This window comes from Thermodesulfatator autotrophicus (genome assembly GCF_001642325.1).
In the GTDB taxonomy this organism is placed as follows: domain Bacteria; phylum Desulfobacterota; class Thermodesulfobacteria; order Thermodesulfobacteriales; family Thermodesulfatatoraceae; genus Thermodesulfatator; species Thermodesulfatator autotrophicus.
The window spans coordinates 1-55,981 of sequence record NZ_LSFI01000009.1; the positions used below are offsets into that span (position 1 = coordinate 1).

49 protein-coding genes, 1 CRISPR repeat array and 1 riboswitch are annotated in these 55,981 nt (G+C 44.7%); of the genes, 25 read left to right on the forward strand and 24 right to left on the reverse strand.

What is annotated here, in order from left to right; all coding sequences use genetic code 11:
- The first annotated feature begins 173 nt into the window (after positions 1–173).
- The gene (gene alaS / locus TH606_RS02750; RefSeq protein ID WP_068541174.1) at positions 174–2,819 is read left to right on the forward strand and encodes an alanine--tRNA ligase; all 2,646 of its coding nucleotides are present in this window, start codon (positions 174–176) and stop codon (positions 2,817–2,819) included.
- 47 nt (positions 2,820–2,866) lie between these two features.
- On the opposite strand, the gene TH606_RS02755 is transcribed toward alaS, so the two are convergent.
- Positions 2,867–3,100 (reverse strand): DUF4911 domain-containing protein, encoded by a 234-nt coding sequence (locus TH606_RS02755; protein ID WP_068541175.1) that lies wholly within the window; start codon positions 3,098–3,100, stop codon positions 2,867–2,869.
- 4 nt (positions 3,101–3,104) lie between these two features.
- Between TH606_RS02755 and recJ the strand changes: the two genes are divergently transcribed.
- The gene (gene recJ, locus TH606_RS02760; protein WP_068541218.1) at positions 3,105–4,805 is read left to right on the forward strand and encodes a single-stranded-DNA-specific exonuclease RecJ; all 1,701 of its coding nucleotides are present in this window, start codon (positions 3,105–3,107) and stop codon (positions 4,803–4,805) included.
- A 315-nt stretch (positions 4,806–5,120) separates the two neighbouring features.
- On the opposite strand, the gene TH606_RS02765 is transcribed toward recJ, so the two are convergent.
- The 3 genes from TH606_RS02765 to TH606_RS02775 all read right to left on the reverse strand — a co-directional run bounded on the left by TH606_RS02765 (position 5,121) and on the right by TH606_RS02775 (position 7,663).
- A complete protein-coding gene (locus tag TH606_RS02765; RefSeq protein WP_068541176.1) occupies positions 5,121–5,420 on the reverse strand; it encodes an HU family DNA-binding protein in 300 nt (99 codons plus the stop codon).
- Entirely contained in the window at positions 5,421–6,686 is a 1,266-nt protein-coding gene (gene eno, locus TH606_RS02770) for a phosphopyruvate hydratase (RefSeq protein ID WP_068541177.1), read from the reverse strand.
- Between the two features lie 419 nt (positions 6,687–7,105).
- The gene (locus TH606_RS02775; RefSeq protein ID WP_068541178.1) at positions 7,106–7,663 is read right to left on the reverse strand and encodes an isochorismatase family protein; all 558 of its coding nucleotides are present in this window, start codon (positions 7,661–7,663) and stop codon (positions 7,106–7,108) included.
- A gap of 639 nt (positions 7,664–8,302) precedes the next feature.
- On the opposite strand from TH606_RS02775, the gene TH606_RS02780 reads away from it, so the two are divergent.
- From TH606_RS02780 to TH606_RS02815, 8 genes are read left to right on the forward strand one after another with little or no spacing between them, the layout of a single operon-like run.
- On the forward strand, positions 8,303–8,938 hold the full coding sequence (locus TH606_RS02780; RefSeq protein WP_068541179.1) for a MarC family protein: 636 nt from the start codon (positions 8,303–8,305) through the stop codon (positions 8,936–8,938).
- A 13-nt stretch (positions 8,939–8,951) separates the two neighbouring features.
- Positions 8,952–9,995, forward strand: a complete 1,044-nt coding sequence (locus TH606_RS02785; RefSeq protein WP_068541180.1) for a histone deacetylase family protein — start codon at positions 8,952–8,954, stop codon at positions 9,993–9,995.
- Positions 9,992–10,639, forward strand: a complete 648-nt coding sequence (locus TH606_RS02790; RefSeq protein WP_197460495.1) for a precorrin-8X methylmutase — start codon at positions 9,992–9,994, stop codon at positions 10,637–10,639. The genes TH606_RS02785 and TH606_RS02790 overlap by 4 nt, the downstream gene beginning before the upstream one ends.
- On the forward strand, positions 10,617–11,744 hold the full coding sequence (locus tag TH606_RS02795; protein ID WP_068541182.1) for a cobalt-precorrin-5B (C(1))-methyltransferase: 1,128 nt from the start codon (positions 10,617–10,619) through the stop codon (positions 11,742–11,744). The genes TH606_RS02790 and TH606_RS02795 overlap by 23 nt, the downstream gene beginning before the upstream one ends.
- Complete coding sequence (cbiE, locus tag TH606_RS02800; RefSeq protein WP_157627847.1) at positions 11,729–12,997, forward strand: precorrin-6y C5,15-methyltransferase (decarboxylating) subunit CbiE; 1,269 nt, start codon at positions 11,729–11,731, stop codon at positions 12,995–12,997. The genes TH606_RS02795 and cbiE overlap by 16 nt, the downstream gene beginning before the upstream one ends.
- Entirely contained in the window at positions 12,987–13,730 is a 744-nt protein-coding gene (gene cobM, locus TH606_RS02805) for a precorrin-4 C(11)-methyltransferase (protein WP_068541184.1), read from the forward strand. The genes cbiE and cobM overlap by 11 nt, the downstream gene beginning before the upstream one ends.
- On the forward strand, positions 13,723–15,438 hold the full coding sequence (gene cobJ / locus TH606_RS02810; protein WP_068541185.1) for a precorrin-3B C(17)-methyltransferase: 1,716 nt from the start codon (positions 13,723–13,725) through the stop codon (positions 15,436–15,438). Before cobM ends, cobJ begins: the two co-directional genes overlap by 8 nt.
- The gene (locus tag TH606_RS02815) at positions 15,438–16,745 is read left to right on the forward strand and encodes a cobyrinate a,c-diamide synthase (protein ID WP_068541186.1); all 1,308 of its coding nucleotides are present in this window, start codon (positions 15,438–15,440) and stop codon (positions 16,743–16,745) included. Before cobJ ends, TH606_RS02815 begins: the two co-directional genes overlap by 1 nt.
- A gap of 76 nt (positions 16,746–16,821) precedes the next feature.
- Here the strand turns inward: TH606_RS02815 and TH606_RS02820 are convergent, their stop codons facing one another.
- Positions 16,822–17,268, reverse strand: coding sequence for a hypothetical protein (locus TH606_RS02820; protein ID WP_197460496.1), 447 nt, complete (start codon positions 17,266–17,268; stop codon positions 16,822–16,824).
- Positions 17,269–17,493: 225 nt separating this feature from the next.
- Between TH606_RS02820 and TH606_RS02825 the strand changes: the two genes are divergently transcribed.
- Positions 17,494–18,558: a metallophosphoesterase family protein gene (locus TH606_RS02825; RefSeq protein WP_068541187.1), complete on the forward strand. Its 1,065-nt coding sequence runs from the start codon at positions 17,494–17,496 to the stop codon at positions 18,556–18,558.
- 1 nt (position 18,559) lies between these two features.
- On the forward strand, positions 18,560–20,830 hold the full coding sequence (locus TH606_RS02830; protein ID WP_068541188.1) for an AAA family ATPase: 2,271 nt from the start codon (positions 18,560–18,562) through the stop codon (positions 20,828–20,830).
- A 23-nt stretch (positions 20,831–20,853) separates the two neighbouring features.
- On the opposite strand, the gene TH606_RS02835 is transcribed toward TH606_RS02830, so the two are convergent.
- The 7 genes from TH606_RS02835 to TH606_RS02865 are packed head-to-tail and all read right to left on the reverse strand — an operon-like array spanning position 20,854 to position 27,114.
- A complete protein-coding gene (locus TH606_RS02835; protein WP_068541189.1) occupies positions 20,854–21,690 on the reverse strand; it encodes a damage-control phosphatase ARMT1 family protein in 837 nt (278 codons plus the stop codon).
- Position 21,691: 1 nt separating this feature from the next.
- Positions 21,692–23,182 carry a GspE/PulE family protein gene (locus TH606_RS02840; protein ID WP_068541190.1) on the reverse strand — a complete coding sequence of 497 codons (1,491 nt, stop codon included), beginning with the start codon at positions 23,180–23,182 and terminating at the stop codon, positions 21,692–21,694.
- Positions 23,182–23,604, reverse strand: coding sequence for a type II secretion system major pseudopilin GspG (gene gspG, locus TH606_RS11470; RefSeq protein WP_068541191.1), 423 nt, complete (start codon positions 23,602–23,604; stop codon positions 23,182–23,184). Before gspG ends, TH606_RS02840 begins: the two co-directional genes overlap by 1 nt.
- A gap of 12 nt (positions 23,605–23,616) precedes the next feature.
- The gene (locus TH606_RS02850) at positions 23,617–24,816 is read right to left on the reverse strand and encodes a type II secretion system F family protein (protein ID WP_068541192.1); all 1,200 of its coding nucleotides are present in this window, start codon (positions 24,814–24,816) and stop codon (positions 23,617–23,619) included.
- Complete coding sequence (locus tag TH606_RS02855; protein ID WP_068541193.1) at positions 24,813–25,988, reverse strand: hypothetical protein; 1,176 nt, start codon at positions 25,986–25,988, stop codon at positions 24,813–24,815. The genes TH606_RS02850 and TH606_RS02855 overlap by 4 nt, the downstream gene beginning before the upstream one ends.
- Positions 25,985–26,599: a hypothetical protein gene (locus TH606_RS02860; protein WP_068541194.1), complete on the reverse strand. Its 615-nt coding sequence runs from the start codon at positions 26,597–26,599 to the stop codon at positions 25,985–25,987. The genes TH606_RS02855 and TH606_RS02860 overlap by 4 nt, the downstream gene beginning before the upstream one ends.
- Positions 26,600–26,607: 8 nt before the next feature.
- Complete coding sequence (locus TH606_RS02865; protein ID WP_068541195.1) at positions 26,608–27,114, reverse strand: hypothetical protein; 507 nt, start codon at positions 27,112–27,114, stop codon at positions 26,608–26,610.
- A gap of 27 nt (positions 27,115–27,141) precedes the next feature.
- Here TH606_RS02865 and TH606_RS02870 point away from each other — a divergent pair, with 27 nt between their 5' ends.
- The 7 genes from TH606_RS02870 to leuS all read left to right on the forward strand — a co-directional run bounded on the left by TH606_RS02870 (position 27,142) and on the right by leuS (position 35,492).
- Positions 27,142–27,564 carry a type IV pilus modification PilV family protein gene (locus TH606_RS02870; protein WP_068541196.1) on the forward strand — a complete coding sequence of 141 codons (423 nt, stop codon included), beginning with the start codon at positions 27,142–27,144 and terminating at the stop codon, positions 27,562–27,564.
- Positions 27,561–28,016, forward strand: a complete 456-nt coding sequence (locus TH606_RS02875) for a prepilin-type N-terminal cleavage/methylation domain-containing protein (protein WP_068541197.1) — start codon at positions 27,561–27,563, stop codon at positions 28,014–28,016. The genes TH606_RS02870 and TH606_RS02875 overlap by 4 nt, the downstream gene beginning before the upstream one ends.
- A gap of 37 nt (positions 28,017–28,053) precedes the next feature.
- Entirely contained in the window at positions 28,054–28,761 is a 708-nt protein-coding gene (locus tag TH606_RS02880) for a type II secretion system protein GspK (RefSeq protein WP_068541198.1), read from the forward strand.
- Entirely contained in the window at positions 28,736–30,841 is a 2,106-nt protein-coding gene (gene gspD, locus TH606_RS02885) for a type II secretion system secretin GspD (protein WP_068541199.1), read from the forward strand. Before TH606_RS02880 ends, gspD begins: the two co-directional genes overlap by 26 nt.
- 170 nt (positions 30,842–31,011) lie before the next feature.
- Positions 31,012–31,575: a prepilin-type N-terminal cleavage/methylation domain-containing protein gene (locus TH606_RS02890; protein WP_082863483.1), complete on the forward strand. Its 564-nt coding sequence runs from the start codon at positions 31,012–31,014 to the stop codon at positions 31,573–31,575.
- A 76-nt stretch (positions 31,576–31,651) separates the two neighbouring features.
- The gene (gene icd, locus TH606_RS02895) at positions 31,652–32,878 is read left to right on the forward strand and encodes an isocitrate dehydrogenase (NADP(+)) (RefSeq protein WP_068541201.1); all 1,227 of its coding nucleotides are present in this window, start codon (positions 31,652–31,654) and stop codon (positions 32,876–32,878) included.
- 16 nt (positions 32,879–32,894) lie between these two features.
- Positions 32,895–35,492, forward strand: a complete 2,598-nt coding sequence (leuS, locus tag TH606_RS02900) for a leucine--tRNA ligase (RefSeq protein WP_068541202.1) — start codon at positions 32,895–32,897, stop codon at positions 35,490–35,492.
- A 408-nt stretch (positions 35,493–35,900) separates the two neighbouring features.
- Here the strand turns inward: leuS and TH606_RS02905 are convergent, their stop codons facing one another.
- The 3 genes from TH606_RS02905 to TH606_RS02920 form a co-directional block, all read right to left on the reverse strand.
- On the reverse strand, positions 35,901–36,416 hold the full coding sequence (locus TH606_RS02905) for a flagellar basal body-associated FliL family protein (RefSeq protein ID WP_068541203.1): 516 nt from the start codon (positions 36,414–36,416) through the stop codon (positions 35,901–35,903).
- 226 nt (positions 36,417–36,642) lie between these two features.
- Positions 36,643–37,740, reverse strand: coding sequence for a chorismate synthase (gene aroC / locus TH606_RS02910; protein WP_068541204.1), 1,098 nt, complete (start codon positions 37,738–37,740; stop codon positions 36,643–36,645).
- A 529-nt stretch (positions 37,741–38,269) separates the two neighbouring features.
- Positions 38,270–38,959 carry a DUF2202 domain-containing protein gene (locus TH606_RS02920; protein WP_068541206.1) on the reverse strand — a complete coding sequence of 230 codons (690 nt, stop codon included), beginning with the start codon at positions 38,957–38,959 and terminating at the stop codon, positions 38,270–38,272.
- 668 nt (positions 38,960–39,627) lie between these two features.
- Between TH606_RS02920 and argB the strand changes: the two genes are divergently transcribed.
- Both argB and pyrE read left to right on the forward strand, forming a co-directional pair.
- Entirely contained in the window at positions 39,628–40,563 is a 936-nt protein-coding gene (gene argB, locus TH606_RS02925) for an acetylglutamate kinase (RefSeq protein WP_068541207.1), read from the forward strand.
- Between the two features lie 10 nt (positions 40,564–40,573).
- Positions 40,574–41,134 carry an orotate phosphoribosyltransferase gene (gene pyrE / locus TH606_RS02930; protein ID WP_068541208.1) on the forward strand — a complete coding sequence of 187 codons (561 nt, stop codon included), beginning with the start codon at positions 40,574–40,576 and terminating at the stop codon, positions 41,132–41,134.
- Here pyrE and purE read toward each other — a convergent pair.
- From purE to TH606_RS02960, 6 genes are all read right to left on the reverse strand, one after another.
- Positions 41,131–41,658, reverse strand: coding sequence for a 5-(carboxyamino)imidazole ribonucleotide mutase (purE, locus tag TH606_RS02935; protein ID WP_068541209.1), 528 nt, complete (start codon positions 41,656–41,658; stop codon positions 41,131–41,133). The two genes, pyrE and purE, sit on opposite strands and share 4 nt — an antisense overlap.
- Positions 41,655–42,803: a 5-(carboxyamino)imidazole ribonucleotide synthase gene (locus TH606_RS02940; protein ID WP_157627848.1), complete on the reverse strand. Its 1,149-nt coding sequence runs from the start codon at positions 42,801–42,803 to the stop codon at positions 41,655–41,657. The genes purE and TH606_RS02940 overlap by 4 nt, the downstream gene beginning before the upstream one ends.
- 352 nt (positions 42,804–43,155) lie before the next feature.
- Positions 43,156–43,617, reverse strand: a complete 462-nt coding sequence (gene nrdR / locus TH606_RS02945) for a transcriptional regulator NrdR (protein WP_068541221.1) — start codon at positions 43,615–43,617, stop codon at positions 43,156–43,158.
- 88 nt (positions 43,618–43,705) lie between these two features.
- Entirely contained in the window at positions 43,706–44,881 is a 1,176-nt protein-coding gene (locus TH606_RS02950; RefSeq protein ID WP_068541210.1) for an LbtU family siderophore porin, read from the reverse strand.
- A 59-nt stretch (positions 44,882–44,940) separates the two neighbouring features.
- On the reverse strand, positions 44,941–45,645 hold the full coding sequence (cobI, locus tag TH606_RS02955; protein WP_068541211.1) for a precorrin-2 C(20)-methyltransferase: 705 nt from the start codon (positions 45,643–45,645) through the stop codon (positions 44,941–44,943).
- Between the two features lie 2 nt (positions 45,646–45,647).
- Entirely contained in the window at positions 45,648–46,571 is a 924-nt protein-coding gene (locus tag TH606_RS02960) for a sirohydrochlorin cobaltochelatase (protein WP_082863484.1), read from the reverse strand.
- Positions 46,572–46,661: 90 nt separating this feature from the next.
- A riboswitch (cobalamin riboswitch) is annotated at positions 46,662–46,886 on the reverse strand.
- Between the two features lie 358 nt (positions 46,887–47,244).
- On the opposite strand from TH606_RS02960, the gene TH606_RS02965 reads away from it, so the two are divergent.
- Positions 47,245–47,487 (forward strand): FmdB family zinc ribbon protein, encoded by a 243-nt coding sequence (locus tag TH606_RS02965; protein WP_068541212.1) that lies wholly within the window; start codon positions 47,245–47,247, stop codon positions 47,485–47,487.
- A 9-nt stretch (positions 47,488–47,496) separates the two neighbouring features.
- Positions 47,497–48,072: a YkgJ family cysteine cluster protein gene (locus tag TH606_RS02970; RefSeq protein WP_068541213.1), complete on the forward strand. Its 576-nt coding sequence runs from the start codon at positions 47,497–47,499 to the stop codon at positions 48,070–48,072.
- On the opposite strand, the gene TH606_RS02975 is transcribed toward TH606_RS02970, so the two are convergent.
- The 3 genes from TH606_RS02975 to TH606_RS02985 are packed head-to-tail and all read right to left on the reverse strand — an operon-like array spanning position 48,034 to position 50,373.
- Positions 48,034–48,684, reverse strand: a complete 651-nt coding sequence (locus TH606_RS02975; protein ID WP_068541214.1) for a tetratricopeptide repeat protein — start codon at positions 48,682–48,684, stop codon at positions 48,034–48,036. The genes TH606_RS02970 and TH606_RS02975 overlap by 39 nt on opposite strands.
- Positions 48,685–48,686: 2 nt before the next feature.
- Entirely contained in the window at positions 48,687–49,766 is a 1,080-nt protein-coding gene (locus tag TH606_RS02980; protein WP_068541215.1) for a DVU0298 family protein, read from the reverse strand.
- The gene (locus TH606_RS02985; protein ID WP_068541216.1) at positions 49,753–50,373 is read right to left on the reverse strand and encodes a tetratricopeptide repeat protein; all 621 of its coding nucleotides are present in this window, start codon (positions 50,371–50,373) and stop codon (positions 49,753–49,755) included. The genes TH606_RS02980 and TH606_RS02985 overlap by 14 nt, the downstream gene beginning before the upstream one ends.
- 78 nt (positions 50,374–50,451) lie before the next feature.
- Between TH606_RS02985 and mltG the strand changes: the two genes are divergently transcribed.
- The gene (gene mltG, locus TH606_RS02990) at positions 50,452–51,567 is read left to right on the forward strand and encodes an endolytic transglycosylase MltG (protein ID WP_068541217.1); all 1,116 of its coding nucleotides are present in this window, start codon (positions 50,452–50,454) and stop codon (positions 51,565–51,567) included.
- Between the two features lie 9 nt (positions 51,568–51,576).
- Positions 51,577–53,661 carry an NAD-dependent DNA ligase LigA gene (gene ligA, locus TH606_RS02995; RefSeq protein WP_197460497.1) on the forward strand — a complete coding sequence of 695 codons (2,085 nt, stop codon included), beginning with the start codon at positions 51,577–51,579 and terminating at the stop codon, positions 53,659–53,661.
- 269 nt (positions 53,662–53,930) lie between these two features.
- Positions 53,931–55,921: a CRISPR direct-repeat array (repeat unit 30 nt; unit sequence GTTTCCATTCCTTTTAGTTAGGCTTCAAAC).
- Positions 55,922–55,981: the final 60 nt, after the last annotated feature.

Sequence of the window (55,981 nt, forward strand, 5' to 3'; positions counted from 1 at the left end):
TTTTCGGACACAATTACTGAAATACTACCATCTTAGCTTAATGTACCCTTTGCAGAGATAGCTATTATGAATTGAGACCTTTGTAAAATTCCATACAGAATTTCCCTCAAAATTCTGGTAAAATTGGGGTTTCAGGTTATAACTTTTGAGAAACAAAACGAGGAGGATTCCCTGTGCGTTATTTAAAAGGGAAAGAAATAAGAAAGCTTTTTTTAGACTACTTTGCCAAGCATGGTCATGAGGTAGTTCCAAGTTCCCCTCTGGTGCCTGCTGATGACCCTACCCTTCTTTTCACCAACGCTGGTATGGTGCAGTTCAAAAAAGTGTTCCTGGGCCAGGAAGAAAGGCCGTATAAGAGAGCGGCTTCCTGCCAGAAATGTGTGCGCGCTGGTGGCAAGCATAATGACCTTGAAAATGTTGGCTATACCGCAAGACACCATACCTTTTTTGAAATGCTCGGAAATTTTTCTTTTGGAGACTACTTTAAAGAAGAGGCCATTGCTTACGCCTGGGAATTCTTAACCAAAGTCCTTGAACTCCCCAAAGACCGTCTCTACGTGACTGTTTATAAAGATGACGACGAGGCCTTTTCTCTATGGCAAAAAGTGGCCGGGCTCCCTCCTGAACGCATCGTGCGCCTGGGTGAAAAAGACAACTTTTGGGCCATGGGAGACACTGGCCCTTGTGGGCCTTGCTCAGAAATCATTTTTGACCAGGGTGAAGAAGTAGGCTGTGGCCGTCTGGATTGCCAGGTAGGCTGTGACTGTGACCGTTATCTTGAGCTCTGGAATCTCGTTTTTATGCAATACGAACGGGACGAAAAAGGAAACCTTTCTCCCCTTCCCCGCCCGTGTATTGACACTGGCATGGGCCTTGAGCGTATAACTGCTACTATCCAGGGCGTTAAAACTAACTTTGACTGTGATCTTTTTGCTGGCCTTATGGCCAAAATATCAGACCTCACCGGCTTTACCTATGGTGAAGATAAGAAGCGAGACGTAGCTTTCCGCGTAATTGCTGACCATTCCCGGGCCGCGGCCTTTCTTATTGCCGACGGCGTGCTCCCTTCTAACGAAGGCCGTGGTTATGTGCTAAGACGCATTATCCGCCGGGCTGTGCGTTTTGGAAGAACCCTTGGCCTTGAAAAGGCTTTTCTATATGACACAGCCAATGTGGTAGTAGAAGAGATGGGAGATGTTTACCCTGAACTTCTCCGAGCCGCCCAGACTATTGAGAAAATCCTTGTTCTTGAAGAAGAGCGTTTTCGTGAAACCTTAGAAAGGGGCTTAGCCCTTCTTGAAGATGAGCTTAAAAAACTTTCGCAGGCAGGCCAAAAGATTATTCCTGGCTCTTTTATCTTCAAACTTTACGATACCTACGGTTTCCCTTACGACATTGTGCGGGATATTGCCCTTGAACGGGGCTTTGAACTTGACATGGTTGGTTTTGAAAAAGAGATGACCAAGCAGCGCGAAAGAAGCCGTAAGGCCTGGAAAGGAGAGATGGCCAAAGCCCCGCAGGTCTTCGTAAGGCTTCTTGAAAAAGGCCTTGGTAAAGAGTTTGTAGGTTATGAAACCACTGAAGCTGAAGCTGAAGTGCTGGCTATGGTTAAAGAAGAACAGGAAGTAGAAGAATTAAAAGAAGGCGAAGAAGCGCACGCCGTTTTTTCTAAGACGCCTTTTTACGGTGAGGCTGGCGGCCAGGTGGGAGACACCGGCCTGGTAATAGGCCAGGAAGGCCAGGCCGAGGTGACAGATACTTACCGTCTCGGTGAGCTTTTCGTTCACAAGCTTAAAGGCAAAAGCGGCCGCATTAAAAAGGGTGAAAAGGTTAAACTTTCGGTCTTTTCTTCGCGAAGGGCAGCTATTGCCAGACATCACACTGCCACCCATCTTCTTCACGCGGCCTTACGCCGACTTTTGGGAGACCATGTTCATCAGGCAGGTTCTCTGGTTGAGCCTTCGCGTTTGCGTTTTGATTTTACTCATTTTGAACCTCTAACCCAGGAAGAAATTTTTGCTCTGGAAGACCTAATTAACGCCCGCATAAGAGATAACTTGCCGGTAGAAGTTAAGTTTATGAGCTATCAGGAAGCAGTCAATCAAGGGGCGATGGCCCTTTTTGGCGAAAAATACGAAGACAAAGTACGGGTTATCCGCATAGGTTCGTTTTCCATGGAACTTTGTGGCGGCACCCATGTGCACCGTACAGGAGACCTTGGCTTTTTTAAGATTGTTTCAGAAGGAAGCGTTTCTGCCGGGGTAAGGCGTATAGAAGCGGTCGTAGGAGAGCCGGCGGTAAACTTCGTCCATGAAATGGAAAAAGAAAAAGCCGATATGGCCGCCAAACTCAAGGTAGCTCCCTCTGAATTACCTAAAAGAATAGATACACTTTTAAAACAGCTGAAAGAAGCCCAGGAAGAGATTGAGGCCTTAAGGCGCCAGCTCGCCCGAGGAAGCCTTGAAGACTTACTTAACCAGGTGAAAGAGGTAAACGGTGTTAAAGTGCTGGCTGCTCAAGTTTCTGCTAAAGACGCCAAAACCCTGCGGGAAATGGGAGACTTTTTGCGTAACAAGCTGGGATCAGGCGTCATTATCTTGGGAGCCTCAGTTAATGGGAAAGCCCAGCTCCTTGCCATGGTTACAAAAGACTTGAAAGACAAAGTTCATGCCGGGAAAATTATCTCAGAGCTGGCCCAATTGGTAGGGGGCAGGGGCGGAGGCCGCCCGGACATGGCCCAGGGCGGTGGTCCCAAAGGCGAAGCCTTAAAAGACGCCCTGGCCAGGGCCCAAGATATAGTGGCAAGAATGCTTTCTTGAGGCTGATTCGCTTCACTCGTAATTATGGGGCAGGGCCCAGCGGGTTATTATTCTTTTATCGTAATATCAAAAGGAAGATTTAGTAATAGATTTTTTAGAGTCTCCCTTTCTTCAGCGTCAAAACGTAAAACTAGGCGACCCCCTGGTTTTATGGTCATAAAAGTCAGGTGTCCTGCTGCCTCAAGCACGAACTTTACGAAATAAACTTTGTCTTTGGGCACTTCCACTAACAATGTTTCTTCTTTTCTTGACAGTGAGTCCTTTTGCTCGTTACTTTTCATGGCTATGAAAAATAGTCCTTATTGGGAGGTAGCGCCTCTTAACCGGGAACTAACCCTGAAGCTTGCAGAAGACCTGGGGCTCCCTCCCCTCTTGATTCATCTCCTCTTAACCCGAGGGCTTAACGACCCTCATGAAATTTACCGCCATTTAAACCCAAAGTTATCTGATTTTCCAGACCCATTTCTCCTTGAAGACATGGAAAAAGCCGTTAATCGCCTGGTAAAAGCCATTTACAACCGGGAAAAAATAACCATATACGGAGACTATGACGTAGATGGCACCACAGGTGCCGCTATCCTTTACCTCTTTCTAAAAGAACTTGGGCTTGAACCACTGGTTATCTTCCCTCATCGGGAAAGAGATGGCTACGGGCTGCATCCTCACCTGATAGCCTCTCTTAAAGAAAGAGGCATTAGTCTATTGATTTCGGTTGATTGTGGCATTAGCGCCCATGAAGCCTGCCGGGTGGCCAGAGAAAACGGCCTTGAAGTTATAATCACCGACCACCACGAAGTACCAGAAGAGATATCCGAAGCTCTGGCTGTAATAAACCCCAAAAGAAAAGGCAATCGCTATCCTTTTAGAGAACTGGCTGGTGTGGGCGTAGCTTTTGCCCTTTTAAGGGCTTTGCGCCAGCGGCTTTACGAAGAAGGTTTCTTTGGGCAAAATCCTCCTAAACTTAAGAATTATCTTGACCTGGTGGCCCTGGGTACTATTGCTGACATTGTCCCTTTAACTGGCGAAAATCGTCTTATCGCCTGGTTCGGGTTAAGGGAATTAAAAGAAAGCGAGCGCCCAGGCCTTAAAGCTTTAAAAAAGCTGGCCGGTCTTGAAAACGGCCTGGTGGATACTAACAGCGTAATGTTTCGCCTGGCCCCGCGTATTAACGCCGCAGGCCGCCTAAAAGAAGCTGAACTGGCTTTTAAACTCTTCGTAACCACCGATGAAACCGAAGCCAAAACCCTGGCTGAAGAATTACATCAACTGAACGCCAAAAGGCAACAAATAGAAGACCGCATTTTAAAAGAAGCCCTGGCGAAAATTGAAAAAGACTTGGGCCCCGACCGTCTGGCCTATGTTTTGTCTGGAGAAGACTGGCCTCTTGGGATCATCGGTATTGTGGCTTCACGCCTCCAGGAGGCCCTTTACCGTCCGGTTATCCTGCTCACTTTGAAGGATGGCCTGGCCAGGGGGTCAGGACGAAGTATTCCGGAAATAAATTTATACCAATGCCTTTCAGATTGCCGTCAATATCTTAAGGCTTTTGGAGGACATCCAGCCGCCGCAGGCCTTAAAATTCTTGAAGAAAACATAAGCGCCTTTGCCAGAAAATTTGAAGAAATAATCAAAGCCAAGCTTGATGGAAAGATTCCCAGGCCTCGTCTTAAACTTGATGCCTGGGTGAGGGTAAGACATATCCTTGAACCTTCTTTTTTGGAAAATTTTATAAGGCTTGAGCCTTTTGGCCCCGGCTATCCAGAACCCCTTTTTGGCCTGAAAAATTTTGAAGTCAGAAATATCTCTCTGGTCAAAGAAAAACACTTGAAACTTTTTGTCTGGCAAGAAGGCCTAGGGCTTCCAGCTATAGCCTTTAGATTTGGGAATTCCATTCCCAAAGGGATCAAAGCTATTGCCGGAAATCTGGAAATTTCTGCCTTCCAGGGAAGGAATTATCTACAGCTACGTATAAAAGATTTAGTTTAATACCAGAAACACTGAACATTTAGGTCTTACGGGCCACGGGCCTACAGGCCACAGTCCCCTTTGTTATTTATGGGAGCAATATTCCTTTCTTGATACTGTTTCGTCTATCACTTAGATTGCTTTGCTTGTCCCGAGTGAAGCGAGGGCTCTCCTCGCATGACAAAGGGGTATCATTGCGAGCGAAAGCGAAGCAATCCCAGATCCTTCGCTACCACTCGGACCAGGGTTTACTTCGTCGCGCATTCGCACTCTTCGTGATAACTCGGCAGAGACACTTCGTCGGCCTTGACTTTAATAAATGGGCACGCCCTAAAGCTAACCTAATTCCTTTAAAAGTTTGGGTGAGGCTTTAAAAATAATCCTTCTTTTAGGCTGACTTTTTTTTCTTTCGCCAGTGGAAAAATCTTTTACCAGGCGGGGCTTACCTTCTTTAACCTCAAAGGTCCCGAAGCCTGAAATGGTAACTTTTTCACCTCTAAGAAAAGCTTCTTCAAGAAGGCTTAAAATGGCTTCTACGGCTTCTCTTGTTTGAAAGCGAGAGGGTCGGAAACGTTTATATCTCTTTCCAACCCTCTCATAAACTCGTTCGAGAAATTCTTTGCGTCCGCGGCTCATTTATAATGCCCTAGGCCCAGCAAACTCAGCCGCTCCGCCAAGGTCATCCTCAATGCGCAAAAGCTGGTTATATTTGGCCACTCGCTCACTGCGACAGGGGGCTCCAGTCTTTATCTGGCCGCTATTTACCGCTACGGCCAGATCTGCAATAAAGGTATCTTCAGTTTCTCCCGAACGGTGCGAGACCATGGCCCGCCAGCCAGAAGTCTGGGCCAGCCTGATGGCGTCAAGGGTTTCTGAAACAGTACCAATCTGATTCAACTTTATCAAAATGGCGTTGGCGACGTTTTCAGTGATACCCCGTGCGAGACGCTTTATGTTAGTGACGAAAATATCGTCCCCAACCAGCTGGACCTTACTTCCTATGCGCTGGTTCAGAAGTTTCCAGCCGTCCCAATCATCTTCGGCACAGCCGTCTTCAATAGAAACAATTGGAAAGGCCTTAACTATTTCTTCGTAAAAAGAGACCAGTTCTTCAGGAGTTAATTCCCGGCCTTCAAGATGATACTTGCCATTTTTAAAAAATTCACTGGCCGCGGCATCAAGGGCCAGCGCAATATCTTCTCCCGGGCGATAACCTGCTTTTTCAATAGCTGTTATTAAGATTTCCAGGGCCTCTTTGGTGCTATTTATTTCAGGGGCAAAACCACCTTCATCGCCCACTGAAGTTCTGTAACCTTTTTCTTTCAGAAGTTTTTTTAGAACGTGGTAGGTCTCTGTGCCATAGCGCAGGGCCTCAGCAAAACTTGGGGCCCCTAAAGGCACTATCATGAACTCCTGAATATCAAGGGCGTTATCCGCATGGACTCCACCATTTATCACATTCATAAAGGGCACAGGGAGGATCTTAGCCCCTACCCCGCCAAGATAGGCATAAAGAGGAAGACCAAGCTCCTGAGCTGAGGCCTGAGCCACTGCCATAGAAACTCCAAGAATGGCGTTAGCTCCAAGACGTCTTTTATTTTCCGTGCCGTCAAGCTCAATAAGATACTGGTCAATTTCAGCCTGAGCCGTTGATTCCATACCCACTAACTCCGGAGCAATAACGTTGTTCACGTTATCAACAGCGCGCAAAACCCCTTTACCAAAATAGCGGTTTTCGTCCTTATCGCGGAGTTCAAGGGCCTCGTGAGTTCCGGTAGAGGCTCCAGAAGGCACAGCGGCTCTTCCGTAAGCGCCTCCTTCAAGCCATACTTCCACCTCTACGGTTGGATTACCACGTGAATCAAGAATTTCTCTAGCTGATATCTGAACAATTTCTCCCATATACCCCCCTTGAAAAGTCTTTTTTCTTATGATGCCTAAAACAGTAAAAAAGCACAAGCAAAAATCTTTTACATAATAAGTTAAATTGTCTCGCAGAATTTTATTTCTTCGTTGTCAAACTGCTTCGCCTGTCCCGAGCGAGGAACCTCCTCGCTCGCCCTCGCAGAGACAAAAAGGGGTAATTGAGAGCTCCAGAGTGTCGAAGCAACCCAGCCAAATCTACCATAAGATTTCTTCGTCAGCACTTCGTGCCTCCTTATAATTACCCGGTAAGGTCATTTTGTCGGCCCTGCAGGCCTCCTCATCTGAGCTGACAGGGGCCACTCTGTCGCACTCCGAGCTCCTCGTAATGACTCGGCAGATCGCTTCGTGCTTCTGTAATACCAACAGACCTGATGTTTTTAGAACTTATAAGCCTTCTACTTTAGATGTGGAAGCATGGCCTTAAATTGAGGAGTACCTGCCTTTTCTAAAAACTCATATATTATCATCTCGGTGGACATGACACGGGCTCCTGTATCGCGTAAGTAGGCCAGGCCATATTCCATGTTGGCCTTAGTCCTTGAAGAGGTGGCATCAGCCGCCACTACCACGTCAAGGCCTTCTATAAGAGCAGAAAGAGCTGTTTGATAAACACAAATGTGTGTTTCTACCCCGCAAATAATGATAGTATTGCGGGTGGGACGGAGTTTATCTATGGCTGCGGCAATTTCTTCATTTTTGAAGGCACTAAATTCAGTTTTATCGTAAAAGGTCTGGCCTTCAAAAAGGCTAGCAAGCTCAGGCACATAAGGCCCGAGGCCTTTAGCATATTGCGTAAGGGGAAAAATAGGAAGCTCAAAAGTTTTGGCTAAATGAAATAAAAGAGAAATGTTTTTAACCACTCTATCTGCCTCATGAATAACGGCCATAAGCTTTTCCTGCGGGTCTATAACCATTAGAAATGTATTTTCTGGCTTTAAAAACTTCTTTTCCATAAAAACCTCCTAATTCTGTTGGTTAAAGCATAAAAACTATAAAATAAAAATTATCAATGCAATACTATTAAACATATTACAGAGAATGCTAAAACAAACTGCATTACAGCCTCTCTCGGTTATTGTGAGCCATATCATTCCAGCCATTGCGAAGCCTCTTCTTTATCATTAAAAACCTTTTTTGTCATTGCGTCATTGCGAACAGAGCGAAGCAATCTCAGTGATTGCTTGCGCTTTAGACTGCTTCGCTTGTCCTGAGTGAAGCGAGGAATCTAGATCCCTTCGCTAACGCTCGGAACAGGGACTGCTTCGTCGCCTCCGGCTCCTCGCAGTGACAGTAGCAGGATACGCTCTTCGCAGTGACAACACGGCCAAGTCATTGCGAGGCCTCTCTACCACTTTGTCATTGCGAGGCCTCGTCAGAAGCCGAAGCAATCTCAATCCTACAATCTCAGGGACTGCTTCGTCGGCTTTCAGCCTCCTCGCAGTGACAAAATGAGCTTGTCATTGCGAGCCACGAAGTGGCGAAGCAATCTCTTCCCTTAAAGGGTAAATCAATATTTTAGAGTTTGGCAAAGGTCTCAAATAAATTTTCCTCCTTTCTTGTGAAAGGACTAAAAGTCTTCTAAAGATATAGACATGGAATTTTTAAAAGGATTTTTGCATATTTTGGTACCGCTTTTTATCATTGTTGATCCTATTGGTTGTATTCCTCTCTTTTTGGGCCTGACCTGTAATCTTCCGCCCAGCAAAAGGCAAAAGATTGCATTAAAGGCCTCTTTGGTAGCGGCCTTTGTTCTTTCAGCTTTTGCCCTTTTGAGAGACCGGCTTTTGCTTTATTTCAACATTTCTATAGCCTCTTTTCGGGTGGCCGGGGGACTTATCCTGCTTTTAATCGCCCTCCAGATGATACAGGCGCAACCCAGAGCTACCAAAAGCCGCCCCGAAGAAGAAGAAGAAAGTCGTCAAAAAGAAGACGTGGCCACCGTCCCTTTAGGCGTGCCTATCCTCGCCGGTCCAGGAGCAATTACCACCGTGCTGGTGTTAACCGCGGGCCAGGCCTCATTTGAGATTCGCTTAAAAGTAATTTTAGCCGTTATCCTGGTAGCCTTTATAACTTTTATTACCTTTGTTTATGCCAACCGCATTGCCAAAATGCTAGGGCAAACCGGAACTAACCTGTTTGTTAGAATTATGGGATTGATTTTGGCGGTTATTTCGGTTGAATATATGGCTAGAGGCCTTGGCGAACTTTTTCCAGGGCTCGTTAAATAACAAGGAGGCCATTATGGCTATAGCCATTGTTAAAGACGAAATTTTTTTAAAACATAACCCGGGAGAATACCATCCAGAGCGGCCTGAAAGACTAGAGAAAATCTACAGTCGCCTAGAAAAACCTGACATTGCAGAGCTATATAAAACTTTAGCCCCCAGAGAAGCCACGTTTGAAGAGCTTACCTGGAATCACGCTCCTGAATACGTAAAGACAGTTCAGCAAACAAGCGGGCAACATGTCCAGCTAGACGCCGATACTGCCACCAGCCCTGAATCGTTTGAAGCGGCCCTAAAAGCAGTTGGAGCCCAGTTTGTGGGGCTTGGGGCCATATTTTCAGGCCAAGCCCAACACGTATTCGCCCTGGTAAGGCCACCTGGCCATCACGCTGAGTACGACCGGGCTATGGGGTTTTGTCTCTTTAATAACATAGCCCTGGCGGCTCATTATGCCCTTAAAAAACTGGGCTTGAAGCGTATTCTCATCGTTGACTGGGATTTACACCATGGAAATGGCACCCAGAAGTCTTTTTACACTAGCAAAGAGGTCCTTTTTTTCTCCTCCCACCAATATCCCTATTATCCGGGAACAGGGAGAGTAGAAGAGATTGGTGAAGGTGAAGGTCGTGGCTTTACGGTAAATGTGCCGCTGCCGGCAGGCTGTGGGGACCTGGAATACGCTACAGTTTACCGCAAAATCCTTCTTCCTGTAGCAGAAAGCTTTAAGCCAGAACTGGTCCTTGTTTCTGCTGGCTTTGACATCTATTTTGGAGACCCTCTGGGAGGAATGCAGGTAACTCCCATTGGCATAGCCTACTTGGCCCGTCTGGTCAAACAAATAGCCGACAAACATTGCCAGGGGCGGCTACTTCTCACCCTTGAAGGAGGTTACAGCTTACAGGGGCTTGCTGATTCCGTGGCCGCGGTGTTATTTGAACTTGCCGGACGCTCGGTTATTCCTACAGACAAACTTGAAGAAATGGAAGAAACAGATCGCGAGCCAGAAGTACTCACTCACGTAAGGGCTATTCATAAAACTTTTTGGCCTGAGCTATCGTGATCTTAAAGCCTGAAGACATAGAAAAAGAAAGCTTTCGTATAATTGAAGGCCTGCTAGCTAAAGAAGGGCTCAATTTCCCAGAAGAAGTTTTACCTCTGGTTAAACGGGTAATTCACACTACCGGAGATGTAAGTATTGCCACGGACCTTGTGTTTCATCCGCAGGCTTTATCTGAAGGTATAAAGGCTCTGAAGAAAGGGGCAAGTATATTTTGTGACGTTAAAATGGTAGCTTCGGGAATTAACCATAAAGGCCTGGCTCGCCTCGGTGGAAAGGTTTACTGCTTTATTGATGATGAAGAAGTTCAGGCCAAAGCCCAAAAAACCGGGTTAACAAGAGCTATCTGCGCGGTAGAAAAAGCCCTTGCTAACAACGAAATAGACATATTTGCTATTGGAAACGCCCCTACGGCTCTTCTGGCCTTACTTAAGGCCGTGGAAGAAGGTGCTCCCCCCCCTCGCCTAATTATTGGCGTGCCCGTTGGTTTTGTTGGAGCCGCTGAATACAAGGCTCTATTGGTTAAAAAATCTCCTGCTCCATATATCAGCCTTTTAGGCACCAGGGGAGGCTCGACCATAGCCGTGGCCCTGGTTAATGCCCTTATCAAACTGGCGTTAGAAGATGAAAATTCCCAGGCATGTTAAGGGTCGGCTGGGTTATACTACGGGAACCTGTGCAGCCGCAGCCTTAAAAGCGGCCCTTGTTTATCTTCTCCAAAATCAAGCCTGCCAAAAGGTAAAGCTAACCCTTCCCATTGAAATGGAAGTAGAAGTTCCTGTATTTTCCCTTTCAAAAAACGGGAGTTCTGCGGTTGCTTCTGTAATTAAAGACGCAGGCGATGACCCAGATGTAACCCACAGGGCAGAAATTCAAGTAAGAGTAGAACTAAAAAAAGGGACAGGCAAAATTATTTTTAAGGCCGGTAGCGGAGTGGGCGTAGTAACCAAGCCCGGGCTAGGCTTACCCCTTGGGGAACCGGCTATCACTTCTGTTCCGCGGCTTATGATGAAAAAAGTGGTTGAAGAAGTGCTTGGAGCCAGAAAAATTGACCAAGATGTCATCATTACCATTTCCATTCCAGGGGGCGAACAACTCGCCCAAAAAACCCTGAATCCCCGACTGGGTATAAAAGGCGGGTTATCAATTCTCGGCACCAAGGGAGTAGTTATCCCCTTTTCAAACGCCGCTTACAAAGCCACTATTGCTAAGTCTTTAAAGGTGGCCAAAAGCCTGAAGTTAAATGAACTGGTCTTTTCTACTGGCGGAAGAAGTGAGAGTTTTTGCCAGAAACTTTTTCCTGAACTGCCTGAAGAAGCCTTTGTGCAGATTGGAGATTTCGTTGGTTTCGCTCTGAAACTAGCAGCTGCTTACCGGTTCAAAAGGGTAACCCTTGGCCTTATGGTAGGGAAAATGGCCAAACTGGCCAAAGGTTATACCAACACCCACGCCAAACATGGAGAAATCCCCATAGAAATGATGTTAAAGCTTGCCAGAGAAGCTGGAATTCTAGAAGAGATTTTAAAAGAATTAGCTAAAGGGAAAACAGCCAGGTTTTTTCTTGAAACATTAAAAGAAAAAGCTAAAGAGAAGTTGCCTTTGTGGGCGGAAAAACTAACCCAAAAAGCAGCAGAGGAAGCCCGAAAAATGGCAGGGCCAAATATATCCGTCAGGGTCATTCTTCTTGATTTTTCTGGAAAACCCCTGGCCATAGTGGAAAATAAGGCGAAATATGCTTGCGAAAGCAATTAAACAACGATAGCCTAAGCCAGATGAAGGGAACAAAACTCTGGGTTTTAGGCTTACCCATAAAAGATTACACCCCTCAAATTACCATAGCCCTAAAAGAAGCTGACAAGATAATAGCAGCCAGGCATCTTGAAAATAATCTTTCCTCCTGGCGAGAAAAATTTCCGCAAAAAAACTGGATATTTTATGAACGCTTCAGTCAGGCCCTTGAAGAAGCGGAAAAAGCCCTTGGCCAGCAGAAAAAGGTAGCTTTTTGGGCCTCTGGTGACCCTCTATTTTTCGGAGTAGCGAGAACTTTTCTCACGCGTTTAAACCCTGAAGAAATCAAAGTAGTTCCTGCTCTTTCAAGCCTTCAGGTGGCTTTTGCTGAAAGTAAGATTCCCTGGGAAGATGCGCTTTTCGTAAGCCTCCACGGGCAAAATGAAAACAAAATAAATGACCTTAAGGCCTTATTACGACGACAAAAAAAATTACTGGTCCTCACAGACCCTCAAAACTCTCCTGCCAAAATAGCAAACTATCTTTTAGCAGCCGGTCTTGGCTCAACAAAGATGATAGTGGCTGAACGCCTGGGTTTTCCAGAAGAAAAAATTTACACGGGGCCACCTGCTGAATTTGCCTCAAAAGACTTTAAAAATCCAAACTTAGTTATCCTTTTACAGGAAAAACCAGGTGAACCCCCGGTTTTTGGCCTAAAGGAAGATGAATTTCTCCACGAAAAGGGCTTGATTACTAAAGATGAAGTGCGCGCCGTAGCTATACACAAACTAAGGCTTCCTCCCCAGGGCGTTTTTTGGGACATAGGAGCTGGCTCTGGTTCAGTGGCTTGTGAAGTGGCTAACCTAGCACCTGGGCTTTTGGTTTATGCCGTAGAAAAATCTCCTGAAAGAACCAGGATGATAGAAAAAAATCGCGAAAATCTGGGCCTTCCAAACCTTACAGTCGTAGAAGGTAAAGCGCCAGAGGTGTTAGCCCCCCTACCCTCACCAGACAGGATATTCATAGGCGGAGGCGGAAAGGACCTTAGAAGCATTTTAGAAACAAGCTGGCTAAAACTTAAATCCGGCCTGGTAGTCATAGCGGTAATAACCATTGAATCCCTTGAGATAGCTTATCAGTTTTTAAAAGAAAAAGAAGGCCTAAAAGAAGTGGTTTCTATACAGGTATCAAGGTCCTCAAACCGCATTTCGGGCTATACCTATCTTCAGGCTCTAAATCAAGTATATCTCTTGGTGGGAGAAAAACATGAAAGCTAAAGTCTATTTTGTAGGAGCAGGCCCGGGAGACCCTGAACTTATCAGCCTTAAAGGGAAACGCCTTCTTGAAGCCGCCGGGGTAGTGATTTACGCCGGCTCATTGGTAAACCCCAGGCTACTTGAAGGCCTTAAAGCCAAACTTTATGACTCAGCCCAAATGTCCCTTGAAGAAATCATAGAAGTTATCTCCCGGGCTATAGCCCAGGGTAAAACAGTGGTAAGACTCCACAGCGGAGACCCGGCTTTTTACGGTGCTATTCACGAACAAATCGTTGAACTCAAAGCCAGAGGCATTCCCTACGAAGTTATTCCAGGGATAAGTTCGGCTTCAGCAGGTGCAGCAAGCCTTGGTCTTGAGTTCACCGTGCCAGAGGTAGCTCAAACCGTAGTTTTTACTCGCCTGGGAGGGAAAACCCCAGGGCCCAGCCCTGAAGACCTGGCCTATTTCGCCCGAAAGGACGTAACACTTGTCATTTTTCTAAGCATTGCCAGGGCCAAAGAAATAGAAAAGGCCCTTTTAGAAAAGCTTAGCCCTTCCACCCCGGTAGCTATAGTTTATAAGGCCAGCTGGCCTGAAGAGCAGGTTATCAAAGGAAAATTAAAAGACTTAAGCCGCCTGGTGGAAGAAGCCGGCTTTAAGCGCACGGCCCTGATTTACGTAGGAGAAGCCATTGAAGCCCTTGAAACGCACGCTGAAAAAAGATCAAAACTCTACCATCCCGACCATGAATAACAGAATCATTATTTTTTACCTGAGTAAAAGGGGCCAGGCTCTGGCGGAAAAATTAGCTGATTTTCTCCCTGAAGCGCAAGTTAAGCGCTTTTCCACTGAAAAATTAAAGGCTTTCTGGCCAGAAGTTAAGGCCATAATCTTCATTGGAGCAAGTGGAATTATCGTTAGAAAGATAGCCCCTCTTCTTCAAAGTAAGAAAATAGACCCGGCTGTTCTTGCCCTTGACGAAACCGGCCGTTTTGTCATAAGCCTTATTTCTGGCCATCTTGGTGGCGCCAATGACCTTACCCGTGAAGTAGCCGCCTTTCTTGGAGCCACGCCAGTTATTACCACTGCCAGCGACCTTGCTGGGCTTCCAGCCCTTGACCTGTGGGCTGAAAAGCATGGCCTGGTGCTTGAGCCAGAAAACTTTATCCCCCAAACCATTTCACGCTACGTTGAAGAAAGGGGAATAAAGGTCCTGGCTGAAGCCAGAGTTCCTCTTCCTGAGACTTTTGCCCTCACTGCCAACCCAGAAGAAGCAGACCTTGCTATTACTTATCGCGAGATTAACGGCTTTTCAGGCCTTTACGCCCGCCCTAAAAGGCTGGTAGTAGGTATGGGCTTTCACGAAAATTGCTCGGGAGATGAGCTATTTGAAGCCCTGAAAAAGGTATTTACCAGGCATAAGTTAAGCCTTTCAGCTATTAAAAAGCTGGCCACACTTTCGCGCAAGAGCAAGGCCCCAGGGATCATAGCTCTATCCCAGAAACTTAAAGCGCCAATAGAAGCCGTCTCTCCTAAAGAGATAAACGAAGTGGTAGCCAGAGAGGGCCTTAATCCTTCTCAGGCCAGGAAGCACACTGAGGTATTGGCCGTGGCTGAGCCAGCGGCTCTTCTGGCTTCGCAAGGCGGACGGCTCATTCTCCCCAAGCAAAAGCAAGATGGTGTAACAATAGCCATAGCCGAAATGCCCCCCTCTCCAGGGAAGCTATGGGTGGTTGGCCTTGGCCCGGGTGATATTTACGAACTTACTCCACGCGCTCGCAGGGCCTTAAGGTCTGCTGAAAAGATTATCGGCTATAAGACTTATATTACCCTTATTAAAGACCTTGTTAGCCACAAAGAAGTATATACCCTTGGCATGACCCAGGAAGTAGAGCGGGCAACTCTTGCTTTAAACTTTGCCCTTGAAGGCTTTGAAGTAGCTCTTGTTAGCGGCGGTGACCCTGGGATTTACGGCATGGCCGGGCTTGTGTTAGAGCTTATAAAAGAAAAAGACCTCGTAGGCCGGTTCCCAGTGGAAATAATACCAGGGATTACCTCGGCCAGTGCCGGGGCGGCGCGTTTAGGGGCTCCTCTTATGCACGATTTTGCCTGTATAAGTCTTTCTGACCGTCTGACCCCCTGGGAAATCATTGAAAAGCGTCTTAAGGCAGCTGCCCAGGCTGACTTTGTGATTGTGCTTTACAACCCCAGAAGTAAAGGCCGAAAAGGGCACTTAAACCGGGCAAGAGAGATTATTCTTGAATTTCGCCCAGAAGATACACCAGTGGGCATAGCTAAGGCTGTCGGCCGTAAAGACGAAAGCCTTAAAATCACTACCCTTTCTGCCCTTGACCCTGAAGAAGTTGACATGCAGACCACGGTTTTTATTGGCAATTCAAGTAGCTTTATTTTAGAAAATTTTATAGTAACCCCACGCGGTTATAAAGAGAAAAGATATTGATGACACCAGTAAAAGGCCTGGTTATAGCTGCCCCTTTTAGCGGTTCAGGAAAAACCATAATCTCCTGTGGCTTAATAAAAGCCCTTGCCAGCAAAGGCTTTGAAGTTGCCCCTTTCAAAGTCGGGCCTGACTACATTGACCCCTCTTACCTGGCCCAGGCTGCCGGGCACCCCTGCTATAATCTTGATTCCTGGATGACTAGCCAGGAAGGAGTTAAACGGAGTTTTGGGAGAGGGTCTAAAAAGGCCCAATTGGCCGTGATAGAAGGGGTGATGGGGCTTTTTGACGGCGCTGGCGGAACCACCTGTGCTTCCACCGCTGAAGTGGCCAAACTTCTCGGGCTACCAGTGCTTCTGGTGTTTCCAGCCAGAAGCTTTGGCCACACAGCCAGGGCCCTGGTAGAAGGCCTTATATCCTATTGGGAGGAGCTTGATTTTATAGGCATAATCGTAAACGGTGTAGCCAGCCCCAAACACGAAAGATTACTTAAAAAGGTCTTCCAAGGTCTTGAAATCCCCATCTTAGGGATGATAAGCCAGGAAAAAAAGCTTGAGCTTCCTTCAAGACATCTGGGCTTGATTCAGGCTGAAGAAATAAACCTGGAAGAAAAACTTGAGTTCTTGAGTGAAAAAATTACCAGGGAAACCAATATCTCTGAAATTATTTCCCGTCTTAAAAGGGCGTCCTTTAGCCCTTTTCAGAATAACCCGCCAGCTATTAAACTCAAAGGCCAAAAAATCGCCGTGGCCAAAGATAAGGCCTTTTCTTTTTGCTACCAGGAAAATCTGGATATTTTAAAAGAAGCCGGAAACGAAATCATATTTTTTTCACCTCTTGAAGGAGAGATTCCCAAAGAGGCCGAGGCCATTTATTTGCCTGGAGGGTATCCTGAGCTTTTTGCTGAAACTCTTTCCAGGCACACCGCCTTGCATCAAAAAATAAAAAGGCTGGCAGACGACGGCAGGCCGATTCTGGCTGAATGCGGAGGATTTATGTTTCTGCTTGAAGGGATTGAAGTAAATGGCAAGTCTTTTCCCATGGTGGGGCTTTTGCCGGGCCTTGCTCGCCTGGAAAAGCGCCTTCAGGCCATAGGTTACCGGGAGGCCATTTTTGAAGGCGCTAATTTTTTAGTAGATGAAGGCCAGCCATTAAGGGGCCACGAATTTCGCTACAGTCTCGCCAAAGGTATTGGCCTTGAAGGTATGAAAGTAAAAGACTTTGAGGGCCATGAAGTTTCTACCTTTGGAGTGGCCAGGAAAAACATTATTGCCAGTTATCTCCATTTCCACCTGGGCTCTTTAGTTTGAGGTTAAAGCCGGGCTTAAAGTGAAATGTTTTTATCCCAGCACAAAATTTTTGATGGACCCTGGCTAGCCAGAAGGGCTAAAGAAGCCGATAATGACGCAATATTTCTGCTAAACGGGAATCTTCCCTGGCAAGCTCCCTTAGGGCGTCTATCAAGTCTTTGAGTTTTCCCTCCCTTTCTAGTTGCTCTATAGTTTCTTCTTTGGCTCGCTTAATTATGGTCCGCCTATCCCAATAGGCAAAACCTATAACCACCGCCACCAGCGTGGTAAAAATGGCCGTAAGGATCCACAGAAAGGTCATCATTTGCTCAAAACGCTTATCAACCTGCTCAAAACGTTTATCAATCTGCTCAAAACGTTTATCAACTTGTTCCATGAAGACTTTGAGGGTCGTTTCCAGGCGAACAAGTCTTTCCCGGTCTTCCTGGGTAAAGCCATCCTGGGCATTAACCACCTGGGCCAGTAAAAGCTGGGCCAGTAAAAGAAGAATCCATAAAGCAAAAAGAATGACTTTCTTATTCATGTAAGCTCCTTACCCTCTTGTTAATCTTAATTTTGCCTTAAAAAAGAAAACTTTACAATCTTGAACTCTTCTCTTTTTCTCTGGATTTACAAACAAATAACAATTTTTAGGGCTGTCATTGCGGGTTATCTCCACCGCGACCACGGCGCCTCGTGATAACGCGTTTTAGAGGTTTTAAAAAATTTAAATTTTGCCTCTCCCTTACACGACGTTATAATAGCAGGCGTGAAGCTTTATCATCTTTCTGACTTACATCTGGGTGCTGTCCCCAGCGGACGTTCGGCTGGGGAACACATAAATCTGGTTTTAACCAAGCTAAAAGAGATTCTTTCACGGGCCGAAGATGTTCCCGTGGTCCTTTTTGCCGGAGACACCTTTGATTCAAATGCCGTTTCAAGTTCAGTAGCCCGTGAATTTTTCAATCTTTTAAGCAATTTTCCGGCTATAAATTTTGTTTTAATCCCTGGTGGTGGGCACAAAAACGAAAGTGAAATAAGTGGCCACGATGCCTACACCGCTGATTCTATTTATCGGCGGCCAGAAATTTCTGCTTTCTTTAGAAAGGAAAATATTCACCTCCTTTCTCCTGAAACTCCCTCTAAAGTCATTTCTGTCTCAGATAAAAAACTGGCTATTTATGCCGGTTTTTTTGACTTTCCAGAAGAAGAAATAATTCCTGAGGCAGATTATCATATTGCTCTTCTTCACGGCGCCTTTGGATCTAACGAACAATACGAAAAACCCTTAAAAAGTAACCTTCTTGAACGTTATCACTATCTTGCCCTGGGGCATTATCATCGCTTCAAAAAATTGGCTGAAAATGCCTTTTACGCCGGTGCTTTTATACCTTTTGAATTCCTGGCAAATACTCAGGCTGAAGGAGGCTTTCTAGAAGTTGACCTTTCAGCTAAACCTCCACAGATACTCAGGCACACCTTTGACGATGCTCCCCTTTACCTGCGCCTCCAAATACACTCAGAAGAAGACCTTGAAAGACTCAAAAATCTTGACTTTACAAAGGCTTTTGTGCGCATTGACTCTTATCTTGAGTTTTATGAAGATGAGCTTAGTCGGCTCTGTTCCCATTTTGAAGAAAAAATTACCATCTCAGAAGGGGCCAGGCTAAACTCCCCTGACGATTTAGTTTTGCAAATTATAAACGAACTTTTGCAAAGTGTTCCCGAAGAAATTCAAGCTGAAGTAAGGGAATTTTTGCTTTACGGTCTTATGGTCTCACGGCAGCCCAGGGAACTTAAAGAATTTCTTATAAAGAGATTTCTGGAAAGTTAAAATGAAACTTCGCCAGATTAGTTTCAGAAACTACAAAATTCTTTCTGACCACGAGTTTTCCTTTGAGCCCGGGCTAAAGGTTATCACCAAACCAAACGAATACGGCAAATCCACCCTTATTGAAGGAATACTTGATGTTTTTTCTCTAAATCCTAAAGCTTTGCTTGAAAAAACAACCAAAGGGCAGAAAGTCCCACCGGTTATCAAGCTCAAGTTTGACATTGGAGAGCACCGGTATGAACTCAAGTTAAGCGGCCTTGAACCCCGGCCTTATCTGCGAGGTTCAGACGGAGTTGACCTGGAAAGCCCGGAAAGTATCAAAAAATTTTTGGAAAAAAAGGGATACAAACACTTTCGGCAGGTTTTAGAAGGCCTTCTGGTATTGCGAGAAAGAGACCTTTCCACCGCTGTCAAAAGCGGTTTGCAAGAAGTTTTTGACCAGGTTTTAAAGTCTGCAAGCATTGAGGGCCTGGAAAAAAAGATTAAAGACGACTTTATCCTGCAAAGAGGTGGGCTTCGCCAGAACCCCTTCGGCCGTCTTGAACAGGAAACTCTGGAAAAGCTAGAAGAAATAAACGATAAGCTCGCTCTCCTAGAAAAAGAAAAGAAAGACTTTGAAGAAAACAAAAAGAAACTTGAGGTTATCAAAGAAAAGCTTGAAAAGTTTCTGGCAAAGCACAAAGAACTCACCCTTCAAAAAGAGCAACTGGGTTATCTTCAGGCCTATCTGGAAATTGAGCATCTGGAAAATAAAATCAAAAGATTAAGAGAGGAAGAAAAAGCCCTTGTTACCAAAATAGAAAAATTAGCCAGAGAAAGGGAAACCCTCAAAAAAAAGATAGAGGATTTACGCGAAGAAGAAAAAAAGCTCCTCTCTGAGGTGGCCCAGAGTGAAAATATAGAGAAAGAAAAGAAACTTCTTGAGGACAGACAAAAACAGCTAAAAAAGGAACTTGAGAGAAAGGAAGAATACCAAAAATTAATAAAAGCCCTTGGCCCCCTGGCCACGCAAAACCCTGAAAAACTTCAGGACTACCTGAACGAATGGCAGGCTTTCCTCAAAATAGCCCGTCATTCCCGGGGAAAGCTAGAAGTTTTAAAGGCGAAAGATAATCTTTTGATAAACGGTAAGAAATTTTCTGCCAGAGAAGTTGAATTTCAGGGCAAAATAAACATCAAATACAATGACCTTGAGTTAAACATCTATCCCCAGGTAAAGCTTGCCGAACTCTCTAAAAACATTGCTCCCCTTGAAAAAGCATTTTCTACCCCGGAAAATCTCAAACAGATTATCCAGAACCTGAGGAAGTTAAAGCAGATAGAATCATCTTTAGAAAGCACTGAAGACCTCCCTTCTCTAAAAGAAAAGCTTAGGAAAACCCAGAAAGACCTGGAGAGTCTCGCAGAAAGACAAAATAAAGTTTCCCAGAAGAAAAATCAGGCTAAAGAGCTTGGCCAGCAAATAAAAACATTTGAAAAAAAACTAAGAGAGCTTGAAAAAAAATATCTAGCCTTAAGAGAAGGGCTAGCGGCTAAAAAGCAGGAAATTAAAAACCTTGAAACTAAAATCAAGGAGTATCCAAGAGACTTTGAAGAGAAGCTTTCTCTTAAGACCATTAGAACTTATGAAGGAGAAAGCCTTGAAAGAATAACCAGGCTTTTAAATCAAGTTTCCACCGAGCTTGAAAGCCTTCAGCAAGATATAACCCTTCTTGAAAGAGACAAAACCCTTTACGAGGATCGGGTAGCTCGTAAGCCAGACTTGAATCGTTATGAAGAACTCCTTGAAAAGAAGAAGGCTTTAGAAAGAAAGCTTTTGAGGTTCAAGCGTTTAGAAGTAGTATTGCGAGCTTCAGCGGATATCCTCTCACAATTAAAAGAACGAATAAATCAGGCTTACCTTGAAAAATTTGAAGAAAAAGTAACCCAGATATTTGGTGAAATAACAGACGGGCGCTATACTTCTGTGTCTTTTAACTTTCCTTCTCTCTTTTTTGATAAAGAGGCCTTCCAAAAAAGATGGAAGGTAAAGCGGGAAGACGGCAGGGTCTTCCATATTGACTCCCTTTCAGATGGCACGAGAGTTCAATTGTTACTGGCCGCAAGGCTTGCCCTGGTAGAATTATTCTTTAACGATAAGGCCTTTTTCTTGCTTGATGAACCCCTGGCTTATTTTGACCAAAAGCGAGCCCGGAGAACCTTAAACATCTTCAATTCTCTTACAAAAGCCGGCTGGCAGATAATAATCATGAGTGCTCGGCCATTAAGTTGAATAAACCCCGCTATAATTTGGAACTATTTCCAAAAAACTACGTAACTTTTAAGAGAAACCTCTAAGGCCCTGGCTACCGGTACACATTTGGCGCAAAGAAGGAAAGCTATGTTATTTCTCTGGGCTTTCATGGAAAGAGTTTCAAAATGCCCCATTCCTTTGGCTAACACCAGGTCAGCCTCAAAATAAAGCCTTCTAAATTCCTCTGAAGCGTAATTAAGATCAAGACCAACCATCTCAGCCCCGGTAGTAATAACCTTAGCCGGTATTTTAAGGTTAAGTTTTTCAAGGTCTGGAAGTGAAAGGTCATTTTGAATGGGCTTTGGCTTAACGGCATAATAGGTTTCATAACCCTGGTCAGTTAGCCAGGAAAGAAGAGGTATATCAAAGAAAACCTCGCCGGTGTTATCGGTAAGCAAGATAACCGTCTGCGTTTTCTTGAGATGGTTTTCTATTTCAGCTATATGGTCAATAGCAAGGGTTATTCCCGTTTTAAGGACTTCTTCTATCTCCTCAGGAGGCCTGAAAAAATCTATAGTATTTCCCAGGAGAGAAAAGAGCAGGCGTTCTCTAAAACCTTTTTGAAAATCTTTTCCGTATATTTCAGCAATTTTTTGGCCTATTTCTATTTCCTTGGCCTTCAAAGGGGCGTAAGGGTCTTCATGCTGGCAGTATTTTTTAACGCGGCGATGAAGTTCAGAAGCTATTACCGGAGGTGATATATTTTCGTCGTAAAGTTCATCAAGCCAGGAGAGGGCTTTAGAAATTTTTTCAGGCTCTTCCCCACAGGCAAGCCCCATGGCCTGTTTAGCAAGCCTTTCCAAACACGGGCGACAATATTCAGGAATTTGTTTGTACATACTAATTGCCTCCAGATACCCGAAGGACTTCTTCTAAAGAGGTGATACCTTTGGCTACTTTTCTTAGACCGTCCTGGAAAAGAGAGAGATACCCCCGTTCTCTGGCCCAGTCTTTTAATTCTTCTTCAGTAGCCTGGCGCAAAATTAACCGCCGCAACTTACCGTCCACAGGGTATATTTCGTAAATGGCTATTCTTCCATAAAATCCAGTGCCAGCACAATGAGGACACCCAACTGGCCGACGATAAAGAACTTTTTCAGGGAGAGAGGGAAGCCTTTCAAGCCAGGCCAGAAACTCTTCTGGAGGAGCAACCTCCTCGGCACACTTATCGCAAAGAACCCTTACCAGCCTTTGGGCTACCAAGCCCACGGTGGAAGCAGCAATCAAGTAGGGCTCAACGCCCATGTCAGCCAGGCGCACCGCTGCTCCTAGGGCGTCCCGGGTGTGCAGGGTTGAAAATACCAGGTGTCCGGTTAAAGCTGCCTGAATGGCAATCTCAGCAGTTTCAAGGTCGCGGATTTCGCCCACCAGAATTACATCTGGGTCATGACGTAAAATAGAACGCAGAGCCTGAGCAAAAGTAAGGCCAATTTGTGGCTTTATCTGAATCTGGGTTATCCCCTGGAGTTGATATTCCACCGGGTCTTCAATGGTGATGATTTTTCGGTCGGGCTTATTCAGTACCGAAAGAGCCGCGTAAAGAGTGGTGGTCTTACCAGAGCCGGTGGGGCCGGTAACAAGAATTATACCATTTGGCTGAGATATTAAATCCAGAAAAATCTGATAATGCTCAGGCTCAAGACCAAGTTTTTCAAGGGTAAGAAAGCCTTTGCGTCTGGCCAAAAGACGCAATACCACACTTTCTCCTGTAACCGCAGGCATGGTGGATACGCGGATATCAAGATCTTCCCCCCCTACCCTGAAACGAATACGGCCATCCTGAGGCAGGCGGTGTTCCGCGATGTTAAGGCCTGCCATAAGTTTCAAACGGGAGATAACCGGAGCAGCAATCTTCCTGGGATGGGTAGCAATTTCATGGAGCAGTCCATCAATACGGTAACGAATTCTCAGCCCCTGGCGTTCGCTTTCAAAGTGAATGTCGGTAGCCCGCATTTCTACCGCTTCCCTTATCACCCGGTTTACCAGCCTTACCACCGGAGCCTCTGAAGCCAAGTCTTTTAAAAGCTCAAGGTCTTCTGGCTCTTCTTCCTGGGTCTCTTTCTCAAGCTCTGGTGGGATCTCGTAAAACTTCTGAATAAGCTCAAAGATGTAGTCCTCTTCAGCGAGGAATATGTTAGGTGGTCGCCCGTATTGTCGCTCAAGGAGGTCAGCCAGAAAGATGTTATCAGCAGAAGGTAAAAGCAAATAAAGCTCCTCTCCCAATAAAAAGGGGAACCCTCTGACAGCCTTTAAAAAAGAAGCCTCAAACCCCTCAACAGGGGCTATCTCATTGGCTTTGGCTTCTAAAATACTCTTATCAAAGGGCTTCATTATTCCCAGCTAGTAATGTCAGCGTTTTCACCTTCACCACCAGGCTTACCATCGGCTCCGTAAGTCCAGAGGTCATAGTCACCATGTTCCCCCGGGTAGCGATAGTGATAGGGTCTTCCCCAGGGATCCAGCGGAATTTTTTTCTTCTTAAGATAAGGCCCCTGCCATCTGGCTTTTTCTTCTTCACTAACAGGGGGTTCTACCAGGGCTTTAAGCCCTTCTTCGGTGGTGGGGTAGCGCCCCATATCAAGGCGGTACTGGTCAAGGGCTGATTCAAGCAGGGCTATCTGACTTTGAGCAATTTGTGACTTGGCTTTTCCAAGCTTACCAATTAACCTTGGCCCAACCAGCGCCGCCAAAAGCCCAAGGATTATTAAAACCACCAACAATTCCAGTAAGGTAAAGCCTCTTTTTCTCTTCATATATCCCCCTACCTAATAGCCCAGTCTTACATCAAAAATAGCCATCAGAATAGAAATTATCATGCTTCCTAAAAGAAGGCCAAAAAAGAGGATAGTAGCAGGCTCAAGAATAGAAATAAAACGCTTTGAGGCCACCCTTACCTCCTCTTCACATAAATAAGCCATGTCAGCAAAAGCCTGGCCAAGGTCTCCAGTTTCTTCTCCCAGGGCTATAAAGTTAGCTACGAAATCAAAACTTCCTGGAAATTCTTTAAAAATAGAAGAAAGTCGCGTGCCTTCTTTTATCTGCAAAGACGCCTGGGCCAAAAAATCCCTTAGAAGATAAAACCTGGGAATGTGGCTGGCAATAGTAATGGCCTTAGGTAAAGCCACTCCGCCCCTTACCATGACTGAAATGCCATGAAAGACTCTGGCCATATCTGCCAGGAAAAAGAACCTTCCAAAATAAGGTATTTTTAAGAGAAAACGCTCTGCCCGAAGGCGGTCTTGAGAATTTCTTAGGCTCAGCCGAAGAGCCACCATGGCTAAAAGCATGATCAATAAAAAAATCCAGCCATAGGTCTTCCAGAAACTACCCACAGCCAACAAAATGCGGGTTATAAGAGGTGGAGTAACTCCAAGCTGATCAAAGATAGAACCAAAGCGAGGCAAAATATAAACCAGCACTGTTTGCACTGCCAGAAGGCCAAAGATTACCAGAAAAGAAGGATAAATAAGAGCTGACTTAAGTTCCTGCCTGAAAGAATGTTCTTCTTTGATATATCTGGCAAGGTCTTTTAAAATTTCTGAAAGGGCTCCACTTATCTCTCCGGCATACACCAGACTTACATAAAACTCCGGGAAAAAGCCGGTTTCTTTAAGGGCCTGAGAAAAACTTTCGCCTTTCTGAAGTTTCTTTTTGATTTCCTCGGTCATATTTTGAAGAGATGTCTTTCCCGTGGCTTGAAAGACCCTCTCAAGGATATTCAAAGCCTTATCAAGGGTTAAGCCGGATTTAAGAAGACGCTCAAGCTGTTCTGTAAAAAGTAAAAGTTCCTGGTGCCTGGCTCCACGGGACAGGCTAAAACTCCACCTGCGTTTAGCAGGAACCACCTCAAGGGGCACAAGCCCCTCGGCTCTTAAATGTTCCAGAGCCTCACTTAAATCAAGGGCTTCTACTTCGCCCTGCTTTACCTGACCTTCTGATGTAACCGCTGCGTAGCGAAACCTCACTCCTTATCCTCTTTGCTTATGATTTTCATAACTATGGAGAAAATCTCTTTTCCTGTCCTGGTATTTTTAGTCACATTTGAAAGAAATTTGGCCTCTTTAAACATCGGGTCATCGGCAAATAGCTCTAAAACCTCTAAGGCGTTTTTGCCTTCGGCCCAGAGGCGAATTTCATCAGGTGGTCTAAATTCAAGTCGTCTTACCCAGGTATCCTCTGGAAGAATTTCTGTAATGCGCTCAAGAATTTTCAAAAAATCCAGTTTATCATTTTGCCAGGATTTAAAGGTGCCTTCTATTTTCTGATAAACCTCTTTGCGTTTTTCAACGGCTTCTATTTCAGCCAAAGATAGTTTCAGGGAATGAATCTTCTGGTCAGCCTCTTTAATTTTTGTTTCAAGGTCATCTGCCTTTTTTTGGAGTAGATTTCCAGTGGTAAGAAAAATCAGAGGCAAAAGACAGAGCAAAACAAACGCCAGAGAAAGCTTAGGCCTTGGCTTTAGAGGGAAATCTTCAAAACTCAGGAAATAATTGGCAGGAAGGGCTGGCAAATAGCGAGCCCCTTCAGCGATTATCTTTTCCGCAGGCCCTTCAAAAGTAAAAATTTCTCCTGAAAACTCTTCAAGATAGGCCCTGGCAGTGCCAGGGGAGGCTGGCATAATATCTTTTATGCCATGTTCGTCAATCACTATTCCTTCGTAAGTATTATCAGTTTTCACATAATAAAGACCTGGAGGAAGCTTTTGGTTTTGGTGATAATAAAACGAAAGAAGAGCTACCCCGGCAGGCACCACTCCACATGGTATAAGACCAGGAGAAAGGTGGTCAAAAATATCCTGAAAAAAGGACCTTTCCTGGAAAACTATGCCCACCTCTCCTGGTTTGCGCCGGTAAACCGCACAGGAAAGCTTTGCTGTGGTCTTTTTCTCAAGCAGTGTAAAAAGACGCTGGGCCTCAAGACGCACTGCTGAAATAATAGCCTTTTTTCCAAGCTGGGCAGGAAGTTTAAAGTTATGAAAAAAAAGAAGGCCGTGGGAAACAGCTATAAATACCCTGGCAGGTCTGCGCCCTGGATGAAAATTATCTTCAGCTAAATGGGTGTGTTCACCGTCAAAATAGATTCCTAAAGAGGCTGGCCTAAACCACTCTTTTAAAAGGGCAAGTTTTGCGGTTATCACTTCTTTTCCACCCGGGCTGTTCTGGCTTTAGAAGAAATATCTTCAAAAGAGTTAGAACTATAAAGGGCTTCTAGCTCCATATTCACACTTAAAACATAATCTTTGAAATAACGTCTGGAAATTATAGTTAAACGGGAAACGCGTAAGGCTTTATTAGTTTGCGAAAGTTTTTCTAAAAATTCTACCATACCTTTTATATCGCCGTCTAAAGTTAGAAGAACCTTGACCTTTTGTATCTGCTCAGAAATGTTCTCTCGTTTTATAATACGAAAAGTCCTTAGCTTTAAGCCTGAAATTTGGCCTATTTCCTTTTCAAGTTCTGAAACAATGACGTAAGGGTCAAGGCCAATAAAAATTTTATTTTCAAGGTCTTTAGTTTTGGCAAGCTCTTTTTCAAGGCGAGGCTTATCCCTGGAGATTTTTTTCTGATAACGGACTAAAAGTTCAAGCTTCTCCTGGTAAAGTTCTTTTTTGAGACGATAATTTTCCCAGGCTGGCCAGGTAAACAGGGATAAAACCAATAAAGCCAGCAAAATGGGGCCAGCCCACCATAAAAATCTGGATAAACTCAGGTTATCTCGCTTAAAAATCCTGGATAATGAAAATTTCATGGTCATACTCATCTAGATGGAGGACGGGGAAACTTTGGTGGCTTTTTAAATGTTTTTGTCTTTTTCTCAGGTGGCCCGAGAGCTGGCCTTGGTGCCAAAGATAGGACTTTATTAGCGGGCTTTTTATTTAAGGCCGGGATCTTTTTTCTTTCAGGTGAATCTTTCAAGCTCAAAACAACTCCCTGGCATTGCCCTCCAAGGACCACCTGACCGGCTTTAACTTCAAGCACCTGGCAATTGCCTAAATCATCTCCCTGAGAAACAAGCAGTCTTTTTTGGTTTACATCTTCCAGACCGAGTTCTCTTTTGCCTGCTGGAAGCACCTCAAGCACCGCCACTCGCTCTTCTCCTTTAATTAAGGTTCCCTTTAAAATGACATAACGTTTAACTAATTCTTTCTTTACGTTTTTGGGTTTCTTGTCTTGAAGATAAGGAACATAATGGCGGGAAGGCGAAAAGATATTTTTTGTTACAATATTTTCAAAATTAGATAAAGCCCTGGCGCTCGTAACCAATATAAAACTTGCTAAAATAAAAACACTATGAAAAATAAAGCTTCTAAAGGCTTTACTATTCTTGAAGTGCTGGTAGCCTTTGTCGTCGCTACAATCTCTATTGCCTGGTTTTTCTATGTACTTTCGCATAATTACGCCACCACCTCCAAGATGATTGAACGTTTACACCTCTTTGACTATACCACGCCTTTCAGGAAACATCTCCTAACAAGCCTTAATAAAGGCTCTTTAAGGCCTGATGAACTAAAAGACTTTGCTAAAGACGAAGAAAGTTTAGCCAATTATATCATAACTAATCGGAAAATAAGCTTAAATCTAAAGGAATATGAAAAAAAGGCCTGGTCTGATTTTCAAAAAGAATATCTGCTAAAAGAATGGCAAATAATTTTCACAGATGAAAAAACAGGAGCCAGGCTTTTCTTGCCTATTTATTTGTCGGAGGAGGAATGAAACAAGGGGTTACACTTTTAGAGCTATTGGTAGTGCTTTTTCTGATAAGCCTTTTAGCCGGTCTTATCTTTCCCAGGGTGGCTAGTTTCATTCCCCGAGAAACCACTTTTCTGGTAGAAACCGCAAACTTCATAGAAGGAGCCAGGGCAAAGGCCCTTGTAGAAAAGCGGCTAATTGTCCTTATCTTTGACCAAAAAAACCGTTTTATTTATCTACAGGCTTTTAACAATAATGAGGAAAAGACCCTTCCCCAAAAACTAAAAGTCCCTGAAGAGATAGAGATAAAAGAACGGGGGCTTATGCCCCTTCCAGAAGGGAATTGGGGTATCATGTTCTGGCCAGACGGTGCCTCTAGCGGTGGAGAAGTGGAGATAATAAATCGCTTAAACGGCAAAAGGCTTATTTGCCGCCTGGCACGGAGCCAGTTTCTGGCGGAGGTGCGCCCTGAATAACCACGGCTACATCCTGGCTTTAACGCTGGTCTTGATAATGGCCCTTTCTTTTATGGTGGGGTTTCTTTTCTGGCAGGGGAAAGCCAGCCAGGCCCTTATTCAGGCGTCTTTAAACAACGCCAACATTGAGCTCACCAGAGCTTCCTTGCTTAACATCTTCTGGGAAGAAGGGCTTTCTCAACTGAAAGAAAGCGGCTTTTTTCCAAAAAACTTAAATCTGGAGATAAAAGACACTCCATCTATAAAGGCCACCTTTATCCTCAGCGAAGAAAAGTATCGCCTAAACCTGAATGAAGCCGAAGAAAAAGACATCTACGCCCTTCTTGTGGCTCTTGATTTTCCTCCAGAAAAGGCCCGTGAGATGGTTGATTGCCTTTTTGACTGGCGTGACCCTGACGATTTCCACCGTTTAAACGGAGCTGAAAAAGATTATTACCTGCCACTTGGTTATAAACCCCGCAACGGAAACCTGGAAGACTTTTCAGAAATAACCCTGATAAAAGGCTTTGAGCCATATATTTTCTGGTTTAAGCCCGGACTATATCGCCGGGTAACCATCTACGGTGGCACTAAAGAGTTTAGAGAAGATTTTAAAAGCACAGGAGATGACCTGATAAAACTTCACGAAAACGAAGTTTATCGTCTGGAATTATCCTTAAAACAGGGTAAAAAAACTTATCAATACCTGGAAATCTTCCGTTATGTTAAAGGAGAAAGGCATGTCCTTTTTTCTCGTGCGTGGTAAGGGAGAAAACATGAAAATTAGCTATCTACTGGTACTTTTGGGCTTAATTTTGGGCCTTTGCGGCTGTCAGGCGGGCAAAACCTTACCTGAAAGTATGACTGCCACCTTTCCTCCCCCGCCGGTAGCCAACCAAACCTCTGAGCTTAAAAGTAATTCATTAGAAAAACTTCCGGATAAAGACATCGCTTTCCGCAAACCTCAAGAAGAAAAGACAAAAAGCCCTGTTTTCGTAATACTTCAAAGTGGAAAAAGGCCCGAAACCAAAGAAGAAACCCCAAAAATTAAAACCTCTCAGAAAGGCGGTTTTGAACTAACCCTTGACCTTGAAGGCGCAAGCCTTATGGACTTTCTTGATTTGCTTTTCAAGCAAACCCTTAAAGTTAATTACACTATTTCTCCTCAGGCCCGGGCCAGAATTACCGCCCACATTCACGGAACATTTTCGCACCAGGAGTTGATGGAGATTACTTCTCAGGTTCTGGAGCTAAACGGCTTATCACTCGTCCCTTCGCCAAAACTTTACCGTATAGTACCAGCTTCAGAACTAAGCCGGGTTTCAGGCAATATTTCCTTTGCGGTTTTGAGACCCCGTTTTCTTCCCATAAACGAAGTAACCAGGCTTATCCAATCTCTTCTTACGCCAAACGCAAGGGTACTGGCCGGAAAAACGGCAAACACCCTTATAGTTATAGACAACCCGGAAAACCTTGCCAAGATAACCCACCTGGTTAACCTCCTTGACGAAGACGTCCTGGCCGAAATGAACCTTGCCCTTTACCGCCCCCAGGTCCTTAACGCTGAAACCCTTGCCAATTACCTCAAGGCCATTTTTAAGGCCGGGCCCTGGAAGGGAATAAATCCCTCTTCCTTTGTTGATTTTATCCCTATGAAAGAAATAAATTCACTCCTGATAATAGCGAAAGATCCTGAAACCATAAAAAGGGTTTACCGCTGGATAAAAGAGCTTGACAAAGGGGAGCTAGCTGAACAGGAAGTATATGTCTACCAGGTAGAAAACGGAAACGCCGAAGAAATAGCCCAGATTCTTCAGGACACCTTTTCTGGCACAGGTAGTTATTCTTCACGCAAGACCATAATGAAGGCCCAGAAAAAGAAAGTTTCTCCTGAGCTTATAGGAGACATTCGTATTATCCCTGATAAAACCAATAACCTGCTTATTATAAAGGCCACCCGCCAGGATTATCTGACCATCAAGCGTCTGCTTGAAAAGATAGACGTGCTCCCCAGGCAGGTAGTCATAGAGATGCTCATTATGGAAATAACCCTAAATAGGGAACTGGAACACGGAGTAGAGTGGTTTTTAAAAAACCGTACAACTTATAGAGGAGATACCTATAATCTTGGAAGCAAGTTTTCAAGATCTGTTATTGAAGAAGGTGTATTGGAAAACATTGAAAAAGTGAATTTACCAGGCCTTGCTATATCTATTTACCGGGCTAATGATTTAGGGGCGCTTTTTAATATTTTGCAATCAGTTTCGCAGATAAATATTCTTTCCAATCCGGTAATTCTCGCCACAGATAACAAAGAAGCCCGTATTCAGATTGGCCAGGAAGTGCCCATCATTACCCAGCAGATAACCAATACCTCGGCTACCGAACCCAACATAACTTCCACCGTTCAGTATAGGGACACCGGTATCATTCTTTCTGTAAAACCAACCATTAATTCAAGTGGCCTGGTTAAACTTGACATCGTCCAGGAGATAAGTTCTGCTCAGAAAAACTACCTTGGCCTTGAAAACACTCCTTTAATTAGCAAACGCAAGATTGAAACCTCTCTGGTGGTGAAAAACAACCAGACGGTAATTTTAGGTGGCCTCATTGATAATCGCCAGGAAGTGGCTGAAACCGGTATTCCTGTTTTTAAAGACCTGCCTTTTCTGGGCCATCTCTTTAAGTGGCAGAAAAAAACCAGGGACAGAACGGAGCTTCTTATAGCTATTACCCCTAGGGTGGTGCGCAATTACCAGGAGGCTGAAACCGTAATGTTTAGTTTCAAGCAAAAAATAGAAAACCTAAAAAAGCGCCTTGAGGAACAGAATAGCAAAGGCCGTTAAAATTTAAAATGAAATGAGAGATTGTTTGGTTTCGCTTACAATGACATATTCGCGTTGTCACTGAGAGGATATCCCTCACTTCGCTTGGGACAAGAGAAACAGTCCTTAAGAATAGCAACGATTAAATATATTTATTTAAATTTGCAAAATAAACTGTCTGGAGGGATAAAATAAACCAAAAGGCCTTTACCCTTCTTGAACTGCTAGTAACTATCTTTTTAGGAACACTTTTGCTTCTTCTGCTATACCAGGCTTTTGGGAAGGTAGCCCGGGATTTTCTCTATCTCCAGGAAGGAAAACACTTTTCGATTTTCATCAAAGCTAGCGAAGGCCTGCGCCGCCAGCTAGAAAACATAGACAAAAGCAAGGTGAATGTAGCTGGAAGGCCAGGAAGCCTTTTTTACTGGCGTAATGGATTACTGGTATTTCTCACCCGTTTTGGCCCAGGAGGTAAAACTATTGTTATGTATAAAAACACCAAAGGCGGCCTGGTTTATGCTGAGCTTCTCTATACAGGCCAAAGGCTTTCTTCTAATCTTTTTGACGAAGTTAAAAAATTACCTAATCCTTCTATTTTCTTTGTTCCAGGAGCCAATATTGCTCTCTTAAAAGCCAAAAACGAAGACGAATTTAAAGAACTGTCATCGTGGAGAGGAATCCCCTCGTGCCAGGACAAGGTATTTATTAAATTTTCATCTGGCTCGCTTGCTCGTTTTATCCCTATTTGCCCCTGACCACCCAAAATCCAGTTGATACCATGTTAAAAACATGTTTTAAAATGACCGTGATTTTTTATAAAAGGAGGAAATTATGCCGGCTGAAAAGATAAAACTTACTGAAAACTATGAGCTCATCGTTCCGGATGAACCCATCATCCCTTACATTGAAGGAGATGGCATTGGGCCTGACATTATGCGCGCGGCCATACCTGTGTGGAACGCCGCCGTTGAAAAGGCCTACGGCGGTAAGCGCAAAGTCCACTGGAAAGAAATCCTTGCGGGAGAAAAGGCCTACCAGGAAACCGGAAGCTATCTACCTGAAGAAACTATCCAGGCCATGCGGGAGCACGTAGTCTCCATAAAAGGTCCTCTTACCACTCCGGTAGGCGGTGGTTTCCGCAGCCTAAACGTTACCATTCGCCAGGTGCTAGACCTTTATTCCTGCGTGCGCCCGGTTAAGTGGGTCCCTGGCGTGCCAAGCCCGGTTAAAAGGCCTGAACTGGTAGATATGGTTGTCTTCCGGGAAAACACCGAAGATGTTTATGCCGGTATTGAGTGGGAAGCAGGCTCACCTGAGGCCCAAAAGATCATCGCCTTTATCAGAGACGAACTCGGCAAAGAAATTAGAGAGGACTCTGGCATCGGTATAAAGCCCATAAGCCGTTTTGGCACCAGACGCCACGTACGCAAGGCCATTCAGTACGCCCTTAATTACGGCCGAAAAAGCGTCACCCTGGTACACAAAGGAAACATTATGAAGTACACCGAAGGCGCCTTTCGCAACTGGGGCTATGAGCTTGCCAGAGAAGAATTCCCCGAGGTCACCATCACCGAAGACGAACTCTGGGAAAAGTATGACGGAAAACTTCCTGAAGGAAAAATCCTTATAAACGACCGCATTGCTGACGCTATGTTTCAGTGGGCCTTACTCAGACCTGCGGAATATGATGTCCTGGCCATGCCCAACCTGAACGGCGACTATATGTCAGACGCCCTGGCCGCCCAGGTAGGAGGCCTTGGCATGGCTCCAGGAGCAAATATTGGCGATGGCTACGCCGTGTTTGAAGCTACCCACGGCTCTGCTCCTAAGTACGCTGGGCTTGACAAGGTAAACCCAAGCTCTGTTATCCTCTCTGGAGCCATGATGTTTGAATACCTCGGCTGGCGTGAAGTGAAAGACCTCATCTGGGAAGGCATCTCACGGGCGGTTCAGGAAAAAGTCGTTACTTATGATCTTGCCCGCCAGATTGAAGGCGCCAAAGAAGTCAAGTGCTCAGAGTTTGGCCAATACGTGGTAGAAAAAATAAAAGAGCTTTAAGGAGGAGCCCTGGCCCATGGCTCGCCCAAAGTATGACTTTGCGAATATTGAAACCAAGTGGCAGAAGAAATGGGAAGAAAAAGGAGTGTTTGCCGCCGTTGATGGAGATAAATCCCGCCCGAAGTATTATGTGCTTGAGATGTTCCCCTACCCTTCCGGGCGTATCCACATGGGCCACGTGCGCAATTACGCCATAGGCGATGTCCTGGCCCGTTATCGCAAAATGCGTGGAGCCAATGTGCTTCATCCCATGGGCTGGGACGCCTTTGGCCTTCCAGCAGAAAACGCTGCCATTAAGCATGGCATTCACCCGGCCAAGTGGACCTACGAAAACATCGCCTACATGCGCAAGCAACTGAAGCGTCTTGGCCTTTCTTATGACTGGAGCCGCGAGTTTGCCACCTGTGACCCGGAGTATTACCGCCACGAGCAGCGTTTCTTTATTGAAATGCTTGAGCGTGGGCTCGCCTACCGCAAAAAAACCACGGTTAACTGGTGCGAAAGCTGCCAAACCGTGCTTGCCAACGAGCAGGTAGAAGATGGCTGCTGCTGGCGCTGCGGTGAAGAAGTCGTGCTCAAAGAAATGGACGGCTGGTTTTTCCGCATCACCGCTTACGCTGAAGAACTCCTACAAGACATAGAAAAATTACGGGGCAAGTGGCCTGAAAAGGTCCTTGCCATGCAGATAAACTGGATTGGAAAAAGCGAAGGGGCAGAGATAGACTTTCCCGTAGAAGGGCTTGACGAAAAAATCACCGTCTTCACCACCCGGCCTGACACCCTTTACGGGGTAACTTTTATGAGCCTTTCTCCAGAGCACCCACTGGCCAAAAAACTCGCGGAAAAAGATCCCGAGCTTTACGCTGAGTTTGAAGCCTTTTTACAGGAAACAAGGCGCGAGCGCAGAAAAATAGAAGAAGGCACTTTTGAAAAGAAAGGGCTTTTCTTAAAAGCCTACGCCCTACACCCTTTAACTGGAGAAAAAGTTCCCATTTTTGCCGCCAACTTCGTACTCATGGAATACGGCACCGGAGCGGTAATGGCTGTGCCAGCCCATGACCAGCGTGACTTTGAGTTTGCCAGAAAATATGGCCTACCCATAAAAGTGGTTATCCAGCCAGAAAGCGAAGAGCTTTCTCCTGAAACCATGGAAGAGGCCTACGAAGGCCCAGGGGTTATGGTAAACTCCGGGCCCTTTTCCGGACTTCCCAGCGAAGAGGGCAAAAAGAAAGTGGTGGCCTATCTTGAAGAAAAAGGCCTTGGCCGCAGGAAAGTTACCTATCGCTTGAGGGACTGGGGAGTTTCGCGCCAGCGTTATTGGGGCTGCCCTATTCCCGTTATTTATTGCGATGAATGCGGCATTGTGCCTGAAAAGCTTGAAAATCTCCCGGTAAAACTTCCCCTTGATGCCGAGCTTGACGAACACGGCCGCTCACCCCTTCCCAGGCTTGAGTCCTTTGTGAAAACCACCTGCCCTAAGTGCGGACGTGAAGCCCGCCGTGAGACAGACACTTTTGACACCTTTGTTGAGTCTTCCTGGTACTTTGCCCGTTTTGCCTGCCCCCAGGCCGAGGAACCCCTTGATAAGGAAAAGGTCTCTTACTGGCTCCCGGTGGACCAATACATCGGCGGTATAGAACACGCTATTTTGCATCTTCTTTACGCCCGCTTTTTTACCAAGGTTTTGCGCGACCTGGGCTACCTTGAAATAGACGAACCATTTGAGCGGCTTCTCACCCAGGGCATGGTAATTAAAGAAACTTACCGCTGCCCCAAGCACGGCTGGCTTTACCCGGAAGAAGTCTCTGAAGACGGCCACTGCTTAAAAGAAGACTGCGGTGAAAAGGTAATCATCGGCCGTTATGAAAAGATGTCTAAAAGCAAGTGTAACGTGGTTGACCCAAACGCCATGATTGAGCGCTACGGCGCTGACACCGTGCGCCTTTTCATGCTCTTTGCCGCTCCGCCAGAAAGAGACCTTGAGTGGAGTGACGCTGGCATTGAAGGCGCCCACCGCTTTTTACAGCGCGTCTTCAGGCTTGTTACTGAAAACTTAGAGGAACTTAAAAAGGCCAAAACCTTTTCCGGTAAACAGGAAGAACTTCCCAAGGCTTTGCGGGACTTAAGGCGTAAAACCCACCAGACTATCGCCAAGGTTACAGAAGACATTGAAAAACGCTACCAATTCAATACCGCCATTGCCGCGGTGATGGAACTGGTCAACACCTGCTACGACGTGCTTAATAAAAGCTATGAGGAAAAACTCTTCTGGCCGGTTATGAGAGAGGCCATAGAGGCCATTTTGCTTTTACTCTCACCAGTGGCTCCGCATATTTGTGAAGAACTCTGGGAAGCCTTAGGAAAAGAAGGCCTCATAGCCAATGCCTCCTGGCCTGAAGCTGATAAAGACGCCTTAAAGGCCGAAGAGGTTACCATTGCTATTCAGATTAACGGAAAGTTAAGGGACCAGATACAGGTGCCAGCCGGAGCTTCTAAAGAGGAGGTGCAGGAAAAGGCTCTAGCCAGTCCCAAAGTCAAACGCCACGTGGAAGGAAAAGAGATAAAAAAAGTTATCTTCGTGCCGAATAAGCTCATAAATTTTGTGGTGAAATAACCTCTTATTTCAGGTTTTAAACTTGCCTCTTTTTATACAGAACACTATGGCAAAATTGATTACTGTTCAACTGCCTCTGAAACTTTATGGATTTACGGCCTTCTCGCGGTGACAATCAATAATGACAAACAAAACATCATGTGAATTTTGATATTGCGAACGAAAGAACGCTTAGGCAACTAAGTTTCTTGCGAAAACATTTTCCAAAAAACCTAAAAATTCAATGCCCATTTAAAGCAAAAAAAGCGGGGTGAATGCCCCGCTTAAGGAGGAGGTAGATCTCAGTTCTGCCCTAAAGGCCAAAGAGCATTGCAAGCCACGCTCCCTACCTCATCATTGTGAGCCACGAAGTGGCGAAGTAATCTCTGGAGTTTGCTGTGGCGTGATGACACTTTAACGAATTGCCAGTTACAACCCCTTTTGTTTACCAATTTTAAAACGGATAAAATAAATGTTTGCTACCTGAGAGCCATATTTTTGCTGGAGATAACGTAAAAGGTCACTTTTAATCAACTGAAGTCCGTCAGCATTTTGAAAATCAAGCCAGTCCCATTGAGTTAATCTTGAGACCAAATCATGTTCCAAAACATCTTTAGCCTCTTTAAAATTTTTGGCCGTCTTTTTCTCCTTAAAACTAATTACCAGGTCAAAATATACATAAGTCCCTTTAGGAGCATCTTTAGGAGAAAAAACAATTTTTTCCAGAAATATTTCGTTGTCTTTAAGATTAGCCAAAAGTTTTTCGTAGTGTTTTGGCCTTGGTTTTTTATTTTCAAAAGGAAGGGCCTTTAGCATAGAGGGGATTTCTTTTTCTGAAGACGGAGTTTTGCCTCTAAAAATTATTTTAGTGGGGCCGAATACCAGAAGCCCACCTAAAATCAATGTGGTGATTAAGATGGCTATGTAGAGATAATGCTTTTTCATCTCAGAGACCTTTAATTTTAATTTTTCTAACCTTGCAACAGTGTTGCTTTGCTCGCAGGATATTTTTAAAAAATCTCTTTAAAATGTTTTATTAAGAGGATACTTCGTTCGAGCGTTCCGCAGTGACAAAATGGATCTATAATTGCGAGCCACGGTTTCCACTACGTCATTGCGAACCACGAAGTCTAAGCAATCTCTTCCTTTAATTTTTTCGGCAGGAAAGTTCTTATTCTTTATCTTTAGCAAATGGGTACTTGGTCCATCTGGTGAAAGGAGCCAGACTCAATTGCCGTAGCAAGTGGTCAGCCAACACCAAACGCACCATAGCCTGGCATACAGGTACGATGCGAGGAATAGCTGAAGCATCATGGCGTCCACCAATTCTTATTTTTCTGGGGTTTAAGTTTTCATCTACGGTTTCCTGTTCCTTGCTTATGCTGGGTATTGGTTTTACCGCTACGCGGCAGACAATTTCGTCTCCGTTTGATATACCAGCAAGGATTCCCCCGGCGTTATTGCTTTTAAAGCCCGTGGGAGTGATTTCGTCATTATTTTCTGAACCCAAAAGCTCAGCGGCAGCAAAGCCTGCACCAATTTCTATCCCTTTTACCGCCCCAATACTCATAAGGGCCTTAGCTAAATCGGCATCAAGCTTATCAAAAACAGGCTCACCAAGCCCAGCAGGCACCCCTAAGGCCACGATTTCTACCACCCCGCCTATTGAGTCACCTCTGGCCCTGATTTCTTTAACCCTTTCTTCCATTTTGGGAAGGGCCTCAGGGTCTGGACAGAAGAGGCGATTTTTATAGATAAAAGAAAGGTCTTTTTTGCTAATCTTGGCGCCACCCAAAGCCACGGTATAGGCGTGAACCTCTATGTTCCAGGTTTCTAGCAATCTTTTAGCTACGGCTCCTGCGGCAACTCTGGCCGCGGTTTCCCGTCCACTTGAGCGTCCTCCGCCTCGCCAGTCCCTTAAACCATATTTCCAGAAGTAAGTACAATCTCCGTGGCCAGGCCTGAAAATATCTTTTATGGCTTCATAAGCTCCAGGACGGGCGTCTTCGTTATAAATCAGAAGAGCAATGGGGGTACCGGTAGTCCGGCCTTCAAAAACACCAGAAAGCAGGTGAACACGGTCTTTTTCTTTACGTGGTGTCTCTCCAGGAGCTTTACCAGGACGGCGCCTGTCAAGCTCTTCCTGAATGTAGGCTTCGTCAAGCTCAAGGCCAGGAGGACAGCCATCTATTACCACTCCCAGAGCCTTGCCGTGTGATTCACCAAAAGTGGTAATTCTTAAGGCCTGACCAAAACTATTTCCTGGCATAAGAAAATCCTCGTTATCTTTTAGTTAACATTTTAATTTCATTTTATAATTTGGACAGCTTAAAACCACATTTTTAAGCCTATCCCGTAAAAATATTCAGAGTGCCAGAAGGCAGAGCGCTCCATGAAATCTTCGGGTTTTAGGGCTAACAAATTTTTAAAACTAATTTTTCCCATTGTATGATAAAGATTAGAAGGGAAGCTTGCATAAACCGGTTCCTAACCAAACCGAAGCTTTGCCAGAGCCATCCTGGACGGTAAAGCGCAGTTCGTAAGGACAGGGGCCACTTGCACAATTTCAGCCTGACGCAATGTCTTGGGAATTTTTTTTTAAAAGGATAGCTTGCCCTGGCATATACTTACGTCTTCCTGAAAGGATCTCAAAACCGAATCTCCTGACTAAAAGCCCACCATAAAGAACTGCTCCGCCGTAAAGAAAATAACCAGGGTTAAATGCCCCAAAAGGAGATAGCGCGCCATAAAGAATAAAGGGTGAGCTAAATTTGCTCACCCTTAGAGTTGAACATTGACTATTTCGTATTGATTTTCATTGGTTTACCTTGGGCATCTACTGGCCCCATTTCTTTAGGAGAAGATACGATTTTGGCAAATTCTTGTTTTGAGAGATATTGTGGTGTGTAAGATAGGCCCATTTTTTCAATCCAGTTGCCAAAAACGCGTAGATGATTACGAGAGCCTTTCATAAGGTTTTGATAAACCATGCGAATATCTTCGTTATCAGTCTTTTTCAATTCTTGCTGGAGATCGTATATATCCATCTCTTCAATTAACGCACCTACCTTTACCGCTTCCCCTAAAGATGCCATCCCTTGGCGCACAAGCTTTTTATAAAGCTTCTGCATTTCTTCAGTTTTAAACTGGCCAACATCTAAACCTTCAACAGGATTTTTTAAGCCATATTTTTCTATCAAAGTTTTTACCATATCTATATGACGTTGTTCGCTTCGAGAAATATTATTAAAAACCCGAAGCTGCCAGCGCTGGAATAAAACATAATAAACATCATGGGCTAATTTTTCTTCTTCTATCATTTTAAAAAGGCCTTCTTTTTCTGCAGGGCTAAGGGGTTGTTTAGGTAATTTTTTGACCAAGTTAATACATTGATTAGGGGAATTATCACCTTTGAAGGTCCCAGGGGGAAAAGCCCAAGTACTACTTACGGCAAAAAACAACAAAAAAACAACTAAAAATTTTTTCATTTTTAAAAACTCCTTTTTAGTTAATTTGTTTTAGGCTAACAAAGCTTTTGAAGATTGGAAATAGTTTTTTGGGGGCTTTTTTATATTACAAAGTGTTATCAAGGCGATGTAGTTGCCGTGGCAAAGTGATCTCTATCCCGAAAAAGACGAATCAATCTCTCATCTTTAGGCCTTTTATAGAATGAGCCGCCCCAGGTTTGCCGAATAGAAAAATTTGCGGGATGATTAGACATGGTAAAACAAAAAAGTTTTCTAACAACGAGGTAAGGGAACAGGCGGTTCATGAGTGGTAGGGATTGAATACGAGAAGGAAGGTCATAAGAATCGGATTCTCAAGTGGACGGAGGGTGGTCTTTTAATGATTAAGATTTTTGGCGTACTCCCTGAGATTTTTCCTGATGAGGAGAACAGGCGTTAGTTTTTGTGCCAGATACTTTCCTTTAAAGAAGGCCTCTCACACCTAATTTTTGGCAATATCTCGTAATGCTTGTGTATAAAGAGGTAGCGCCTTTTTGTGTATCTATCAGCTGTCTCTATCAGCTGTCAAACTCGGGCTTTAGTAAAGCTTGAAAATTTGCCTGTCCCTAATTTGACTAATTTGATGATTTGGCTGCTTTGGCCAGATCTGGTAGGATAACGGAGCTAGATTCCAGGCAGGAAGGAGCTAGATGAAAGTGGAAGTTACCAACGAAATAAGAGCGAAAGTTCTCATTGAGGCCCTCCCTTATCTCAAGCGTTTTTACGGCAAGACTATAGTGATTAAATACGGCGGGCACGCCATGGTAAGCGAAGAACTAAAAGAAGCCTTTGCCCAGGACGTAGTCCTTATGAAATATGTGGGCTTACGCCCGGTCATCGTCCACGGAGGGGGCCCGCAGATAAGCGAAGTTATGGCCAAGATGGGCATAAAGCCCGTTTTTGTAGAAGGCCAGAGAGTAACAGACGAAGCCACCATGAGTGTGGTGGAAATGGTGCTGGTGGGTACAGTCAATAAAAGTATCGTGGGGCTCCTTAATCGTCATGGAGGCCGAGCAGTTGGGCTTTCTGGAAGAGACGGTGAAATGGTTGTAGCTGAAAAGATGAAAATTTATCGCTACTCCGGGGAGGATCGTCCGCCAGAAATCATAGATATTGGCCGGGTAGGAAAGGTCAAAAAAATAAATCCTGAAGTAATAGAAACCCTCATGGAAAAGGGGTTTCTTCCCGTAATTGCTCCGGTAGGGGTAGGGCCTGACGGCGAGGCCTACAATATCAACGCTGACCTGGTGGCTGGAGCCATTGCCGGGGCCCTTAAGGCCGAAAAAGTAATTTATCTCACAGACGTTGAAGGGGTAAAAGACGAAAAAGGCCAACTTATTTCCACTGTTTCCATCTCCCAGGTAGGAGAGCTTATTGAAAAAGGCGTGGCCAAAAGTGGCATGATTCCCAAACTAAAAAGTGCCAGAAAGGCCCTGAGAGCAGGTGCCCAAAAGGCCCATATCATTGACGGGCGGGTGCCACACGCCATTCTCCTTGAAATTTTTACGGACCAGGGCGTAGGCACAGAAATTGTTCCTGATTTTGGGGCACCTGGTATCCAAGGCACAGAAACTCAAATGATATGAGGAGTATCTTATGACCGACGCAAGACAAAGGCTCTTTGAACTCCTTTTTGAGAGGTCTTTCCTCTATCGCCCAGAGGGTTTTCGTCTGGCTTCAGGGAAAATCAGCCCCTATTATCTAGATTGTAAAAAGACCACCTTGTGCGCTAAGGCCCTTCCCTTAATTGGCAAGCTCATGTGGGAGGAAGTTAAAAAATTCTTACCAGATGCCGTGGGAGGCTTAACTCTAGGGGCAGATCCTCTGGTTACCGCTGTTTGCTTTCAGGCAGGGCTTGAAGGAACGCCTCTTGAAGGTTTTATTGTCCGCAAAGAAGCTAAAGGCCACGGCACCCAAAATTACATTGAAGGCGCTGTCAAAGAAGGTATGAAGACGGTTATCCTGGAAGATGTTGTTACCACTGGCGGTTCAAGCTTAAAAGCAGTTACCAAGGCAAAAGACGCAGGTCTTGAAGTGCTGGCAGTAGTAGCCCTGGTTGACCGTGAAGAAGGCGGCTTTGAAGCTATTAAAGCCCAGGGACTTCAATTAATAAGCCTGTATAAAATTAAAGAATTTCTTGACAGATTGGCTGGCTAGCTTTTCATAAAGCTTTTTAAATAGCTATCAGGTCCTACTTCTTCAAGGTTTTTCGCTTTTTCTTCTACCATTTGGCGCAAGCTGGCTTTGTATTCTTTTATTTTTTGGCGTATCTCTGGATATTTAACTCCAAGTATTTCGGCGGCTAAAAGCCCTGCGTTTTTGGCGTTATTTATGGCCACTGTAGCTACCGGCACGCCGGCAGGCATTTGCACAATGGAAAGTAAAGAGTCAAGGCCATTTAGCGAGGAAGTTTTAACTGGTACACCGATTACCGGTAAAGCAGTGATAGAAGCCACCATGCCGGGTAAATGGGCAGCTCCTCCTGCACCAGCAATAATTACTTCAAGTCCGCGGGCCTCAGCTTCTCTGGCGTAATTAAACATCCTTTCAGGGGTGCGATGGGCAGAAACTATAGTAATTTCATAAGGAATTTCAAAAGTTTCCAGCATCTCGGCTGCCTGATTCATCACTGGAAGGTCTGAATCGCTTCCCATTATTATGCCTACGAGCGCCTTTTTCATGCTTTCCCCTCCGCTTTAATTTTTAAAAACTTTTTGACTTTTTCTACGGTTTCAATGGCCTTTTCAAGGTCGTCGTCAACGATAGTTACGTGCCCCATTTTTCGGAATGGTTTAGTGATTTTTTTGCCGTAAAAATGAAAGGAAAGGCCAGAGATTGATAGTGCTTCTTCTAGTCCTTCAATAAGGGGTGGGCCTTCAAAGCCCTCTTCTCCTAGGAGATTTATCATCACCGCTGGAGATAAAAGTTTGGTAGAGCCAAGAGGTAAGCCCGCAATTGCCCGAACGTGTTGTTCAAACTGGCAGGTAGCACAGGCTTCTATGGTGTAATGGCCAGAGTTGTGGGGCCGTGGAGCAAGTTCGTTTACCAGGACGCGTTTGTCTTTAGTCAAAAACATTTCCACTGCCAACACGCCGACTATCTCTAGTTTTTCGGCGATATTTATGGCTATTTTCTGGGCTTCCTCAGCAAGGTTTTTATCAATACGAGCAGGAGCAATTACCAGGTCACAGATGTTGGCCCTTTCGTCAAAGACCATTTCCACCACGGGGTACACTTTACGTTCACCATTAATTCCTCGGGCTACTATTACCGCCAGTTCTTTTTCAAATTCTACAAACTCTTCAATATACGTTTCACCCGGCAGGGCTTTTTCCACATCTTCCTGGCTTTTGAGAACCACCACCCCTCTTCCGTCATAGCCGCCTTTGCAGGCCTTTTGCACCACCGGAAAACCAAAGGAAGAAAGTTCTTCTGTGGTTTTTACTTTCCTGAATTTAGGAAGCGGGGCACCGAGGCGAGCAAGCATTTCTTTTTGTTTAAACTTGTCTTGAATGGTTTCAAGGAGATCAGGGGAAGGATAAATACGGTGGCCTTCTTTTAATAGCCTTTTTAAGGCCTTAGTGTTCACGTGTTCAAGGTCATAAGTGGTGACATCACTTTGTTCAACCAGTTCTCTTATTTTTTCAGCATCGTGAAAATCACCGATGATCTGTTTATCAGAAACCTGGGCGGCCGGGGCTTCTGGAGTTGGGTCTAAAACCGTAACATAAAATCCCATTTTTTTGGCCTTCTGGGCCATCATCTTACCAAGCTGGCCCCCACCGAGAATACCCAGCCGAGCCAGTGGATACCGGTATATCTTCATTTTGCCCCCAAACTTTGAAGATACCGATATTTTAGTAACGTGGAAGTAAAAACACAACTAAAAGATATTGAAGCTTTACAGTTGTTAATGGGAACATTTTTACCTTACAGAGCGTCATCGCGAGGCGACGTAGTCGCCGTGGCGAAGTGACCCAACGGGTCATTACTAGGAGCACGAAGTGCGGCGAAGCGACCCTACCAGGGTCGTTACGAGGAGGTGCGTGAGCACCGACGAAGTAATCCCCTGAGATTGCTCCGCTCGCAATGACAGAAAAAGGGCTGCAATAATACTGCGAGGAGGCCCGCAAGGCTGATGTAAAATCTCAATCAGGGCCTGAGGGAAAGTTCCAACATCAAGATTTTTTATTCTTTAAAAGTTGCTGGATTTGTTCAATAAATTCATTAACGTCCTGGAACTGGCGATAAACCGAAGCGAAGCGCACATAGGCTACTTCGTCCCACTCATGTAACTTATCCATTACCTTTTCGCCAATAAAGGTGGAGGGTACTTCTTTTTCTCCAGACTCCAATAGTTCTCTTTCAAGTGCGTTAACAAAGGCCTCAATTTCTTCCATGCTAATAGGCCTTTTTTGGCAGGCTTTTTTAATACCTTCAATAACTTTTTCTCTAATAAAGGGTTCTCTGCGGCCATCGCGTTTAATTATCATGGGAAGCTGCATTTCAACCCGTTCATAAGTGGTGAACCGATAGCCACAGGCCAGGCATTCCCTGCGCCGCCTGATGGTGGCTCCATCTTTGCTCATGCGACTATCAACTACTTTTGTTTCCATGTGTTCACAGGAAGGGCATTTCATGACAGCAGATTTTAATACAAAGAAGCATTTAAAGCAAAAAAGCGGGGCGAATGCCCCGCTTAAGGAGGAGGTAGATCTTAGTTCTGCCTTAAAGGCCAAAGCTTATCTCAACCTGCCCTAAGAAAACATCTCGGGTATCATCGTCAACAAGCTTACGGTCAAAGTCGTCGTGAAAATATCCTACACTTGCCCCTACGTTTTCAAAAAGCTCAACATTAAAGGCTATACCATACCGACTCTCAGCAAACTCAAGCTTCTGGGCATCGTTGTTGCTCCCGGCATACTTTAACACTACTTCCACCGGCCTTATGAACCTATCACAATTGACCCCTGCCTCCACGTTCCATACCGCAGGCTCTCCTTTGTAATCACCTGTCTCCAGGTCATCAAGTGCCGTCATGTATTCACCAAGCATGAAAAACCTTCCAAAAGTTATCTCCCCATAAAGGGCCAGACCACCTTCTTTGTCTTTAATCACTTCTCCTACAGCATCAGAAAGGCCGTCAGTGTCAGCCAGGTTGGAAAGATAAGAAAGGCCAAACAGGGCGGTAAGCCCCCTTGCTTCGTCTTCATAGGTGTAGTTGAGGTCAAAACCAAAATCTTCTACGTGGTTGTCACTATCGTCTTCTTCTTCCACGTCACCGTTAAATACGTAAAAAGATGCACTAAGACCTGCCTTTTCGTAACCAAGGAGCAGGGCCTTTTCCCTTATTTCTCCAAAAGAAAGAGTGATGGGGATATCTACCAGTGGATCATCAGGGAAATGGGTAAGAAGTGCACCAAAAGGCACGTAAAACTCACCGGCCTTGGCGTAAACAGGATATTTTTCGGGGTTTCCAAGCTGGATAAAGGCTTCGTCAATGAAGACGTTGTCATCATCAGCAAAGGGAGGGTTTTCGTAGAGGATAAGAGCCGAACCTGAAACCCAGTCGTTAACACTTCCAGAGACGGCAAGCTCTACCGTAGGCATGCCAAAGTCGCTTCCCTTTTCGTTTGAGTCAGCTACCACCCCAGCACGCATGGAGCCTTCAATGCTGAACTTAGGAAGAGCGGTTTCTTCAGACTCAGGGGCAACGGCAGGAGCAGAAGCCTCGTAGGCCTTAAGCTTTTCCTCAAGTTCTTTGACTTTGGCCGAAAGGGCCTGATTTTGTTTCACAAGTTCCTGCACCATGGCCTTTAACTCTGACAAGTCATCTGCGGCCCAGGACTTAGAGCTAAAAACTAAAAACATCGACACAAAAAACGTAAATAAAGTCTTTTTCATAACACCCTCCTTATAAAAAATTTAATTTTATGCTATTCAATAGAAAAAAAATACTACAATCAAAATTTTTTTCCGCCAATAATAAAAAGACTGAAATAAGGGAGATTTTTGTCTTTTAGAGCTGAAGCATCCTGATAAATCTCTTCGTTCTCCATAGAACAAAAGGAAACTCCCTTAACTTTCGTGAGAAGTCCTTTTTCTTTAATGGCTTCATAAATGTCTGCTGAGGCCCGGTAAACTTTATAAAGAACAATGGTACTCACTTGTCTCCCGAACTCTCGCACCACCTGCCCCCCACGGGCTCCAGAGGCAAAAAGGACGGTTTCGTCTCCTTCTGCCAGGCTAAGGTTAAGCCTTGCTGCTGCCGCTTGAGCAGCGGTAATCCCGGGTACCAGCTCTATTTCTATTTCGGGTAAAATCTTTCGCACTTCACGGGCAAGATAGATAAAAGTAGAATAAAAACACGGGTCTCCCATGGTGAGAAAGGCCACCTCTCCTCGGCCAAGTGCTTTGGCAATTATTTTGGCATTTTCTTGCCAGGCGCTGGTAAGAGCTTCTTTATCGTAAGTCATGGGGAAATTAAGTGGCTTCAGTTCTTTCTCTTCAGGTAAATGGGGTTTTACCACTATTGCTGCCAGAGAGTAGGCATTTTTACTGGAAGCAGCCACAAAAATGTTTTCTACCTGGCGAAGTATTTTTATGGCTTTTAAGGTGAGTAGGTCCGGGTCCCCCGGACCTACTCCTATACCGTAAAGCTTTGGCATAACTAGAACTTTTCTATGATTTCAAGATATCTCTTTAAACTTTTAATGAAAATTTCATTGATTTCGGGATACATACCAAGGCCTTTATAATAAGTTTTGCCATTTATAACGGTAGATACACATTCAGCCTTTTTACCGGCTTTTTCTACTTCAGCTCGCCAGGACTCTTCTTCACCGAAGATATCGTTCATTACATGGTCGCCGGCTACATACATAATTGGAATGAACTTAACCTTTTTCCCTCGGTAAGAAATGGCCTTTTTTAGAACACCTTCGGCGTCAGGGATCCCTTCTACCGTGGCCACCATTACGTTGGGAAAATGACGATTGAGTAGCCAATCAAGGCCTAAATAAGTAATGTTACCCGTATCGCAAGTAACGTCTGTTCCATGGGCCGCCAGAATATTGATGCCTTCTTTTGGTTTTAAAAACTCTTTTGAGAGGATATCAAGTACTTCATGAATGGTTTCCCAGCGGGTAAAAAGAGGTTCCCCCACAACAATACGAAGCCCTGGAAAATTCTTACAAATATTAAGGACCTCTTTGTATTCAATTCCGGGAAAGATATGAAGTGGCTGGACAACCACTTTACGATAACCTTCAGCTTCAAGTTTGGCCAGGACTTCCTGAAGGCTGTGAAGACGTTTGTGAATGCGCTTTTGGGCGTAAATTTTGTTCATTTTGGCCCTTATAATATCAGAAGTAAAAGCCCAACGAATTTCATATCCAGGAAGCTCTTTTCTTAACTGTTGGTCAAAGAGATCAAAAGTAACCTGGGCTTTAGTGGAGGTGCCAAAAGCAGCGATAACAATGGCCGGCTTTTCTTTTAGGGGAGGATGTTTCATTTTGAAAATTTGGGCTGAACTAGAGATCCCCCAACAAAGGACTAATAAAAAAAGCATTGAAACTAAGATTTTGTGTAACATAGAACCCTCCTTTTAAATTATTTTTGGAGGGCTACGAGGCGGGCCGTCGGGAAGACTTCTCCCGAACGGGGCAGGAAGCCTCGAAGCCCCGTCCTAATTTTGCTCTAGGCCGGTATCCCGGCTTCCGGATCATCCTACTCGCCGCGCCTTCCCAGGACTTTTGGCCTTATGGCCTTAAACCCCAGTGGCCTGTCACCCTTGTGGGCCTAGCGGCTTTCGTCCCCGGTTACGGTTGCGGGCCAGCGCCGGACTTTCACCGGACTTCCCGTTTAACCCCACACCCAGTTTCAAGGGGCCTGGTTAAGCTTGGCCGGTTAGCTTTTACTTTCGTTAGCCTTACAAGCTTTCCTTTTTGCCCGAAACTGGGTGCAAGGCACCTAGAGCGAAAAGTATGATAAGGCAACATATCTTTATTTTCAAGAAAAATTTTCCCACTTTGAAGATTACTCCTGTGTTTTTCAAGACATTAATTGTTCATCTCTCTAAGAGACACAACGTGAACATGAAAATGGTTAACCCCTCCTAATAAGAAGGGGGAAAGTTCCCTCCGATAGGGAGGGGTTATTTTCACAGAAAAGATTTTCAGAGGAATGAATAAGTTTACCGTCTCTGAATTGTTGACTTTTTATCTTATCGTTCTAACCTAATTACGTATTTTGGATAGGAGGAGTTTATGCCGATATATGAATTCATCTGTGAAGATTGCGGCAAGGAATTTGAAGTACTTTTAAAAAGCCGAGATGAGATTGAATCTGTACGTTGTGAGAATTGTAATAGCCCTAGAATAAAACGCCTTATGAGTGTAACTGGTGCGGTGATTACTGGAAGCTCAAGTTCTTCTAAACCCACGGTTAGCACTCAGAAATGTGAATCTGGCACCTGTGCCCATTTGAATTTACCTGGTTATTCCCGTTAAATTTGGCTTATGCAAGCCATTTGGCAGGGACTAGAAGAAATTTTTAATGACATAGAAGTCGCTTTTCTGGAAACTAAAAAGCGCTATCCTAAAGAAGTGCGCTGTAAACCCGGCTGTGTAGATTGCTGTTATGCCCTTTTTGATTTATCCCTGGCTGAGGCAGCTTTACTTTACCGGGATTTTTCGCGTAAGCCACGCGGAGTCAGGCGTGAAATCATGCGCCGAGTGGAAAAATACGAAAAAGAATGGCTCCGCAAAAAGCCAACAGTTTTAAATCCCTTTGTCATCTCAGCTATAAAAATCCGCTGCCCCTTACTGAACGATAAAAAACGTTGCGAACTTTACGAAGCCAGGCCTGCCACCTGCCGCCTTTATGGAATTCCTGTTCTCATTGCTGGTGAGACCTTTGTCTGTGGCTATTCTGGTTTTGAGCCAGGAAAGAGCTACCCCACAGTGTATTTTGATAAAGTCCTTGAGCGCCTGGCAGCCCTTTCTGATAAAATTGCCCCTGATGGTAGCAAAGTGCGAGTGCCGCTCCCTGCAGCCTTAAGAGGACGTTTCCCCGGAGTCCAATTCCTTGCGTAGTGATTTTATAGCTTCTTCTACTAGTTTCGTTTGTTCCAAAGAACCAAGGCCTTTATATATTTTTAAAGCTATTTCGTAAGCCTCAAGGGCTGCCTGAAGGTTACCTTGATGTTTTTGTACATCACCAATACCTACCATAGCACGGGCGGCTCGGTGGGCATCGCCAAACTTTTCGGCTATTTCTAAGGTGCGGTAAAAATAAGGAAGAGTCTTTTCAGGCTGATTAAGCTTTTGATAAGTGTAGATAATCTTTTCTGCCACCAGGGAAGCACTTATTTCATCGTTAAATTCTTCACAAATATCCATGGCCATTTTATAAGGTTTTAAAGCTTCTTCGTACCTTTCTCGCCAGAATTTAATGTCTCCTATCTTTTCAGCAGTGTTGGCTGCTTCTCGCCAGAGTTTATTTTCCAAAAAGATTTTGAGGGCCTCTTCAAAGCGTTCTAAAGCATCAAGGCTTCTCCCCTGCCCCCACATTATCTGGGCTTCTTCATACCATTTCCGAGCTTTAGTCACATCGTCTATTTCTTCAGATTGCTTTTCGGCCTCAGAGGGCTTAAACTTACCAAATTTCTTCTCAATAATTTCTAGAACTTTTTCTTTTTCATTCATATCTAAATCCTTTCAAGGGTCTTTATGGCCTCCCTCGCCAGGGTGGCTACAGTTACGTTTTTAAAGATTTTTTCTTCTGGGTCAAATATTTCTATCGTACTCTGGTCTCCTAAGAGTTCTTCAAGCTTTGGCAGGGCGTCTATTAAGCCGGCATGCTGGCACACAAGCGTTGCCAGTGCCTTTACTAAAGGGTCTTTGTCTTCTAAAAGCTCTAAAATCATCCAATAGCGCTCATTTTTTATCAAAGTCGGTTTCCCTTGAGCAATACGATAAAGGGCCCAAAGGGCACCTGGCCTGAACTCTGGATACTTCAGGAAAGCAAGAAGATTTTTGACAAAAAGGCCAAATCGGTCAGGTTCACGCCTGATTATTTCACCCACGGTTTCTAACGCCCCCCAGGCTGAAGCCGCCGAGTCTGCACTGGAATAAATGAGCCTTTTTATCAAGTCAGCGGTTATATCAGGGCGGGTTTTGAGCACAGCCTGAGCCGCTTCACCTAAGGTTAACACCGCTTTCCAGCGCAGGAGAGGGTCCGCACTATAAAGAACTTTGCGCAGGATGCTAAGGTTTACCGGCATAAAACGGCAGTGAAACACTATTTCTTTTTCTTTATTTTCTCGTAAGAGATTTTCTATTTCTTGTCGGCGTAGCCTTTTTGGTTTAAAGCCAGGAGGTGGTATTTCTTTTAAACGCCTTTCTGCTTTGAGCTTTGCTATCTTTTCCGCCGAAAGCTCTCTTAGCTCGTCAGAAAGGCGTAAAAAAATGAGGACTCCCCTTACATTTACACGTTCAGAGGGGTCACCAAAGACCTGGTGGCTTTTTTGGTCGTAATGTTCAACTACGTATTCCTGGTAGTCTTCTTCAGGGTCAAGCTCCCAGGCCAGGTCCCAATTGCCGCCACAGGCAAGAAGCAAAGCCTCTACAAAAGCTGCTCCCCGGTTATGACCGGTGACATCACTTACATAAATTGCTCCACAATCACAAAAGCCAGCGTCAAAATCAGAAAACTGAAACCCGAGATTTTGAGGGGGAGCAACAGGTCTCCCACAAAAAGGGCAAAGGGCCGGTTTAGCCTTTAGCATTTTCCGCTTCCGTAATCATTTGTTCTAGAGATTCAAGCACTGGATAACCCAATTTTTTGGCTTTTTCCAGGGCTTCACGAGCTTCTTTAATCTTTCCGAGATGATAATAGGCCACGGCTAGGTTATTATAAGCCATGGAAAATTTAGCGTCAGAAGAAATGGCTTTTTCACAACACTCAGCTGCCTCTTTGTATTTTTCCTGTTCAATATAAACCGTAGAAAGATTTACAAGAGCAGGTGGCCAGTCAGGCCTGGCTTCAAGGGCCTTAAGGTAGCAATTTTCGGCTTCTTCAAGGTTTCCCAGGTGAAAGTTTACCAGCCCCAGATTAACCAGAGCCTCAGCTGATTTTGGATAGGCCTTAAGAGCCACTTCAAAATGTTTTTTAGCCTCTTCAAGTTTGCCGAGCTGGGCCAAAAGGGTGCCCAAATTAACCCGAACTTCAAAGTTAGGTGGGTCTAGCTCAAGAAGATAGTTAAAGGTTTTGAGGGCCTCTTCGGTTTTACCGGCTTGCCAGTAAGCTATGGCCAGACGATGATGGGCAAAAATTGACTTGGGGTTTTCTTTGGCCTCTTTTTCAAGAATAGCTAATTTCTTTTCGTCTATCATTCCTGCCTCCTTGTGTTGCTAAAATCTAGCATTAAGAGTTTTATATGCAACTAAAAGTTAAAGGGCTAAAATAGCGCTATGTCAAAAACTTTGTCATTTTTATTTTTTCTCTTGTTAATTTTTTATGCTGGGGCCTGGTATTACGACCTTTCCTTGCCTGCGGCCGAAGGCCAAAAGGCTTCTACCAAAATAATTTTCATAGAGCCTGGCACACCCTTAAAGGAAGTTGCCACTCTACTTGAACGTGAAGGGCTAATAAAAAACAAATGGATTTTCATATTTGAGGCCTATTTACGAGGGCTTACCGAAAAAATTAAGGCAGGTGAATACGAGCTTGACCCGCGAAACCCTCCCCGGAAAATACTTGAAACGTTAGTTAAAGGTCGTGTGGTAACCCATTATGTTACCATTCCCGAGGGTTATAACATTTACGAGATTGCTCGCCTGCTTGATAAAGCCGGCCTTTGCCCGCGAGAAGAGTTCCTCAAGGTGGTTAAAGATAAAGAACTCTTGAAAGAACTTCACGTGCCAGGCGAAACCGCCGAAGGCTTTCTTTTTCCTGACACTTATGCCTTTTGGCGAGGTATAAGCTGCCGTCTTATAGTGGCCACTATGATAAAACACTTCTGGGAAGTCTGGAATCAGGAATTTGCCAGCCGGGCAGAAGAGCTTGGGCTTTCAGTAAAAGAGGTTGTAACTCTAGCCTCCATTGTGGAGAAAGAGGCAGTTGTCCCTCATGAAAGGCCCATCATAGCCAGTGTTTTCTGGAATCGCTTGAAACGAGGTATGCGCCTTCAGGCTGACCCTACGGTGCGATACGCGGTAAAGCGTTTTTATAGTCGGCTCCGTTACCGCGATTTGCGCTATCGGCATCCTTATAACACCTATATATATCCAGGTCTTCCACCAGGCCCTATTTGTAACCCAGGCCGTGATTCCATAAAGGCTGTGCTCTATCCCGCTAAGACGGACTATCTCTATTTTGTTTCTAAGGGTGATGGCACCCACCATTTTTCGCGTACCCTAAGAGAACACGAACGAGCCGTTGATATCTATCAACGAGGAATAAGGCCAAAAGACTTGAAATCAACCAAAAAGCCTCAAAAATCCCTTGAGCCTGAAGAAAAAGTGCTTAAATCAAATAATGGAACTTCTGGTAATGGAACAAAAGAGGATACTTCGTCTCAAAAATAGGAGGAAGCCATGGCCGAAGAACAAAAAAAGGCTAAACAGGAAAAAAAGCGAGAAATCCCTCCTGAGGTTATAGAAAGGGTTAAAAAGCTGCGCGAAGAGATAGAGTATCACAACTACCGCTACTATGTCCTTGATTCTCCAGTTATTTCTGATGCCGAATATGACGCCTTAATGCGAGAGCTAAAAGAACTTGAGGCGAAGTATCCTGAGCTTGTAACTCCGGATTCTCCCACCCAGAGGGTTGGTTATCCTCCGGCTAAAGAGTTTAAACAGGTGCCCCATGCTGAGCCCATGCTCTCCCTTGATGACGCTATGACCGAAGAAGAAGTCTATGAATTTGATAAGCGCATTAAAAGGCTCCTTAACCTGCCAGAAGAGACCCAGATTGAATACACCGTTGAGCCCAAGCTTGACGGCCTGGCGGTAGAGCTTGTTTACGAAGAAGGGGTTTTTACCGTGGGTTCTACCCGGGGTGATGGCTATGTGGGCGAAGATGTAACAAATAACTTGAAGACCATAAAGTCTATTCCCTTACTCCTGAGGCCTCTTACTGACGACGCTCCCCCTGTGCCCAAACGTCTTGATGCACGCGGAGAGGTCTTCATGGAAAAAGAAAAGTTTAAACAGCTAAACGAAGAGCGTATCAGAAAAGGGGAGCCGCCTTTTGCAAACCCCAGAAACGCTGCAGCGGGGTCTTTGCGCCAGCTAGATCCTAATATCACCGCCCAAAGGCCTCTTGACATATATTTTTACGGGGTGGGGAAAGTAGAAGGCTATAAATTTAAGACCCAGTGGGAGGTGCTAACCACCCTTCCCAAATGGGGGCTTAAAACCAATCCTTTGTGCCGTTTGGTAAAGGGAATTAAAGAGGCTATTGTCTATCATCACGAGCTTGAAAAAAAGCGCGAAGAACTGCCTTACGAGATAGACGGCATAGTTATAAAAGTGAACGACCTTTCCCTCTGGGAAAAGCTTGGCACCAAAGCCAGAAGCCCGCGCTACGCCCTGGCTTACAAGTTTGAACCCACTCAGGTAACCACCCAGGTGCTTGACATTGTTGTGCAGGTGGGGCGTACCGGGGCGGTTACCCCGGTGGCTATTCTTAAACCAGTAAAAGTGGGCGGTGTTATTGTTTCAAGGGCCACTCTTCACAACGAAGACGAAATCAAGCGTAAAGATATTCGCGTTGGGGACTGGGTGCTAGTGCAGAGGGCAGGGGATGTTATCCCAGAAGTGGTTATGCCCATAAAAGAGCGCCGCACTGGCAAGGAAAAACCCTTTGAAATGCCCAAAACCTGCCCGGTGTGTGGAAGTAAGCTGGTGCGCAAGCCTGGTGAAGCCGTCTGGCGTTGCCCTAACAAAAATTGTTATGCCCAGTTAGTAAGGCATCTCCAACACTTTGCCAGCCGGAATGCCATGGACATAGAAGGCCTGGGAGAACAGGTGGCTAAGGCTCTGGTAGATATGGGCCTGGTAAGAGACGTGGGTGATCTCTATTACCTTACCGTAGAGGACTTTCTTCAGCTTCCAGGTTTTGCCCTGAAAAAGGCTCAAAATCTTTATAACGCTATCCAGAAGAGTAAAAAGACTACGCTTCCCCGTTTTCTTTATGCCCTTGGCATTCGGCATGTGGGTGAGGTGGCGGCCCAAACTCTGGCCGAGCATTTCAAAAGCCTTGATAAGCTAATGAATGCCTCCATGGCAGATCTTATGGCCATTCCGGGAGTAGGGCCGGAGATGGCAAGAAGCATCGTGGAGTATTTCCGCAACCCGCATAATCGCAAAGTTATAGAAAAGCTTCTTAAGGCCGGTATTGAGTTTGAAGACTTAAAAGAAGAAAAACCTGAAGAAAAGCCGTTAAAAGGCCTGACTTTTGTCTTTACCGGGGCTTTGAAAAGCATGACCCGCGATGAGGCCAAAAAGAAGGTCCAGGCCCTGGGAGGGCGGGTGGCCTCTGATGTTTCCCGAAATGTTGATTACGTGGTGGTGGGAGAAAAGCCCGGTTCTAAATTTACCCGTGCCCAACGCCTAGGGTTAAAAATTATAAATGAAGATGAATTCCTAAAAATGATCGGAGAAAAGCCCGAGGAGTAGAAATATTTACCCTTTCTTAATAGGTAGGAGATTTTTAAATTGGCTGATTTTTAGACTGCTTCGCCTGTCCCGAGCGAGGGATTTCCTCGCAGTGACAGCACGGGCACGGCATAGGTCCTTGTTAACGAGTGAAGTGGAGTAACTTCTTATGAGACTGCTTCGCTTCGCTCGCAATGACAACCAAAAATTGTCATCTGTTTTACGATCTCATTAATAGTTAGGCTTCAAAACCCTACTGTTGATACTTTAACAGTTACCACTTTTCCGAGATTTCCATTCCTTTTAGTTAGGCTTCAAACGTGTTTAACAGCTTTGTGGACCTAACTGATCTCGAAAGGTGTTTCCATTCCTTTTAGTTAGGCTTCAAACTCGGAAATTACGCACTTAAAACACCACATCTATATGAAGTTTCCATTCCTTTTAGTTAGGCTTCAAACTCTGCAAGTTTTTTATGTCTGTCATATCAACAATTGGGTTTCCATTCCTTTTAGTTAGGCTTCAAACTGGTAAAAATAGGGCAATCCTTACCTGGTGGCGGCCGGTTTCCATTCCTTTTAGTTAGGCTTCAAACAGAACTTGAGAAAAAAGAAGAAATTCAGGAAGATCAGTTTCCATTCCTTTTAGTTAGGCTTCAAACTCTTATCCAGGCAGCTTCAATAACTTCTCTAATTTTGTTTCCATTCCTTTTAGTTAGGCTTCAAACCCTTCCTAATGATGGAATGCAATGTCCCAGTTTATCACGTTTCCATTCCTTTTAGTTAGGCTTCAAACCTGGAGTCTGCGCAAACGGCTTCATTTCCTGTACACCGTTTCCATTCCTTTTAGTTAGGCTTCAAACGGGGAAGCGGAACTTATATTCAAGCACTACTCCCCCGGTTTCCATTCCTTTTAGTTAGGCTTCAAACACGAAAGGTCTAATGGTCCCTATCGTGGTTACGGAGGAGTTTCCATTCCTTTTAGTTAGGCTTCAAACCTTAGCAAGCTCTCAGAGCCTGGACGCAAAACGACTAGTTTCCATTCCTTTTAGTTAGGCTTCAAACGTGGGCTTAAACTTCCAGATTTCCTTTCACAAATAACTGTTTCCATTCCTTTTAGTTAGGCTTCAAACTTTTCGGGATCCTCTTATTAATGCTTGTTTAAAAGAGCTGTTTCCATTCCTTTTAGTTAGGCTTCAAACAAGCCGTTACTGACGCATTAACAAACGGAGACAAGGTAGTTTCCATTCCTTTTAGTTAGGCTTCAAACACGTCCCAAACACTCTTGCTCCCGTGCCACCGTCAGTCGTTTCCATTCCTTTTAGTTAGGCTTCAAACCACATTGAGCTGTCTGAATACAGGCTGCCTGGCACTGTTTCCATTCCTTTTAGTTAGGCTTCAAACGTGCAGCACTGCAAGATGTATAAATATCACACTGATAATAGTTTCCATTCCTTTTAGTTAGGCTTCAAACCTGCGGAGCACGGGAGAACGAAATGCTTGACGAGCCACGTTTCCATTCCTTTTAGTTAGGCTTCAAACTAAGGTTTCCAGAAAGTGAATCCACACAACTTTTTCCAGTTTCCATTCCTTTTAGTTAGGCTTCAAACTAGAAGCCGCCAAGCAAGCAGCCCGACGCCAGGGCTACTGTTTCCATTCCTTTTAGTTAGGCTTCAAACTAAAAATCATTCTTTCTGCAAGCCGACCGATCTTCCGTTTCCATTCCTTTTAGTTAGGCTTCAAACCCGTCCAGCCTGCATCGTCCGCTAGCTTTAATATTTGTTTCCATTCCTTTTAGTTAGGCTTCAAACTTCAATACCTCTCGGTCGACTATACGTTTAAGCTCTGTTTCCATTCCTTTTAGTTAGGCTTCAAACTTGTGCAGTAGCCCTTCTAAATATATCAGTTATCTTGTCAGTTTCCATTCCTTTTAGTTAGGCTTCAAACGGATTGAATAAGAAAATGAACCTTCTATAATGTCATCATGTTTCCATTCCTTTTAGTTAGGCTTCAAACTATCTTTAGCTTTTATATAAAAAGTCCAGCTCCTGGGTTTCCATTCCTTTTAGTTAGGCTTCAAACGATACTACACAAGCCTGGGGAACAGCTGGAGATTCTATTGTTTCCATTCCTTTTAGTTAGGCTTCAAACGCATCATAAGTGTTCTTGATTTATACTCAAATAAAAGTTTCCATTCCTTTTAGTTAGGCTTCAAACAAGAAAAAATATATAAAATGGAATCAGAGGTTTTGAAAGTTTCCATTCCTTTTAGTTAGGCTTCAAACCGAACCAGACCGCTCGAGGCGTCACCGTCTCCGTCGGTTTCCATTCCTTTTAGTTAGGCT

What these genes read in the sequence shown, in the direction of transcription:
- TH606_RS02960 (WP_082863484.1), bottom strand. Translation starts at nt 46,571, where the DNA reads ATGTTACACAAAATCTTAGTTTCAATGCTTTTTTTATTAGTCCTTTGT.
- TH606_RS02755 (WP_068541175.1), bottom strand. Translation starts at nt 3,100, where the DNA reads ATGAAAAGTAACGAGCAAAAGGACTCACTGTCAAGAAAAGAAGAAACA.
- TH606_RS02880 (WP_068541198.1), top strand. Translation starts at nt 28,054, where the DNA reads ATGGCCCTTTCTTTTATGGTGGGGTTTCTTTTCTGGCAGGGGAAAGCC.
- TH606_RS02860 (WP_068541194.1), bottom strand. Translation starts at nt 26,599, where the DNA reads ATGAAATTTTCATTATCCAGGATTTTTAAGCGAGATAACCTGAGTTTA.
- TH606_RS02820 (WP_197460496.1), bottom strand. Translation starts at nt 17,268, where the DNA reads ATGAATAAGAAAGTCATTCTTTTTGCTTTATGGATTCTTCTTTTACTG.
- leuS (WP_068541202.1), top strand. Translation starts at nt 32,895, where the DNA reads ATGGCTCGCCCAAAGTATGACTTTGCGAATATTGAAACCAAGTGGCAG.
- TH606_RS02830 (WP_068541188.1), top strand. Translation starts at nt 18,560, where the DNA reads ATGAAACTTCGCCAGATTAGTTTCAGAAACTACAAAATTCTTTCTGAC.
- TH606_RS02775 (WP_068541178.1), bottom strand. Translation starts at nt 7,663, where the DNA reads ATGGAAAAGAAGTTTTTAAAGCCAGAAAATACATTTCTAATGGTTATA.
- gspG (WP_068541191.1), bottom strand. Translation starts at nt 23,604, where the DNA reads ATGAAGAGAAAAAGAGGCTTTACCTTACTGGAATTGTTGGTGGTTTTA.
- TH606_RS02975 (WP_068541214.1), bottom strand. Translation starts at nt 48,684, where the DNA reads ATGAATGAAAAAGAAAAAGTTCTAGAAATTATTGAGAAGAAATTTGGT.
- TH606_RS02785 (WP_068541180.1), top strand. Translation starts at nt 8,952, where the DNA reads ATGGCTATAGCCATTGTTAAAGACGAAATTTTTTTAAAACATAACCCG.
- TH606_RS02920 (WP_068541206.1), bottom strand. Translation starts at nt 38,959, where the DNA reads ATGAAAAAATTTTTAGTTGTTTTTTTGTTGTTTTTTGCCGTAAGTAGT.
- purE (WP_068541209.1), bottom strand. Translation starts at nt 41,658, where the DNA reads ATGAAAAAGGCGCTCGTAGGCATAATAATGGGAAGCGATTCAGACCTT.
- cobM (WP_068541184.1), top strand. Translation starts at nt 12,987, where the DNA reads ATGAAAGCTAAAGTCTATTTTGTAGGAGCAGGCCCGGGAGACCCTGAA.
- cobI (WP_068541211.1), bottom strand. Translation starts at nt 45,645, where the DNA reads ATGCCAAAGCTTTACGGTATAGGAGTAGGTCCGGGGGACCCGGACCTA.
- icd (WP_068541201.1), top strand. Translation starts at nt 31,652, where the DNA reads ATGCCGGCTGAAAAGATAAAACTTACTGAAAACTATGAGCTCATCGTT.
- argB (WP_068541207.1), top strand. Translation starts at nt 39,628, where the DNA reads ATGAAAGTGGAAGTTACCAACGAAATAAGAGCGAAAGTTCTCATTGAG.
- TH606_RS02795 (WP_068541182.1), top strand. Translation starts at nt 10,617, where the DNA reads ATGAAAATTCCCAGGCATGTTAAGGGTCGGCTGGGTTATACTACGGGA.
- TH606_RS02980 (WP_068541215.1), bottom strand. Translation starts at nt 49,766, where the DNA reads ATGCTAAAGGCTAAACCGGCCCTTTGCCCTTTTTGTGGGAGACCTGTT.
- TH606_RS02940 (WP_157627848.1), bottom strand. Translation starts at nt 42,803, where the DNA reads ATGAAGATATACCGGTATCCACTGGCTCGGCTGGGTATTCTCGGTGGG.
- ligA (WP_197460497.1), top strand. Translation starts at nt 51,577, where the DNA reads ATGGCCGAAGAACAAAAAAAGGCTAAACAGGAAAAAAAGCGAGAAATC.
- TH606_RS02965 (WP_068541212.1), top strand. Translation starts at nt 47,245, where the DNA reads ATGCCGATATATGAATTCATCTGTGAAGATTGCGGCAAGGAATTTGAA.
- cobJ (WP_068541185.1), top strand. Translation starts at nt 13,723, where the DNA reads ATGAATAACAGAATCATTATTTTTTACCTGAGTAAAAGGGGCCAGGCT.
- TH606_RS02815 (WP_068541186.1), top strand. Translation starts at nt 15,438, where the DNA reads ATGACACCAGTAAAAGGCCTGGTTATAGCTGCCCCTTTTAGCGGTTCA.
- nrdR (WP_068541221.1), bottom strand. Translation starts at nt 43,617, where the DNA reads ATGAAATGCCCTTCCTGTGAACACATGGAAACAAAAGTAGTTGATAGT.
- mltG (WP_068541217.1), top strand. Translation starts at nt 50,452, where the DNA reads ATGTCAAAAACTTTGTCATTTTTATTTTTTCTCTTGTTAATTTTTTAT.
- TH606_RS02985 (WP_068541216.1), bottom strand. Translation starts at nt 50,373, where the DNA reads ATGATAGACGAAAAGAAATTAGCTATTCTTGAAAAAGAGGCCAAAGAA.
- TH606_RS02950 (WP_068541210.1), bottom strand. Translation starts at nt 44,881, where the DNA reads ATGAAAAAGACTTTATTTACGTTTTTTGTGTCGATGTTTTTAGTTTTT.
- aroC (WP_068541204.1), bottom strand. Translation starts at nt 37,740, where the DNA reads ATGCCAGGAAATAGTTTTGGTCAGGCCTTAAGAATTACCACTTTTGGT.
- gspD (WP_068541199.1), top strand. Translation starts at nt 28,736, where the DNA reads ATGTCCTTTTTTCTCGTGCGTGGTAAGGGAGAAAACATGAAAATTAGC.
- TH606_RS02875 (WP_068541197.1), top strand. Translation starts at nt 27,561, where the DNA reads ATGAAACAAGGGGTTACACTTTTAGAGCTATTGGTAGTGCTTTTTCTG.
- TH606_RS02870 (WP_068541196.1), top strand. Translation starts at nt 27,142, where the DNA reads ATGAAAAATAAAGCTTCTAAAGGCTTTACTATTCTTGAAGTGCTGGTA.
- TH606_RS02905 (WP_068541203.1), bottom strand. Translation starts at nt 36,416, where the DNA reads ATGAAAAAGCATTATCTCTACATAGCCATCTTAATCACCACATTGATT.
- eno (WP_068541177.1), bottom strand. Translation starts at nt 6,686, where the DNA reads ATGGGAGAAATTGTTCAGATATCAGCTAGAGAAATTCTTGATTCACGT.
- TH606_RS02835 (WP_068541189.1), bottom strand. Translation starts at nt 21,690, where the DNA reads ATGTACAAACAAATTCCTGAATATTGTCGCCCGTGTTTGGAAAGGCTT.
- TH606_RS02840 (WP_068541190.1), bottom strand. Translation starts at nt 23,182, where the DNA reads ATGAAGCCCTTTGATAAGAGTATTTTAGAAGCCAAAGCCAATGAGATA.
- recJ (WP_068541218.1), top strand. Translation starts at nt 3,105, where the DNA reads ATGAAAAATAGTCCTTATTGGGAGGTAGCGCCTCTTAACCGGGAACTA.
- TH606_RS02970 (WP_068541213.1), top strand. Translation starts at nt 47,497, where the DNA reads ATGCAAGCCATTTGGCAGGGACTAGAAGAAATTTTTAATGACATAGAA.
- TH606_RS02765 (WP_068541176.1), bottom strand. Translation starts at nt 5,420, where the DNA reads ATGAGCCGCGGACGCAAAGAATTTCTCGAACGAGTTTATGAGAGGGTT.
- pyrE (WP_068541208.1), top strand. Translation starts at nt 40,574, where the DNA reads ATGACCGACGCAAGACAAAGGCTCTTTGAACTCCTTTTTGAGAGGTCT.
- TH606_RS02780 (WP_068541179.1), top strand. Translation starts at nt 8,303, where the DNA reads ATGGAATTTTTAAAAGGATTTTTGCATATTTTGGTACCGCTTTTTATC.